Genomic DNA, 56,352 nt, shown 5'->3' on the forward strand with positions numbered 1-56,352 from the left:
CAGGTCGTCGGCCGCGTGCACCATCGTGTCGAAGCGGTAGTTGATCTCGCCCTGGCCGCCGGTGCCGACCTCGTGGTGGCTGCGCTCCAGGATCAGGCCGGCCGCGATGAGCTTGAGGCAGATGTCGTCGCGCATGTCGGCGTGCTGGTCGACCGGGCTGACCGGGAAGTAGCCGCCCTTGAACGGCGTCTTGTTGGCGAGGTTTCCGCCCTCTTCCTTGCGGCCCGAGTTCCAGGCGCCCTCGCTGGAGTCGACGGAGTAGAAGCTCGAGTACTGGTTGACCTCGTAGCGCACGTCGTCGAAGATATAGAACTCCGCTTCGGGAGCGAAGAAAGCGGTGTCGGCGATGCCGGTCGACGCGAGGTACTTCTCGGCCTTCTTGGCAACCTGGCGCGGGTCCTTCGAGTAGATCTCCCCATTGCGCGGGTTGTAGATGTCGAAGAGCATGATCAGCGTGCGCTCGGTGCGGAAGGCGTCGATGTACGCGGTGGTGACGTCGGGGATGAGCTGCATGTCGGATTCGTGGATCGACGCGAAGCCGCGGATGGACGATCCGTCGAACATCTGGCCGACCGTGAAGAAATCTTCGTCGACGGTCGACGCGGGGATGTTGAAGTGCTGCTGCACACCCGGCAGGTCGGTGAAACGGATGTCAAGGAACTTGACGTCGGTGTCCTTGATGAATTTGAGCACTTCTGACGAATCGCGGAACATGCGGTTTTACTCCAAACGACGTGGGCGTTAATCTCGAAAAGTCGCGCACTGCGGCTCCATTGAGGTTAGTGGGGCGGCATTACCCGACAGTGACGCTTATGTTTCACACATGTTACAGCGGGGGCGGCTCGCTAGACTCATCGCGTGTCTGCCGCATCCTCGAAACCGACCACCTTCGGACAGCTTCCGCCCAGCCGGTGGCCGGGGGAGCGCCTGGGCCTGCCCAATCATGGCGCAGGCTCGGTCGGCCGGGTGGGCCGCCGGATTGCCGCGCTGGCGATCGACCAGGTCCTGGCCACGGGGGCCGCGTTCTGGGCCTTCGACTACACGTTCCCGGACTACAACGGGTTTGCGGTGAGCGGCATGTTCGTGCTGTTGCAAATCGTGTTCATTCCGACCATCGGCGGCAGCATCGGGCACCGGCTGGTCGGGCTCCGGGTGATCTCGCTGACCGGCGGCTGGGCCGGCGTCTGGCGCCCCGCGCTGCGTTCGGTGCTGTTGGGGTTCGCGATTCCCGCGCTGGTCTGGGACTCGGACCAGCGCGGATTCCACGACAAGATCGCCGGAACCGTCCTCATCCGCAGCTGACGGATGCCGGGCTCGGCTAGTTGCCGCGCTGCGGCCGGGCCTTCATCGGGTCGACGCCCTTGGGAATCGGGAGCTTCTTCGTCATGGACGAGAGGCGGTTGTTCACGGCGAGGACTTCGGCCTTGGTCAGGGTCGGCTTGATCCGGGTGAGGCGCCGGGCGAGCTTGTGCAGCGGAACGGCGTCGGGGTCCGGTCCGACCGAGATGACGGTGACGGCGATGCTGCCGCCCAGCCGGGTGACCATGCGCCGTTCCTCGTCGAGCATGCGTGCGGTTCGGGTGCGAGGGCCCTCGCTGATCAGCACCACGCCGCCGCGACCGACCGCGCGGTAGACCGCGTCCTGGGTCTTGCCGTTGACGGCGACGGGCATCTCGCTTCCGACCCAGCCGCGCTTGAGCGAGCTGCGGAGCACCGCGCCGACCGCGCCGGGCTGGCCCTCGATCTGCGAGTAGGCGGCCTTCTCGGCGCGGCGGCCCAGGATGATGAGCATGGCGAGGAGCCCGCCGAGGGCTCCCGCGATCACCCAGAGCACGATGGTGACCACGTTGCCGGGGGAGAACACGAACGCGAGCGCGAGGCTGATCGCGACCGGGATCAGGAAGGCCAGGATCATGAACAGGACGATGTTCGAGTCGTAACGCCTCGTCATCTGGAACACCTGCCACATTTGCTTCAAGCGGCCGGGTTCTTTGGGGGTGCGGGGAGTCTTGTCCTTGCTGCGTGCCATGGTTCCAAGACTACCGAGTCGCCCGCATGGAGGGTGACCGTTTTTCGGTTCAGCTGACGGCCTGGGCGAACCCGAGCGTCGCATCCGCCAGGTGGCGCAGCTCAGCCGGCACCTCACGACCGGTTGCCAGCATGGACTGGGCCCAGAGACGCCCGGCTCGGTAGGAGGAACGCACCAGCGGGCCGGAGAGCACCCCGATGAAACCGATCGCCTCAGCCTCGTGCTTGAGCTCGACGAACTCCTCCGGCTTCACCCACCGGGCGACCGGCAGGTGGCGCGCGCTGGGACGCAGGTACTGGGTGATGGTGATGATGTCGGTTCCGGCGTCGTGCAGGTCCTGCAGGGCCTGGCTGACCTCCGCCCGTTCCTCGCCCATGCCCAGGATGAGATTGGACTTGGTGATCAGGCCCGCGTTGCGGCCCTGGCTGAGAACGTCGAGGGAGCGGTCGTAGCGGAACGCCGGGCGCACCCGCTTGAAGATGCGCGGGACCGTCTCCACGTTGTGCGCGAACACCTCCGGTTTCGCCGAGAAGACCTCGCCCAGGTGGTCAGGATTGCCCGAGAAGTCCGGTACGAGGATCTCCACGCCGGTGCCCGGGCTCTGCTGGTGGATCTGCCGGATCGTCTCGGCGTAGATCCATGAACCCTCGTCGGGCTGATCATCGCGGGCGACACCGGTCACGGTGGCGTAGCGCAGCTTCATCTTGACGACGGACTCGGCAACGCGGCGTGGTTCGTCCCGGTCGTACTCGGCCGGTTTGCCGGTGTCGATCATGCAGAAGTCGCAGCGCCTGGTGCACTGCGAGCCACCGATCAGGAATGTTGCTTCCCGGTCCTCCCAGCATTCGTAGATGTTGGGGCAGCCGGCCTCCTGGCAGACCGTGTGCAGGTCCTCGCTCTTGACGAGGTTCTGCATCTTCTGGTATTCGGGGCCCATTTTGGCCTTGATCTTGATCCACTCGGGCTTGCGCTCGATGGGCGTCTCCGCGTTTCTGATCTCCAGGCGGAGCATCTTGCGGCCCTCGGGCACGGCGCTCATGCCGCCACCGCCATGGTGCGGAGGAAACCGGCCCGGATCGGTTCGATCAGTTCGGAGGTGGCGACCTCACGGCCGAGCACGCGCGACATCGTCGTCACGCCGGCGTCCCGGATGCCGCAGGCGATGATGCGCCCATAGGCGTCCAGGGAATTGCTGCAATTGAGGGCGAATCCGTGCATGGTGACTCCTTCGGCGACGCGGATGCCGATGGCCGCGATCTTCTCTTCGAAACCGTCCGGACCGACCCAGACGCCGGAACGGCCGCGAACCTGGCGGCCCTCGATGCCGAACTCGGCGAGGACCTCGATCAGGATCCCCTCCAGCATCCGCACATAGCCGACGACGTCGATGGGCTCGGCCAGGCGCAGGATCGGGTAGCCGACCAGCTGGCCCGGTCCATGCCAGGTGATCTTCCCACCCCGGTCGACGTCGATGACGGGGGTGCCGTCCGTGGGACGCTCCTCCGGCTCCGTACGTTTCCCGGCCGTATACACGGCGGGGTGTTCGAGGAAGATGACGGTGTCGGGTTTCTCGCCGGAAACGACCGAACGGTGGACTGCGCGTTGGAGCTCAAGGCCCTCAACATACGGCACGGAGTTGGCGCTTAGCCCCGCGACGACAAAGTCGAGCATCAGGCCAGTCTAGGTCAGCTTGTCCTCGGCGTCTGCCGCCCTGGCCGGATCTCCCCGGAACCGGCACAAGCATCCCCGCTGCGTCGCCCGGGGGCGCAGAATCCGGCGGGTGAGGAACAGAGCGCGCCGTGACCCTGATCCGGTTCCGGCCGCCGGCGACCCCGGCTCCGCAACCGGGTCGACGTGGGCTTCGACGTCCGGTTCGGCGGAGGTCGGGGCGGTCGTCGCCGGGTACCGGGTGCTGCGCCGGCTCGGCGCCAGTGAACGCGCCGACGTCTACCTCGGCGTTTCCACCGCAGCGTTGCAGGGCGCCGTCGAGGCCGGCACTCGTCCGCCTGTGGCCCTGAAGATCTTTCGCCCGGAAACGGCTGGGGCCGTGATCGAGCGGGAATTCCGGGTGCTGACCGAATCGACCGGGACGCGATTCGCCTCGCTCATCGACCTGGCCACGCTCTCCGACGGACGAGTCTGCATCGTGCAGGAGTATCTCTCCGGCAGCCGGCTGAGCAGGCTGCTCAGCGACGGCAGGCTGCTGGCGCCGGGGGAGGCGGTGACGATCCTGGCGCCGATCCTGGCGGCGCTGGCCGCACTGCTGGCCCTGGGCTACGTGCACGAGGGGCTGGCCCAGTCCGCGGTCATCTTCGATCGCACCGGGAGACCGGTTCTGACCGGGTTGGGGCGGCTTCGGGAATTGCCGCCGCCAGGACCGGAACTCCGAAGTTGTCTCGAGGAGGCGGCGTTGCGGGTGTCGGCCTTCGCGGGGGGAGTGCTTGATCGTGTCGAGACGAGCGGGGATTCGGCCGTGCCTGAACCGGCCGGATGGTTGGAGTCGATCCCGCCGGGGTTTCCCGTGCACCGCCTGCTCGACGAACTCGAGCGGCGGTTGTTCGCGTGGTCGCCGGCCTCGGCGGTCTCCTCGGCGGCGTCCCCCTGGGTGCCCTCCCCGGGGCGCAGGTCCGAGCGGGAGGCCGGCTGGGCCGCCACCGGAGCCCTCCGGGGCAGCCGGGCGGTGGCCGGCCCGGCCGGCGACCTTCAGCCGGGGAACGGCGATCGCCCCGAGCCGGGGCCTGCGCGGAGATCCGGCCGAGCCCGGACGCTGCTCGGCCGGCTCAACACTCTGCTCCGCGGCCTGACCGGCCGGCAGGCGGATGCCCGGCCGTGGCAGCGTCTGCGTCACCGCCTGTTCGTGGGACTCCGGGCACATCGAGGTCCGCTCCTCGTGTCTTCGCTGATCGCCGCCGCGGGCGCGGTGTTGCTGCTCACGCTCGGCTATCAGCCCGAGGCGCGGGGCGGCAGTGCCGGCCCCGCCTCGGGCGCCACGTCCCCGGTGGCGGTGGGCGCGGCTCCCTCGTCGGTGTCCCCTCAGCCGGCCTCCCCGGCGCCAACCGCGGTGCCGGGCGACCTGGCGGCCGATCGCGCGGCCGTCGAGGGCGATGAGCCGGTGCAGGCGGTGCGGGTGCTGCTGCGCCTGCGCGCCGGGTGCCTGCGTGCGGCATCCGTGGCCTGCCTGGACGGCGTCGACCAGGCCGGATCCGCGGCGCTGGCAGCGGATGGGCAGGCCGCCCGGTCGTCCCACCAGGGGGACGCCGTTGCGCCCGCCGAGGAGGCCGGAGAATCGGCGCCGTCCCTGGTCGAACGCAGGGGAGGCATCGCCCTGGTGGCCGTCGTCCTGACCGAGGCTTCCGCGCACGGAAACAGCAAACCGGCCTCGGTCCTTGTGGTCAAGGGCGAGGCCGGTTGGCGGATCAGGCAGATCTTCGACTACTGACGGGCGAACCCGTCGACTGCCGTGGTCCTCAGATGCCCAGGTTGGCTTCGAAGGCTCCGGCCTCGAGGCGCTGCTTCATCATGACGAGGAAGCGGGAGGCGTCCGCGCCGTCGATGATGCGGTGGTCGTAGGACAGCGCCAGGAACACCGTGGAGCGGATGGCGATCGAGTCGAGGCCGTCGGTGGTGACGACGATCGGCTTCTTGTAGACGACGCCGGTGCCCAGGATCGCGCTCTGCGGCAGGAAGACGACGGGCGTGTCGAACAGCGCGCCGCGCGACCCCGTGTTGGTGAGCGTGAAGGTGCCACCGGAGAGCTCATCGGGCTTGAGCTTGTTGTCGCGGGTGCGCTGGGCCAGGTCGGCGATCTGAGCGGCGAAGCCGGCCAGGTCGAGCTCGCCGGCGTTGCGGACGACAGGGGTCAGCAGGCCACGCTCGGTGTCGACCGCGATGCTGATGTTCTCCTGGCTGGGGTACACGATCGAGTCGCCGTCGATGGTGGCGTTGATGATCGGGTTCGCCTGCAGCGCCTCGGCCGCGGCCAGGGCGAAGAACGGCAGGAAGGAGAGCTTGTTGCCGGTCTTGCTCTGGAAGGCACCCTTGACCTTGTCGCGGAGGAGCGCCACGCGGGTCACGTCGACCTCGACGACGGTCGTCAGCTGCGCCGACGACTGCATCGAGATGACGGCGCGCTCGGCGACGACCTTGCGGAGGCGGGACATCGGAACGGTGGTACCGCGCAGGGGCGAAACCTCCACGGCCGGTGCGGCCGGCGCCGCGGCCGTGGCGGATGCCGTGGCCCTGGCCGATTCGATGTCTTCCTTGCGGATCCGTCCGCCGACCCCGGTGCCGGAGACGGTGGAGAGGTCGACGCCGGCCTCGTTGGCGAGTTTCCGCACGATCGGCGTGACGTAGCCGCTGGTCCCGGCGTGGGAGCCGCGGGACACGGGCTCGGCTGCCGGTGCTGCTGCAGGGGCAGGCGCGGCCACGGGGGCCGGTGCGGCCACCGGAGCGGCGACCGGTGCGGACACGGGGGCCGGTGCGGCGACCGGAGCTGCGACGGGCGCCACGTACGCCGGTGCCACGGGCGCCGGTGCGGCAACCGGTGCCTCGACGGGCGCCACGTATGCCGGTTCCTCGGCGACCGGAGCCGCGACGGGTGCCGGTGCGGCGACCTGAGCCTCGGCGACCGGTGCGGCGGTGGGGGCCGCTGCTGCCGAGCCGTCTCCGATGGTCACCAGAGGGGTCCCGACCTCGACGGTCTCGTCCTCCTGGACCAGGATCGCCTCGATGATTCCCGCGATGGGGGACGGGATCTCCGTGTCCACCTTGTCGGTCGATACTTCCAACAGCGGCTCGTCGACTTCGACGTGGTCGCCCACGTTCTTAAGCCAGCGGGTTACCGTACCCTCTGTGACACTCTCACCGAGTGCCGGGAGGTTAACGGATTCGCTCATGCGTCTGTCTCCTTCAAAACCATTTGTCTGTAATTAGCTTACTGAGAGTGTGAGTGCCGGGATCTGCTACATCGCGTGCAGGGGCTTGCCGGCCAGGGCCAGGAAGGCCTCGCCGAGCGCTTCGTTCTGAGTGGGGTGCGCGTGCAGGAAGGGAGCGATGTCCTCGGGGTACGCCTCCCAGTTCACGACCAGCTGGCCCTCACCGATCAGCTCGCCCACGCGGGCGCCGATCATGTGCACTCCCACGATGGGACCGTCCGAGACGCGCACGAGCTTGATCGAGCCGCTCGTGCCGAGGATGGAACTCTTGCCGTTGCCGCCGAGGTTGTACTCGTACGTGGAGATCTTGTCGGCACCGAACTTCTCGGCCGCCTTGGCCTCCGAGTAGCCGACCGAAGCGATCTCGGGGTCGCAGTAGGTGACCTTCGGGATGTTGACGTCCTCGACCACGATCGGGTTCAGGCCCGCGATTTCCTCGGCGACGAAGATGCCCTGCTGGAAGCCGCGGTGTGCGAGCTGCAGGCCGGGCACGATGTCGCCGACGGCGTAGACGCCGGGGATGTTCGTGGCGAGGCGCTCGTCGGTGATGACGAAGCCGCGGTCGACCGTGATGCCGACCTCTTCGAAGCCGAGTCCCGCGGTGGCCGCGCCGCGACCGACGGCCACGAGGAGGAGGTCAGCCTCGACGGTGGCGCCGTTTTCGAGGGTGACGACCACTCCGTTGTCGTCCTGGCTGACGCTCTGGAACCGGATGCCGAGGGAGTACTCGATGCCGCGCTTGCGGAAGGCACGTTCCAACTGCTTGGAAACGGATTCTTCCTCATTCGGGACCAGGTGGGGAAGCGCCTCGATGATTGTGACGTCGGCGCCGAAGGACTTCCAGACGCTGGCGAATTCGACGCCGATGACGCCGCCGCCGAGGACGGCGACCTTGCGCGGCACGTAGTCGAGTTCGAGGGCGTGCTCGCTGGTGATGACCCGCCCGCCGATTTCAAGGCCGGGCAGAGACCTGGAGTACGAACCGGTGGCCAGGACGACGTTCTTGCCGACGATGGTGTCCTCGCCGACCTGCACGGTCGTCGGGGAGACCAGCCGGCCCTCACCGCCGATGACGGTGATGCCACGGGCCTTGATCAGTCCCTGCAGCCCCTTGAACTTGGAGGCGACGATCCCTTCGCGGAACGCGGTGACCGCCGGCATGTCGATACCGTCGAACTGGGTTTTCACACCGTACTTCGCGGAGTCCCTGCTGACGTCCGCAACTTCTGCGGAGTGCAGCAGCGCCTTGGTCGGAATGCAGCCCAGGTGGAGGCAGGTGCCGCCGAGCTTGCCCTTCTCGATCAGGCCAACGGTGAGGCCAAGCTGGACCGCACGCAACGCCGCTGCGTATCCACCGCTTCCTCCACCGAGAACGACAAGGTCAAAATTCTGTTCCGACACCCAGATACTCCCTCGTGCATCACAAACTCGGTTTGCCGGGCGTCATGGAAGACGACGCCGCAGGCATTCGCTGATCGGCAAGCTTATCTTGCCTCCTCGACTGTACTACGGGCGTGAAAAGTCCTCGGCCAGTCGAAGCAACGCTCGGAGCGAAATCCCGGTCGGTCCGACCCCCGTGAACCCGAACGCACTGCCCGTGTTGTGGGCCGGGCCGGCGATGTCCAGGTGCGCCCACGGGATCTTCACCGCGTCATCGCCCTCGCCGAGGGTACCGATGAACTCACGGAGGAAGACGCCGGCCAGCAGCATTCCGCCCGCGGCGCTGCCGATCTTCGCGTTCGCGATGTCCGCGACATCCGAGTTGAGCAGGGGACGGAGCTCATCCGGGAGCGGCATCGGCCAGGACTGTTCGCCGACGGCCTTGCCCGCGTCGAGGACCCTGGCGACCATGGTGTCCTCGCCCATCACCGCGTAGTACCGGGTGCCGAGGGCGACGATGGCGGCCCCGGTCAGGGTGGCCACGTCGATGATGGCGTCCGGCGCTTCTTCGCCCGCGGCGACGAGGCCGTCCGCGAGCACCAGGCGGCCTTCGGCGTCGGTGTTGAGGACTTCAACGGTCTGGCCGCCGCGGATCCGGAGCACGTCGTTGGGCCGGATCGCCGATCCGGACGGCATGTTCTCGGCGATGCAGAGCCACGCGGTGACCTTCAGGTCGAGCCCGAGCCGGGCCGCGGCCAGCGTGGCCGCAAGGACGGTGGCCGCCCCGGTCATGTCGTACTTCATGCCCACCATCGATGCCGGCGGCTTCAGCGAGAGTCCGCCGGTATCGAAGGTGATGCCCTTGCCGACGAGGGCGAGGTGCCTGGTCGCGCCGGCCGGCGAGTAGGTGACCTTGACCAGGCGCGGCGGACGGGTTGAGCCCTGGCCGACGCCGGCGATCCCGCCGAAGCCGTCAGCGACGAGTTCATCCTCGTTCCACACCCGCACCTCGATCGGCAGGCCGGGCTGGGCGTCGACCGCTTCGACGGCGAGCCGGGCGAGGGACTCCGGGTAGAGATCTGACGGGGGAGTGTTGACGAGGTCCTTGATCAGGCTCACCGCGTCAGCGACGATACCGACACGCGTGGGGACGTCGCCCAGGTCCAGCCCGGTGTGCACGACGATCTCCTCGGCGGGGAGCTTGGTGGCGGCCAGGGAGCTGTGCCGGTAGGTCGTGAACGAGTACGCGCCGAGCGCCGCGCCCTCGAGGATGGCTTCGGCATCCTCCGCAGTCGTGGCCGGGAACGCGAACGCGACCGAGGATACCCCGGTGAGCTGGCGGACTGCGGATCCGGCCGCGTGGCGGAGGGCGTCGACCGTCGACTCCTTTCCGATTCCGATGATGGCGAGGCTGCGGGCCGCACCCACCGAGGCAGGCAGACGCACGAGCTGGTCGCGGCCGCCGGTGACGCCGAGGGAAGCGAGCTGCGCCGACAGGCCCGCGAAGGCAGGGTCGGCGAACAATACGCCGGTGTCGCCGGAGGAGGTCGCCCCGACGATCAGGACGTCGACCTCGGAGTCGATTGCGGGCTGTGCGGACACGGAAAGGCGGGGAACGGTCATCCCTTGATGCTACGGGGCAGCCTGTTCGCTCTCGGCACCACGGCGCGGCGGTCGATTCCTTCGACGCACGGATATTGGCGTTTAGAGTTAACGGCATGCGCGATCCTGGTGACCTTTACGAGTTGACCGCGGATGCCGAGCGCGTCCCGGAGGGCCTGCACCTGGTCGCGGGGCTGACCGGCTTCGCGGATGCCGGTGGCGCGGTCTCGCAATTCACGGAGTACTTGCGCAACACCCTCGACCATTCGGTGATCGCCGCGTTCGACGCCGATGTCCTCCTCGATTACCGGGCGCGCCGCCCGATCATCTACTTCGACCAGGACCACCTCACCGACTACCAGCCGGCCACCCTCCGGCTGTACCTGGCCCGGGACGAGATCGGGCAGCAGTTCCTGCTCCTGGCCGGCTTCGAGCCCGATTTCCGTTGGGATCAGTTCACGGCGGCGGTGCTCGAATTGGTGCGCCGTTTCAAGGTGTCCTCGACCACCTGGGTGCACGCGATCCCGATGCCGGTGCCGCACACCCGACCGATCGGCGTCACCGTGAGCGGCAACCGTTCGGACCTGATCGAGAGCATGTCCGTCTGGAGGCCGCACACCCAGGTGCCGGCCAACGCCCTCCACCTGGTCGAGTTCCGGCTGCAGGAGAGCGGGGCATCCGTCGTCGGCTTCGTCCTGCTGGTGCCGCACTACCTGGCGGACACCGAGTTCCCGGCCACGGCCCTCTCCGCCCTGGAGAGTACGAGCGCCGCGACCGGCCTTATCTTCCCGTCGGATCAGCTCAGGGAACAGAACCGCGATTTCGTGGGGCGCATCGACGAGCAGGTGCACGACAACCCCGAACTCGCGAAACTCGTCGGCACGCTCGAAGAGCGCTACGACGCGTACATGGAGGGAAGCACCCTGCGGTCGCCGCTGACCGACGAGGCAGGCGAGCTCCCCAGCGCGGACGAGATCGCCGCCGAGTTGGAGAACTTCCTGGCGACCCGCCGCAGCCGGGACGAGGGCCCGCCAGCCTGAGCGGCGCCGGCCGGAGCGACTGAACGTTCCAGAGCCGCGCGCGAGTAAGTTAGGGGCAATGAACTCGCGTCGCTCCTGGTTGATCTTCTCCATCGGGTCGTTCGCGTACCTGTCCGCCGTGCTGCAACGTTCATCGCTGGGCGTTGCCGGGGTCGCGGCGACGGAACGCTTCGGCGGCTCGGCCGCCGTGCTCTCCAGCCTCGCGGTCGTGCAGCTTGTCGTCTACGCCGCCGCCCAGGTTCCGGTGGGCGTGCTGATCGACCGCTACGGTCCCCGGGTGCTCGTCATCTCCGGCACCGCGCTGATGGTCGGCGGGCAGCTCACCCTGGCCTTCGCGCCGACGATCGGCGTCGCCGTGGTCGGCCGGATCCTCGTCGGGGCAGGGGACGCGACGATCTTCATCTCCATGATCCGGCTGATCGGCTCCTGGTTCACCGGCCGGAGCGTTCCGCAGCTCTCCCAGTGGCTGGGCAATATCGGCCAGCTGGGCCAGGTCATGTCTGCGGTGCCTCTGGCCTGGGTGCTGCACACCTGGGGCTGGACGGCCGCGTTCGTGTCAGCGGCATCCGTTGCTCTCGTGGCGCTCGTCGTGGTGATCGTCGTCGTGCAGGACCGGCCGGCCGGCGTTCCGGCGGAGGATCGTCCGGCCAGCTGGGCTGCCGCGCTCGCCCTGCTGAAGCACAGTTTCAAACGACCGGGAACCCAGCTGGGATTCTGGTCCCACTATGTGACCCAGTCCTCGGGAACCGTTTTCAGCCTTCTCTGGGGTTTCCCGTTCATGGTCTACGGCCTCGGCTATGACCCGTCTCTCGCGGCCGGGATGCTGATGGTCCTGGTCGGGGCGGGCGTGATCGCCGGACCCGTCCTCGGAATCCTGACGGCCCGCTACCCGCTGCGGCGCAGCAACATTGTTCTCGCCGTGGTCGCGCTGATGTTCACGGCGTGGGCACTCGTCCTGCTCTGGCCGGCTACGCCCCCGATGTGGCTGGTGATCGTGTTGCTGGTCGCCCTGGGCATCGGCGGACCGGGTTCGCTGATCGGTTTCGATTTCGCCCGCACCTTCAATCCGCAGCGGAGCCACGGCTCCGCCAACGGAGTCGTCAACGTGGGTGGGTTCACCGCGAGCTTCGTGATGGTGTACCTGGTCGGCCTGTTGCTCGACCTTCAGGACGGGTGGCGTGTCGCCGCCGGCGCAGCCAGCGACCTGTACTCGCTCGACTCGTTCCGGGTGGCGTTCTCCGTGCAGTTCCTGGTCGTCGGACTGGGGGTGGTCTTCCTGCTGCGGGCCAGGGCGCGCACGCGCCGGCAGCTCTCCGACGACGAGGGGATCGAAGTCGCCCCGATCTGGGTGGCGGCGGCCCGCGCGTGGCGCCGGCGGCGGCGGCCGGAATAGGATGCGCCTGGCTTGCCTCATACACAAAGCATGCAATAATTGTCAATAGGGCCCGTTCTGGTCCTGGGAGTATCGACAATTTTGTCGTTGCGATTAGCCCGGGACTTGACATGGGTCCTAGTACTGCCCAAAATCCACACTGCCCAGGTGTTGGACCGGCCAGCTCCACTTCGGCCGTTTCGACCCGGCAGCGCCGCCGGCGACAGCGCCACGGCATGAGAGGTGTTCGAATGGCAACCCGCACAAAATCCGAGCCAAGCGAAGAAACCACCGCGGCCGCGCCAGGCGTGGCAGAGACTGATTCCGCCGCGGTCAAGGCGCCCGCAAAGACACCCGCCAAAGCGACCGCTGCGAAGGCACCGGCAGCCAAGGCCGCCGCCGTGAAGAAGCCGCTCACCAAGGCCGCCGCCGCGAAGGCAGCCGCCGCCGTGGCCGCGAAGGACGCCGGCGAAGAGAAGCCGGCGCCGCGCAAGCGCGCCGCCACCAAGACCAAGGCTGCCGCGGGGTCCGATGACCACGATGAGCACCCTGCCGGCGAAGACGCTGATTCCGACGACGACGACACGGACGAAGAGGGCAAGAAGCGCGCCGCCGCGGCCGAGCCGCTCCCCAGCGGAGCGCTCGTGCTCTCCCTCGTCGACGACGACGACGAAGTCCCCGTCTACTCCAGCGCCATCACCGGTGCCACCGCCGACCCGGTCAAGGACTACCTGAAGCAGATCGGAAAGGTCGCTCTGCTGAACGCGGCCGAAGAGGTCGAGCTCGCGATGCGCATCGAAGCCGGCCTGTTCGCCGAAGACAAGATGGCCGTGATGACCGAGGCCGAGAAGAAGAGCGCGCTCGGGCGTGAACTCCAGTGGGTTGCCAAGGACGGCGCCCGGGCGAAGAGCCACCTGCTCGGAGCCAACCTCCGCCTCGTCGTCTCTCTCGCCAAGCGCTACACCGGCCGTGGGATGCAGTTCCTCGACCTGATCCAGGAGGGAAACCTGGGCCTGATCCGTGCCGTCGAGAAGTTCGACTACACCAAGGGCTTCAAATTCTCCACCTACGCCACCTGGTGGATCCGCCAGGCGATCACCCGCGCCATGGCCGACCAGGCCCGTACCATCCGGATCCCGGTGCACATGGTCGAGGTCATCAACAAGCTGGCCCGCGTGCAGCGGCAGATGCTGCAGGACCTGGGCCGCGAGCCCACGCCCGAAGAGCTGAGCCGTGAACTCGACATGACGCCCGAGAAGGTCGTCGAGGTGCAGAAGTACGGTCGCGAGCCGATCTCGCTGCACACCCCGCTCGGCGAGGACGGTGACAGCGAATTCGGTGACCTCATCGAAGACACCGAAGCGGTCGTCCCTGCGGACGCAGTCGGCTTCACGATGCTGCAGAAGCAGCTCGAAAGCCTTCTCGACTCGCTCTCCGAGCGGGAAGCCGGCGTGATCCGCATGCGCTTCGGCCTCGGCGACGGGATGCCCAAGACGCTCGACCAGATCGGCGACACGTTCGGGGTGACGCGTGAGCGCATCCGTCAGATCGAGTCGAAGACCATGGCGAAACTGCGCCACCCCTCCCGGTCGCAGTCCCTACGCGACTACCTCGAATAGGCGGCCGCGTGCGCTACGCACCGGCGATCCTCGTCGGCAGGGTTGTTCGGGTCCTGGCGAGATGGCGGAAACCGGGCGGGGGATCAGCGGTCCCCGGTCTCGTCGTCAACACCATCGCTCCGGGATTCCTGTCCCGCACCCTGAACGGCTTCCCCGGCGGACTGGTCATCGTGACCGGCTCGAGTGGCAAGTCCACCACCACGAAGATGCTGGTTGCCGCTCTCCGGGCGCACGGCCTGGGCGTGTTCACGAACGAGTCGACGGCCAACATCAGCCAGGGGCTCACCTCGGCGCTGCTCGAGCAGGCCAGCCTGGCCGGCCGGATCAGCGGCGACGTGGCCGTGCTGGAAATGGATGAAGGGCACGGCGCCCTGATCTCCGGGTCGCTGAAGCCCCGCGTCGTCGCGCTGACGAACGTGATGGTCGACCAGATCGATCGCTTCCACGATTCCGAGATGGTCGCGGCCATGCTCGGCAAGATCGCGTCCCGGGCCACCGGAACCGTCGTGGTGAATGCCGACGACCAGCACCTGGTGGACCTCGCTTCGCGCCTCGAGGGAGCCGTGGCCGTGTCCCGCTACGGCGTGTCCGCCGACGTCCTCGCGGCGAACCCGCGCGGGCTCGGCTACAGCGTGACGGCCGGCAACCGCCTCTCCCCCGCGGAGGGGATGCTCCTCACCACGGTCGACGGCCGCGACGCCACCGTGCTGGTGGACGGTGCCAGCTACGACCTGGGCCTGCCCGCCCGCGGAACGCACTATGCCGTCGATGCGCTGACCGCCCTCAGCACCGCCCAGGCGGTCCTCGGCGAGCGTTTCGACCCTGCCGTGGCGGTCGCGGCCATCTCGGCGATCCCGCCCGTGTTCGGCCGGGGCGAGATCGTCACGGTACGCGGCCGGAAGGTCGAATTCGTGCTCGTGCAAAACCCCGCGAGCTTCCAGCTCAACGTGGACAGCCTCGCGGCCGGAACCGACCAGATCCTGATCGCGATCGGTTCGGATGTCCGTGACCCGTCCTACTTCTGGCCGGTCGACACGTCCGGGCTTGGCCGGGTTCTCTTCGCCTCCGGCTCGAAGGCGCTGGAAATCGCCCTGCAGCTTGCCTACGACGACGTCGCCGTCGAGCGGATCGAGCCCGACCTCGGCCGCGCCCTCGACGAATTCCTCGCTCTCCCTGACCCGCGGATCGGACTGAAAACCATCATCTTCTCGGCCGACTCCATGCGCCGCACCCGCGCCCACCTCGGGCTCGTCTCCAACAAGGCAGGGCGGGAGTGATGCGAGCGCTCACCATCGTCTCCGTCCTGCCCGAATTCCTCGGCACGAACGGCGACGCCGCGAACGCCCGGGTGCTCGCCCAGCGCGCCCGTTGGGCCGGTGTCGACGCCGAAATCATTCCGGTGCGCACGGCCGCCGATCTGCCCGAGCAGATCGACCTCGTCGTGATCGGTTCAGGCTCCGACACCGAGCTGGTCGCGGTGCGCGACACCCTCGCCACGATGACGGAGCAACTCCGCGCCTGGTGCACGGCGGGAATCCCCATCCTCGCCGTCGGCACCGGATGGGAACTGCTCAGCTGGGGCATCGAGCTCGGTGACGGCACCGTCGTCGAGGGCCTCGGAATCGTCACGGGCCGCGCGGTTCCCCGGTCCGCACGGGTGACGGACGATCTCATCGTCGACTCCCGTTTCGGCAGACTGGTCGGCTTCGAGAACCACGCCCGCGACTACGTCGGCGGCGAGGCGTCACCACTCGGCCGGGTTCGATCCGGAACGGGAAACGGCGCTGCCCGTGGCGAAACCGGTGTGGAGGGCCTCGTCATGGGGAACCTCGTCTGCACCCACCTGCACGGGCCGGTGCTGGCGCGGAACCCTTCCCTCGCCGACCACCTGCTCAGCACGGCCCTGGCGCGCGCCGGCGCGGAGTACGTTCCGGGTGCACGAGCCGTCGCAGTCGACGAGACAGCGAAAGCCGGGCGCAATCAGCTTGCCGTGGCGTTGGGCCTCACCGCGGAGTAACCTCCCGCGGGTGGTTCGGCCCCCGGAACGCAGGCCCCCGGATATGGGAACGGCGCGGAACGACCGAGGTCGTCCGCGCCGTTGACCGCGCGTCGAAAAGGACGGGTAGTCGAACTGGACTAGGAGCGCTGGTCCTCGAGAAGTCGGCTCGACTCGTCGTGCCAGCTCTCGGCGATCGCCGCGAGCTTCTCCTGGTGCTTGCGGCCGTGGTGGGCGCAGAACATCAGTTCGCTGTTGTTGACGACGACTCGGATGTAGGCCTGGGCGCCGCACGCATCGCAGCGGTCGGCCGCGGTGAGCTGGTGAGGGGCGCTCTGCCCGTCGACGGAACTTTGGTCGATGGCACCATTTCCGGTTGCGATCTGGGACATGTTTTCCTCCTCCAGACTGATACCAAGTGATACCAATTTAACCTGTGCTCCATGTAAACACGGTCCGCCCCGGTTTACGACTCCGTTTGGTTGCATTTCGCTCACCGCGTAGACGTTCTGGGCAGGGTGTTGCTGGGGAGCCGGGCGCGTTCCGGTCGGTATTCTTGACAGTTGTGAGCTCTTCAGACTATTCCGCACGCCACCTGTCGGTCCTCGAGGGGCTCGAGGCGGTTCGCAAGCGCCCCGGCATGTACATCGGTTCGACCGACTCGCGCGGTCTGATGCACTGCCTCTGGGAAATCATCGACAACTCGGTCGACGAGGCGCTGGGCGGATTCGGTTCCCGGATCGACATCGTCCTGCACCCGGACGAGAGCGTCGAGGTCAGGGACACCGCCCGTGGCGTTCCGGTGGACATCGAGCCCAAGACCGGCCTGACCGGGGTTGAGGTGGTCTTCACCAAGCTGCACGCCGGCGGAAAGTTCGGCAGCGGATCGTATGCGGCCTCTGGCGGCCTGCACGGCGTCGGCGCATCCGTGGTGAACGCCCTGTCCGAGCGACTCGACGTAGAGGTCGACCGTGACGGCAAGACCTGGGCGATGTCGTTCCACCGCGGCGAACCCGGGATCTTCGCGGATACGGGGGAGAAGAGCCCCGACGCGCCCTTCACCCCGTTCGAGAAGCAGAGCGAACTCCGCGTGATCGGCAAGGTCAAGCGCGGGGTCACCGGTACCCGGGTGCGCTACTGGGCCGACCGGCAGATCTTCACCAGGGGAGCCGCCTTCCAGACTGAGGAGCTCCTCGACCGGGCCAGGCAGACCGCGTTCCTCGTTCCCGGCCTCGCCATCGACATCGACGACCGGCGCAGCGCCGAAGCGGTTCACGAGTCGTTCCAGTTCGAGGGCGGCATTTCCGAGTTCGTCGACCACCTCGCAACCGACACCCCCATCACTGACACCTGGCGGCTGTCCGGGAACGGCAGCTTCACCGAGACCGTCCCTGTCCTGACCGACAAGGGCGCCATGGTGCCGACCGAACTGACCCGGGACTGCGCCGTCGACATCGCCCTGCGCTGGGGCACGGGCTACGACACCGTCGTCCGCAGCTTCGTGAACATCATCGCCACGCCGAAGGGCGGCACCCATCAGGCCGGCTTCGACGCCGGGCTGCTGAAATTCCTGCGGTCCCAGGTGGAGTTGAACGCCCGCCGCCTCAAGATGGGTTCCGACAAGCTGGAGAAGGACGACGTGATGGCCGGCCTGACCGCCGTGCTGACCGTGCGGCTCCCCGAACCACAATTCGAGGGCCAGACCAAGGAGGTCCTGGGCACACCGGCCGTGCGCGCCATCGTCGCCAACGTCGTCGCCCAGGCCATGAACGAGCGTTTCATCTCCACGAAGCGTGACGACAAGACCCAGGCGGCGGTCGTGCTGGACAAGATCGTCGCCGAGATGAAGTCCCGCATTTCCGCGCGGGCCCACAAGGAAACCCAGCGGCGCAAGAACGCGCTCGAGAGCTCGTCGCTGCCGGCGAAGCTGGTCGACTGCCGCAGCAACGACGTGACCACGAGCGAGCTGTTCATCGTCGAAGGTGACTCTGCGCTCGGCACCGCGAAGCTCGCCAGGGACAGCGAGCACCAGGCTCTCCTGCCGATCCGGGGCAAGATCCTCAACGTGCAGAAGGCCTCGGTGTCCGACATGCTCTCCAACCTGGAGTGCGCGTCGATCATCCAGGTCATCGGTGCCGGCTCCGGGCGCAGCTTCGACCTGTCGGCCGCCCGGTACGGCAAGGTCATCATCATGAGTGACGCGGATGTCGACGGCGCCCACATCCGCACCCTCCTGCTGACCCTCTTCTTCCGGTACATGCGGCCGATGATCACCGAGGGCCGAGTCTTCGCGGCGGTGCCCCCGCTGCACCGGGTGGTCGTGATGAACCCGGGCAGCAAGCCGAACGAGACCATCTACACCTATTCGGAGCCCGAACTGCACGGCGTGCTCGCCGGGTTGAAGAAGAGCGGCAAGCGTTACCAGGACCCGATCCAGCGGTACAAGGGGCTCGGCGAGATGGATGCCGACCAGCTCGCCACCACGACCATGGAACGCGCGCACCGCACCCTCCGCCGGGTCAGGGTGGCCGACGCGGAGATGGCGGGAAAGGTATTCGAACTCCTGATGGGCAATGACGTCGCCCCACGCAAGGAATTCATCATCGACAGCTCGGACAAGCTCAGCCGCGACCGGATCGACGTCTAACCATCGGTATCCGCCCCCTCCGCGGACGGGCTCACCGCCGGAACGGAGAAGGCCGTGCTCGGCAGGTCGGCCTCGTCGGCCATGATCGCGGCAACGATGCGCCGGGCGACCAGGTCGGGCGCGTGACCGGCGGGCAGCCGTGGCGCCGTTCCGGCGATCGGGTGCCCGGATAGTCCGGTCTCGGTGTGGCCCGGCCGGGCGTCGAGAATGCGGATGCCGCTCCGGCGCAGCTCCCGGCCGGCGGCCTTGTCGAAGGCCGCAAGGGCTGCCTTCGAGGCGGAGTACGCCGCCAGGTTGGCGGTCGGGCTTTCGCTCACGACCCCGCTCAGCGTCACCACGAAGGGGCTTCGCCCCGCCGCTGCCGACTCGGCCAGGGCCGCGCGGGCGGCCCGCAGCAGCCGGATCGGGGCCAGCGTGTTCACGGCGAACAGCCGTTCCAGGGTCGGATCGGTCACCTCGGTCGCCGCCCCGAAGGCGACGACGCCGGCGGCGTTCACGATGCCGTCGAGGCGGCCGTCGACGGCGATCGCGCCGGCGACCAGGGCGACGATGTCGGCCGGGACGGCCAGGTCGGCGGTGACGATCGTCCCGGGAAGGTCAAGGGTCTCGAGGCTGCCCCTGTCCCGCCCGCTGAGGATCAGTCGCGCGCCCTGGTCGGCGAGCAGCCGGGCGATGTCACGGCCGAGGCCCCCTGAGGCGCCGACGACGAGGATGGATGCGTCACGAAGCTGGGTCATGCCGCCACCTTAGCCGGGCTTCCTGCCCGGCCGGTCCACCGGGGCGGCCCCGCGGCAAGGATTGGGTGCCGCGGCGGTCAGCCGTTCTGCGTGCCGATCTGGGCGCCGATCGATCCGACCACGGCGTCCAGCATCGTGCCGGAGGCGTCGCGGCGGGAGCCGGATTCGGGGAGAGAACGAGGAGCCCCATCGGGGCCGACGGCGCGGGCCGGGAGCGGCCCGACCCAGGCCACGGACACGGTGTCCTCGCCTTTGAGGAAGCGGTGGGATCGCACGCCCGCGGTGGCGCGGCCCTTCGCCGGGTACTCGGCGAAGTCGGACAGTTTGGCGCTGCCGGGATCCGTTCCGGCGAGTGTCTGGCTGCCGGTGGCGATCGTGGCGACCACGGCGGACTCGGCCGCCTCCGGCGCCAGGCTCGTGAACCAGACCACCTGGGTGTCGGGGGCGAGCTTGATCCCGGCCATGCCGCCGGCCGTGCGCCCCTGCGGGCGCACCGAGCCGGCCGGGAAACGCAGCAGCTGGGAGTCGGAGGCGATGAAGACGAGTTCGTCGGCCTCGGAACCCTGTGCGGCGCCGACGACGACATCCTTCGGTTTCAACGCGATGATCTCGAAGTCGGGCCGGTTCGCCCAATCGCCTGGGGTCACGCGTTTCACGATGCCGGAGCGCGTGCCGAGCGCGATCGCCCGGTCGGAGTCGAGGGAGACCAGGGCGAGCACCTTCTCCTCCTTGTTCGGCAGGGCAAGGTAATCCCCGATGCGCACGCCCGCCGCGAGCTGGATCGAGGTCGGCGGCATCACGGGCAGGTCGACGGGGGAGAACCGGATGAGGCGGCCCAGGCTGGTCACGGCGCCGACCTCGGTGCGGCTGGTGGTGTCCAGGCTGGACAGGATTGCGTCGTGCTTGCTGCGGCGCTGTGCCGGGACGATCCGCTCGTTCAACGGTTCGTCGGCGGAGGGAAGGTCGACCCGGGCGATCCGGCCGGTCGTGCTGAGGTAGAGCCGGGTCGGGGTGTCGGTGACCTCGAGGATCGCGGCCGTGCGTTTCGCGGCGGCCCCGGCGATGCTCGGCCGGGCCTCGGTGAGCACGGTTCGCCGGGGGGTGCCGAATCGTTCGGCCACGGTGGCGAGCTCGTCGGAGACGAGGGTGCGGATGGCCTGCTTGCTGCCGAGCAGCTTCTCGAGGGCGGCGATGTCCGCGAGCAGCTGGTCGCGTTCCGTCTCCAGCTCGATCCGCGAGAACCGGGTCAGCCGCCGCAGCCGAAGCTCGAGGATGTACTCGGCCTGGATCTGGCTCAGGTCGAACACGTCGATCAGGCGGGTGCGAGCCTGGTCGCTGTCGTCGCTGGCGCGGATCACCTGGATGACCTCGTCGATGTCGAGGATGGCCACGAGCAGACCCTCAACGAGGTGCAGGCGTTCCTTGCGGCGTGCCAGCCGGTACGCCGACCGCCGGGTGACCACCTCGATCCGGTGGCCGACGTAGACCATGAGCAGTTCGCGCAGACCCAGGGTCTGCGGGCCGCCGTCGACGAGGGCGACGGCGTTGATGTTGAACGAGTCCTCGAGCGGGGTGACCCGGTAGAGCTGCTCCAGCACGGCCTCCGGGCTGAACCCGGTCTTGATGCCGATGACGAGGCGGAGTCCCCTGGTGCGGTCGGTGAGGTCGGTGACGTCGGAGATCCCGCTGAGCTTCTTCGAGTTCACCCCGTCCTTGATCTTCTCGATGACCCGCTCCGGGCCGACGAGGTAGGGCAGCTCGGTGACGACCAGCCCCGCCTTGCGGGCGGTGATCGCCTCGACGGAGACGCGTGCCCTGGTCTTGAAACTGCCCCGGCCGGTGGCGTAGGCATCTTTGATCCCGGCCAGGCCGACGATGGTTCCTCCGGTGGGCAGGTCGGGACCCGGCACGAACTCCATCAGGTCCTCGAGGGTGGCGTCCGGGTGCGCCAGGAGGTGCCGGGCGGCGCCCACCACCTCGATCAGGTTGTGCGGCGCCATATTCGTCGCCATCCCGACGGCGATGCCGCTCGCTCCGTTGACCAGCAGGTTCGGGTACGCCGCCGGCAGCACGTCGGGTTGGGTGAGCTGATTGTCGTAGTTGGGCACGAAGTCCACGACGTCCTCATCGAGGTTCTCCGTCATGGCCAGGGCCGGGGCGGCCAGGCGCGCCTCGGTGTAGCGGGGCGCGGCCGGGCCGTCGTCGAGCGAACCGAAGTTGCCGTGCCCGTCGATCAGGGGCACCCGCAGGGTGAACGCCTGAGCCATCCGCACCAGGGCGTCGTAGATAGCCGTGTCGCCGTGGGGGTGCAACTTGCCCATCACCTCGCCGACGACCCGCGCGCTCTTGACATGGCCGCGGTCCGGACGGAGTCCCATTTCGCTCATCTGGTAGAGGATGCGGCGCTGCACGGGCTTGAGCCCGTCCCGTGCGTCGGGGAGCGCACGGGAGTAGATCACCGAGTACGCATACTCGAGGAAGGACCCCTGCATCTCCGTCGACACGTCGACGTCTTCGATGCGCTCGGTGAAATCGGCGGGCGGCGTGCTGTTTGAACGGCTCATTCGTGAATTCTGTTGAGGCGTGCTGGCCTGGGGCAGGCACTTTCGGGTGGGCGCTGGAACGTGCGGCCTGGGTCTATGTCAGAATTGGCCGGATGCCCCCCATGCTACCGGCCCGCCAATTCAGTGCCCTGCGGCTTGCCGACGTTCTGACAAGTTCCCTGTCCTCGATCCTCGACCGGCCCAATGCCCTGGGCCTGGGGTCGGCCGGCCGGACCGTCGTGGTGCTGGCCGACGGGCTCGGGGTCGGCCAGCTCCGGGCGCGCGCCGGGCATGCGCGCTTCCTGTGCTCCCACCTCACGAAGGCGGGCGTGCTCGACGGCGTCTTCCCTGCCACGACGGCCGCCGGGATCGCCACCCTCACGACCGGTGTCGAGCCGGGGCGACATGGCCTGGTCGGCTACCGCGTGCGCGACGAGGCCAGGGACCGGGTCGTGAACCAGCTGACCGGTTGGGACGACGACATGGATCCGGCACGGTGGCAAAGGGAACGCACGGTCTTCGAGCGCGCCGCCGACGACGGGGTGCCCAGTTTCGCGATCGGGCCCAAGCGCTACACGGCGTCCGGTTTCACCCTGGCCGTGCTCCGCGGCGCCCGCTACGTGCCCGCGGAGACCCTGGCAGACCGATTCGCGGCCGCCCGCACGCTGCTCGACTCCGAACCGAGGGCACTTGTCTACCTGTATGTCCCCGAACTGGACATGGCCGCCCACGCGCACGGCTGGGAGTCCGCCCGGTGGCTGGCCGAACTGGAGGCACTCGACGCCGCGGTGGAGAGGTTCGCCGCCGGCCTCAGACGGGACGAGGGGCTGCTGCTTACCGCCGATCACGGCGTCGTCGATGTCCCGGCAACCCGGCATGTTCTTTTCGACACCGTTCCCGAGCTCGTCGGGGGAGTGCGCCACATCGGAGGAGACCCCCGATGCGTCCAGCTCTACCTGGAACCGGAGCGCGCCGATGAGGCGCCGGCCCTGGCCGAATCCTGGCGGGAAACCGAGGGCGACCGTGCCTGGGTGTTCACCCGGGCCGAGGCCGTCGAGGCTGGCCTCTTCGGCGAGGTTGCGCCGGAGGTGCTTCCGCGGATCGGAGACGTCATCGTCGCCGCCCGCAAACTGGTCGCCTATTACGACTCACGCGAACCGAAACAGTCGGCTCGCCAGATGATCGGCCAGCACGGGTCGCTCACCGACGAGGAACTCCGGGTCCCGTTGATCCGGTTCGGCGCGCACTCGGCCTGAGGCCGGCACCTGCCGGACCGGGCATGAGCCCGACCCGACACGGTACTCAGGCGGGGTACTGGCCGCGCTTCACCTGCGGCTTGGGCAGGCGCATCGGACGGAGCTGCAGCGCGCGCATGGCCGCGTACCAACGGACCCGTTCGGCCTTGGGCTCGCCGAACTTCGCCTTCACCTTGCGGGTGAGCGTGAAACCCAGGATGACGCAGTCGACCACCGCGACGAGGAAGAAGGCCCACAGCGCCAGGATGCCGTAGGTCTGCACCATCGGGTCGGGGAAGAACGTCAGCAGGATGACGAGGAACATCACCGGGATCATGAATTCGCCGATGTTGAAACGGGCGTCGACGTAGTCGCGGACGAAGCGCTTCTGCGGCCCGCGTTCGCGCTGCGGAAGGAACCTGTCGTCACCGGCGGCCATGCCGACACGGGCGCGGTCCCTGGCCTCGGCCGCCTTGCCTCTGGCCTGCTTGGCCGCGAGCTTGCGGTCGTCGGGCACCAGCGGGCGCTTGTTCAGCGCCTCCTGCTGCTTGCGGCTGGGCGTCGCTTGCCCCTTGCCGGACGGGTGACCGGCCGCGAGGCGGGCTTTCGTCTCCTCCACGGTCTCCATGGGGGGTTGTGCGTCTGGGTTCACAGGCTTAGCCACATCAGTTCCTTGCAATTGGTTGGCTTAAGATTACCCGATGACCGATATTCCAGAAACAGAACCGAATTCGTCGACAACGGCCGCGGACGGCATCCGGGCGGCCGTTGAGCGGGGCCTGCCGTCGACGATCGCGGACCTCTGCGCGCTCGTTCGGGTCCCGTCGGTGTCGTGGGATGCCTTCGACCGTGGCCAGGTGGCCCGCAGCGCCGAGATGGTGGCGGAACTGGCGCGCGGTTTGGGCGTGTTCGAGACCGTCGAGTTGAAGCAGGCCGGCATCCCGGGCGGCTCGGAACTGGGCCAGCCGGCGGTGCTTGCCACCCGGGCTGCCCGGAACGGCCGGCCGACGGTGCTTCTCTACGCGCACCACGACGTGCAGCCTCCCGGCAACGATGGGGACTGGGAAACGCTGCCCTTCGAACCGACAGTGCGCGGGGACCGTCTCTACGGACGTGGAGCCGCCGACGACAAGGCGGGCGTGATGGCCCATATCGCGTCGATCCGCGCCCTCGTCGAAGCGGTAGGACCCGATTTCGACCTCGGCCTCGCCCTCTTCATCGAGGGGGAGGAGGAGTTCGGCAGCCGGTCCTTCGCCACCTTCCTGGAGGAGAACCGGGAGGCGTTGCGCGCCGACGCCATCGTGGTCGCCGACTCGAACAACTGGGACATCGACACTCCGGCGCTGACGATCGCGCTGCGCGGCAACGTCACATTCAGGCTCACCGTCCGCACCCTCGACCACGCGTCGCACTCCGGCATGTTCGGCGGCGCCGTCCCCGACGCGATGATGGCCACGGTCCGTCTTCTGGGCACCCTGTACGCCGCCGACGGATCGGTGGCGGTCGCCGGGCTGACCAGCCACGACACGGCCACCCCCGAGTACTCGGAGGCCCAGCTGCGCCAGGAGACCGGGCTGGCCGCAGGAGTGAGTCCGATCGGCCACGGCTCCGTTCTCAGCCGGATCTGGTCGCAGCCGGCGATCACGATCACCGGCATCGACGCGCCGACCGTCGCCAACGCCTCCAACACCCTGTCGCCTGTGATCTCGGTTCGACTGAGCACCCGGATCGCCCCCGGCCAGCCCGCAGCGGATGCCTTCGCCGCCCTCGAGACCCATCTGCGCGAAAACGCCCCGTTCGGCGCGCAGATCGACATCGACGACGTCGACACGGGGGAAGCCTTCCTCGTCGACACGAGCGGCTGGGCCGTCACCGAGACCCGGCACGCCATGGAAGAGGCCTGGGGGCGCGCGCCGGTCGACATCGGCGTCGGCGGCTCGATCCCGTTCATCGCGGACCTCGTGCGGGTCTTCCCCGAAGCCCAGATCCTGGTCACCGGCGTCGAGGACCCCGATTCACGCGCGCACAGCCCCAATGAGTCACTCCACCTCGGAGTGTTCAAACGGGCGGTCCTCGCAGAGGCCTTCCTGCTCGGCCGGCTCAACCGGAGGGTCCAGCCGGCGGCTTCCTGACCCGCTCGGCCAAGTCGACGTCCGGATCGGGAATTCCGAGGGTGGTTTCACCGTTTCGCTGGGTAGAATCACGGTGGCAACCCGTAGGAGCCGGCCCAGGCCGGCTGCGCGGCGCCACCGATTGACAGCAGCGACGTGACGGGACCGTACCGACGCGAGATTAAGAGGAGCAGCATGACCGACACCATCGCCCAAACCGGCACCGCAGCGCACGGCGTGGGCCTCAGCGCCACCGCCGCCCAGAAAGTCCGCAGCCTGCTCGCCCAGGAAGGCCGCGAGGACCTGCGGCTGCGCGTCGCAGTGCAGCCCGGAGGCTGTTCGGGCCTGATCTACCAGCTCTACTTCGACGAGCGTGTGCTCGAGGGTGACGCGCTCGTCGACTTCGACGGGGTTGAGGTTGTCGTCGACAAGATGAGCGTGCCCTATCTCGACGGAGCGTCCATCGACTTCGAAGACACCATTGCGAAGCAGGGGTTCACGATCGACAATCCGAACGCCGGCGGAAGCTGCGCCTGCGGAGACTCCTTCAGCTGATCCGCAGCGGCTGAGCGCCGTCCCTGTCCGAACACACCAGGTCCGAACACACCAGGCACCTGGCGTGTCGCGGTTCGGCGGAGGGTCGGCGCCCGCGAATACTGTGACTGGAGGCGAATTCGTTATCCACCCGGCCGCGTTGGTGCACATCCGGAGCCGTCTCTCGCAGTAGGCTGGGAATCGAGAAATGCACTTCCAGTGAAGTGTCGTCGAGTCTTTCCGAAAGGTTACTGGTGCGCAAAAACCATCGTTTCCGATGGGCTGCTATTCCGATTGCAGCGTCGTTGGCCATTGTTCTGGCGGGGTGCACTCAAGCCCAGCTTCACGGCTTCCTCCCCGGCTTCGAAGAGGGTCAGCCGGCGGTGACCAACCAGACCGACCGTATCGGCGGGTTGTGGACGACGTCCTGGCTCGTGCTGCTCGTGGTCGGCCTGATCACCTGGGGTCTCACGATCTGGACGGTCGTCGTCTACCGCCGTCGCAAGGGCCAGACCGGCCTGCCGGTCCAGCTCCGTTACAACATGCCGATCGAGATCTTCTACACGGTCGTGCCCCTCATCCTCGTGCTGGGATTCTTTGCCTTCACCGCGCGTGACCAGGCCGCGATCGAGGCGCGCTTCGAGTCGCCCGACGTGAAGATCGAGGTCATCGGCAAGCAGTGGGCCTGGGACTTCAACTACGTCAACGAAGACGTGTTCTCGGCCGGCATCCAGGGCCAGCCCGACCTCAACGGTCCCAAGGGCTCGCTGGTCGAGTCCGAGATCCCCACCCTGGTGCTCCCCGTCGGCAAGAAGGTCGAACTGGCGCTCGAGTCCCGCGACGTCATCCACTCCTTCTGGGTCATCGACTTCCTCTACAAGAAGGACATGATCCCCGACAAGACCAACTACATGTCGGTCATCCCCGAACGCATCGGCACGTACTCGGGCAAGTGCGCAGAACTGTGCGGCGAGTACCACTCCCTGATGCTGTTCAAGGTCAAGGTGGTCTCCGAGTCCGACTACGACGCATACATCCAGTCGCTGCGGGTCGCCGGCAATGAAGGCCAGCTCGACAACGGCTACAAGCGCAATCAAAATCTTCCGGGCACGACCGCCCCGACGGTTCAGGAGGGTAACTAGGCCATGAGTACCACCACTGCTCCCACCGCCCCCACCGCGCCGGCCGCACCTCGGCGCGTGTCCGGCGTCGACCGCAAGGGCAACGTCCTGGTGCGGTGGATCACCTCCACCGACCACAAGGTCATCGGGTACATGTACCTGATCACCTCCTTCGTCTACTTCTGCCTCGCCGGTGTGATGGCCCTGGTGATCCGGGCCCAGCTGTTCGAGCCGGGCCTGCAGGTCGTGCAGACGAAAGAGCAGTACAACCAGCTCTTCACCATGCACGGCACGATCATGCTGCTGATGTTCGCGACGCCGTTGTTCTTCGGATTCGCGAACTCCCTGATGCCGCTCCAGATCGGCGCGCCCGATGTGGCGTTCCCACGGCTCAACGCGTTCTCCTTCTGGGCGTTCTTCTTCGGCAGCCTCATCGCAGTCGGCGGGTTCCTCACGCCGCAGGGAGCGGCATCCTTCGGCTGGTTCGCCTACCAACCGCTGGCGAGCACGACCTTCTCGCCCGGGGTCGGCGGCAACCTGTGGATGGTCGGGCTGGGACTGTCCGGATTCGGCACCATTCTCGGCGCCGTGAACTTCATCACCACGATCATCACCATGCGCGCGCCCGGCATGACCATGTTCCGGATGCCGATCTTCACCTGGAACACGATGGTCACCTCCATCCTCGTGCTGATGGCCTTCCCGGTGCTCGCCGCCGCGCTCCTCGCCGCCGCATCCGACCGGATCTTCCTCTCCCACATCTACGACCCGGCCAACGGCGGCGCCATCCTCTGGCAGCACCTGTTCTGGTTCTTCGGCCACCCCGAGGTGTACATCATCGCGCTGCCGTTCTTCGGCATCGTGTCCGAGGTGTTCCCGGTCTTCAGCCGTAAGCCGATCTTCGGTTACAAGACCCTGATCTACGCGACCATCTCCATCGCGGCACTGTCCGTCGCGGTCTGGGCGCACCACATGTACGTCACCGGTTCCGTTCTGCTGCCGTTCTTCTCCCTGATGACCATGCTCATCGCGGTGCCGACCGGGGTGAAGATCTTCAACTGGATCGGAACCATGTGGCGCGGGTCGTTGACCTTCGAGACTCCGATGCTCTGGGCCCTCGGGTTCCTCGTCACGTTCACCTTCGGTGGGCTGACCGGTGTCATCCTCGCGTCGCCGCCGCTGGACTTCCACGTCTCCGACACCTACTTCGTCGTGGCGCACTTCCACTACGTGATCTTCGGCACCGTCGTCTTCGCCATGTTCAGTGGCTTCTACTTCTGGTGGCCCAAGTGGACCGGCAAGATGCTCAACGAGAGCCTGGGCAAGTGGCACTTCTGGCTCCTCTTCATCGGCTTCCACACCACCTTCCTCGTGCAGCACTGGCTCGGCGTCGTCGGGATGCCCCGCCGGTACGCGTCGTACTCGCCCGAAGACGGCTTCACCTGGATGAACCAGCTGTCGACGATCGGCGCGATGATCCTCGCCGTCTCGATGATCCCGTTCTTCCTGAACGTGTACATCACGGCCCGCAAGGCACCGCTGGTCACCGTGAACGACCCGTGGGGCTTCGGCGCCTCGCTCGAGTGGGCGACGTCCTGCCCGCCGCCGCGGCACAACTTCACCTCGATCCCACGGATCCGCTCCGAGCGACCCGCGTTCGACCTGAACCACCCCGAGGTGGCCATGGCCGTCGGCATCGGCCCCGGCAAGGACGCCCCGGATGCCCCCACGTATGACGCAGCTTCGAACAAGGTGAAATAAATGAGAGCCAACGTCAACCTGCTCTGGATCCTCGCCGGCTTCTTCACCGTCGTCACCACCGCCTACGTCGTGTGGGGTCTGCTGGACCCCAAGCAGCACAGCGTCGAGTGGGCCGGCACCTTCGCCCTCGGACTCTGCGCCGTGTTCACCAGCTTCGTCGCGTTCTATCTCAGCCGGGTGCACGGCGCCCAGGGCGGGGAACTGCCCGAAGACCGGCTGGACTCCAACATCGACGACGGCGACCCCGAGGTCGGCTTCTTCAGCCCGTGGAGCTGGTGGCCGATCCTGCTCGCCGGCAGTGCCGCCCTGTTGTTCCTCGGCCTGGCCGTTGGCGTCTGGATCTCCATCATCGCCCTGGGGCTGGGAGTCATCTGCCTCGTCGGCTGGGTCTACGAGTACTACCGGGGCATGTTCGCCCGCTAGAACCCATCCCACGGCCGTTCACGGCCATCCGCTACGGCGCCCGCGACAGAGTCCGGGCGCCGTTTGCGTACCCTGACGTCGGCGCAGGCGCGGAGCGCGGGTCAGTCGCGGCGGCGGAACCCGAGCAGTTCGAAGGCAGCGGTCACGGGGCGATCGGCGTGCGGCTCCTGGGCGAGGGTGGCGGCATCCGTGTGGTGGGCCGACGGCCCCATTCCGACCAGGCTGGTCACCTGGTGGGGGTCGAGTGTGAGCAACTCGGACGACGTCCGCTGGGATTCGAGGATGAAGTGCACGTCGAGGGACGCAACCAGTTCGGCTGACTTGTTCGCCTGCACCCCGAGAGCGAGCCCGGCAGCGCGGAGCTCCTGCAGATGCGTCTCCTGCGGCACGACGACGACCAGGCGACCGCCGCGGCGGAGCACGCGGTGGAATTCGGAGGGATTGCGCGGCGCGAAGACGTTGAGGATGACGTCGACGACGCCGTCCCGCACCGGCAACGGCGCCCAGACATCCGCCACCAGGCCGTCGATCCGGTCGTCGCCGGCGATGGTGCGAGCGACGGCGACCGGGGAGAGGTCCATGCCGAGGGCCCGGGCGCCGTCCAGCCTGGCGAGCACGCCGAGCAGGTAGTAGCCGGTGCCGCAGCCGGCGTCGAGGACAGCGAGCGGGTTCTCCTGGCCAACCAGTTCGGCGAGGCTGTCGCGGAGGGGCTCGTACCAGCCGGCGGCGAGGAAGGCGTCGCGAGCATCGAGCATGGCCGCGCTGTCGCCGATCAGGCGCCGGGAGCCGCCGGCCAGCGAGACGTAGCCTCGCTTGTTCGCGTCATAGGCGTGGCCGGTGGGGCAGCGCAGGACGAGCGCCCCGCCGGGCGCGAGGGGAAGAAAACAGATCGGGCACCGAAGCCACTCCGACAGGGTCTGGAGGGACATCGATGCCCGATCTGTTGTTGAGGCAGGTGCCTAGTGGTGGTCGCCGTGGGACTGTTCGAGTTCCGTGTTGCCGACGGGTTCGATCCGGTCCTCGAAGAACCAGCGGGACATGCCGGCACGCAGCTTCTGCCCGGTGGTGATCTTGCCCTGGGCGTTCGGGCGGATCATCAGCGGCTTGTAGTCGGAGTAGCTGACCAGCTTCCAGCGCTCGTACTCGTCGATCGGCTGGTGCACCTCGATGTATTCGCCGCCGGGAAGGCGCACGATCCGACCGGACTCGTAGCCGTGCAGCACGATCTCACGGTCCTTCTTCTGCAACGCCAGGCAGACCCGCTTGGCGACGAAGAACGCGATGAACGGTCCCACGATCGTGAGGAACTGCATCGTGTGGATGACGCCCTCCATCGTGACCGAGAAGTGCGTCGCGATGATGTCGGAGGAGGCGGTGGCCCACAGGGCGGCGTAGAAGGTGACGCCGGCCGCGCCGATGGCGGTGCGGGTCGGGGCGTTCCGCGGGCGATCGAGGATGTGGTGCTCGCGCTTGTCCCCGGTCACCCAGGCCTCGATGAACGGGTAGATGAGCACCACGAGGATGAACAACCCGAGAGAGACCAGGGGGATCAGGATGTTGAACGAGAACGTGCGGTCGAGCCAGACGAATTCGAGTCCCGGCGGGATCAGGCGCAGCGCCCCATCGGCGAATCCGATGTACCAGTCCGGCTGGGTTCCCGCGGAGACGGGGGAGGGGTCGTATGGACCGTAGTTCCAGATCGGGTTGATCGTGAACAATGAGGCCATCAGCATCACGACGCCGAAGACGATGAAGAAGAAGCCACCGGCCTTGGCCGCGTAGACCGGGAGGACCGGGTAGCCGACCACATTCTGGTTCGTGCGCCCTGCACCGGGGTACTGGGTGTGCTTGTGGACCACGACGAACAGGAGGTGCATCGCGATCAGCGCGACGATGATCGCCGGCAGGAGGAGAATGTGCAGCGAGTACAAGCGCCCGACGATGGCCTCGCCCGGGAATTCACCGCCGAAGAGCAGGTAGGAGATCCAGGTGCCGACGAGCGGGATGCCCTTGACCATCCCGTCGATGATGCGGAGGCCGTTGCCCGAGAGCAGGTCGTCGGGAAGGGAGTACCCGGTGAATCCTTCGGCCATGGCGAGGATGAAGAGGATGAAGCCGATCACCCAGTTCAGTTCGCGCGGCTTGCGGAACGCGCCGGTGAAGTAGATCCGGAGCATGTGCAGGCCGATGGCCGCGACGAAGAGCAGCGCGGCCCAGTGGTGGACCTGGCGCATCAGCAGCCCGCCACGGATGTCGAAGGAGATGTCGAGTGACGACGACATCGCCGCGGACATCTCCACGCCCTTCAACGGGACGTAGGACCCGTCGTACTGGACGGGAGCCATGGACGCGCTGAAGAAGAACGTCAGGAACGATCCGGACAGCAGGATGATGACGAAGCTGTACAGCGCCACCTCGCCGAGCAGGAAGGACCAGTGGTCCGGGAAGATCTTCCGGCCGAGTTCCTTGACCGCCGTCGAGATGCTGGTGCGCTCGTCGATGTAGTTGGCGGCGACGGCCGTCAGGCCGCCGGACTTCTTGGTTTCGACCAGCTCAGTGGTCGTAGTTGTAGTGCTCAATGCCGCTCCCAGAAGCTCGGTCCGACGGGTTCAGTGAAATCGCTCTGTGCAATGAGGTAACCCTCTGAGTCTACCGCGATGGGCAGTTGGGGCAGGGGGCGCTTGGCCGGTCCGAAGATGACCTCACAGTGGTTCGACACGTCGAACTGAGACTGGTGACAGGGGCAGAGGAGGTGGTGGGTCTGCTGCTCGTACAGCGCCACCGGGCAGCCGACGTGGGTGCAGATCTTCGAGTAGGCGACGATCCCGTCATACGACCAGCCCTTGCGTTCGGGCAGTTCGTTGAGGTCCTCAGGCTTGAGCCGCATCAGCAGGACGGCGGCCTTGCCCTTTTCTTCCAGCTTGCCGTGCTCCAGATCCTGGAGCCCTTCCGGGATCACGTGGAAGGCGGAGCCCAGGGTGATGTCGGATGCCTTGATCGGCGTGCCGGTCGGGTCGAGGGCGAGACGCGTGCCCTTCTTCCACATCGTGTGGCTGAGAAGTGCTGCCGGGTTGTCGTCCTGCGGGCCGAGGCCGCGGAACAGCACGACCGCAGGAAGGGGGAACGCGATGAGCGCACCGATCAGGCTGTTGCGGATCAGGGTGCGTCGACCGATGCCGGATTCTTCGCCGGCCTCCTGGAAGATCTCGACGGCCCGTGATCGGGTCTCCTCCGAACCGCGAACGGGGTGGCGGTCGTCGATGCCCTCATGGTCGAACATCAGGGCCTTGCCCCAGTGCACGGCGCCGATGCCGATCGCCATCAGCGCCAGGGTGAGGCCCAGGCCGATGAAGAGGTTGTTGGTGCGAACGGAACCCGGGTCCTCCGGGACGATCGGGAACGCCATGTATGCCGCGATGGCGAAGACGCTGCCCACGATCGACAGGTAGAACAGCGTGTACACGGTGCGCTCGGCCCGGCGCTCGGCGCTCGGGTCAAGATCGGTCACGCGAGGGCGGTGCGGCGGGAGGCCCGGGTTGCCCACGGCGTCCCGCACGACGACGGCGGTGCCTGCGGGAGCTCCCTCATGCCCGACGCCCGACGAGTCAGCAGCGGCCAGGTCCTTTCCGCTGTTATCGTCCTTGGCCATTGTTCTCCTTCATCGGCAGTTTCATATACAAGTTGTTCGAGACCGGATGACCGGTCAGTTTGATCTCGCCGTGATCCACACGGTCAGGGCGACGATCGTCCCGAGGCCGAAGATCCAGAGGAACAGGCCTTCAGAGACCGGTCCGAGCGAGCCGAGCGCGTAGCCACCGGGAGAAGGATTGTTCTCGAGGTACTTGAGGTAGGTGATGATGTCGCGCTTGCTCTCGGGGGAGATGTTCATCTCGTTGAAGACCGGCATGCTCTGCGGGCCCGTGACCATGGCCTCGTAGATGTGCTTGGACGTGACGCCCTCGAGTGACGGGGCGAACTTGCCCTCCGTCAGCGCTCCACCGGCGCCGGCCACGTTGTGGCACATCGCGCAGTTGATCCGGAAGAGCTCGGCGCCGTTGGCGGCGTCGCCCTTCTCATCGAGGAGGTTGGCTTCAGGCAGCCCGGGGCCGGGCGCGAGCGAGGACACATAGGCGGCGAGGGTGGCGATCTGCTCATCCGTGAACTGGACGGCCTTCTTCTGTGCCTGCGGTCCATTCATCTGCATCGGCATCCGGCCGGTGCCGACCTGGAAGTCCACCGCTGCTGCTCCGACGCCGATCAGGCTCGGACCGCTGCCGGTGCCCTGCGCGGCCAGGCCGTGGCAGGTGGCGCAGTTCGCGGCGAAGAGCTTCTTGCCCTCACCGATCGTCTGCTGGGACGTGGCGCTGGTTTCGGCGCTGGCCGTGCTCGTGCTGAACGCGGCGTACGCTCCGCCCGTGAAGAGGAGGCCGATCGCGATGAGGGCGACGCTGGACAGAGGATGGCGGCGGCCGGCCTTGCGCCGGCCCGGGCTCTTGGGCTTCTTGATCGTGGTCATTTGTGCGTTTTCCACTTTCGACTGTCTACTTGAGAACGTAAATGACGAGGAACAGGCCGATCCAGACGACGTCGACGAAGTGCCAGTAGTAGGACACGACGATGGCGCTGGTTGCCTCCTTGTGGCCGAAGTTCTTGACCGCGAAGCCGCGGCCGATCACGAGCAGGAAGGCCAGGAGACCGGCGGTGACGTGGATGCCGTGGAACCCGGTGGTGAGGTAGAACGCGGATCCGTACGCGTTGCTGGAAAGAGCGATGCCCTCCGACACGAGCGTGGCGTATTCGAAGATCTGGCCGGAGACGAAGATCGCACCGAGGGCGTAGGTGAGGAAGAACCACTCGACCATGCCCCACTGGCTCGGCTTCCAGCCCGTGGACCTCGCCTGCAGACGTTCGGCGGCGAACACGCCGAACTGGCAGGTCACGGAGGACGTCACCAGGATGAGCGTGTTCACCAGCGCGTAGGAGAAATTGTGCTTCTCCGTCTCGAACTGCCACAACTCCGGCGACGTCGACCGGAGGGTGAAGTAGATCGCGAAGAGGCCGGCGAAGAACATCACCTCGCTGCCGAGCCAGACGATTGTGCCCACAGCCACGCTGTTAGGCCGATTAACCACGGGCGCTGTGGCTGAATAAGTAATTGAAGGGCTCGTCACTATTCCATTATGGCCGATATTCGACGGGGTTTCGCTCAACCGGGCTTGCCTGTCGATCAAAATCCGGAATGACCACCCGATTGGAACAAAGACGCCCCCGGAGCACCAATTCGGGTGGTCGGCGGATCTCGCTTAAGATCGTTCCATGCTTGAATTCCAGTCCTGGCCCAACGTGATCAGCGCCCTTCTCGCCGGCGAGGATCTGAGCGTCTCCGACGCGGCGTGGAGCATGGAACAGGTGATGCTCGGGGAGGCCACTCCAGCGCAGCTCGCGGGATTCCTCGTGGCTCTGCGGGCCAAGGGTGAAACGGTCGACGAAATCGTCGGTTTCCGCGACGCGATCCTCGAGCACGCGGTACCGTTGGCCGTGAACCCGATGGCCCTCGACATCGTCGGGACGGGCGGGGACCGCTTCGGCACCGTGAACATCTCCACCATGGCCTCCATCGTCTGCGCCGGGGCCGGGGTGCCGGTGATCAAGCACGGCAACCGGGCGGCCAGTTCCGCGTCAGGCTCCTCAGACGTGCTCGCGGCGCTCGGAATCGACCTGACTCTCTCACCCGACAAAGTCGCAGCAATCCTTGACTCCGCGGGAATCACTTTCGCCTACGCCGCGGCGTTCCACCCGGGATTCCGCCACGCGGCGACCGCCCGGAAGGAACTGGGCATCCCCACGGTGTTCAACTACCTCGGCCCGCTCTGCAACCCGGCGCGCCCGGAGGCGTCCGCCGTCGGTGTCGCCAGCCTGGACCGGGTTCCGCTGATCGTCGGCGTCTTCCAGACCCGGGGCGCAACGGCCCTCGTCTTCCGTGGGGATGACGGCCTCGACGAGCTCACCACGACCGGCCACAGTCACGTGTGGGAAGTCTCGCGCGGACTCGTCACCGAACACGACATCGATCCCCGGGAACTGGGAATCAAACGCGCGAAGATCAGCGAACTGGTCGGCGGCGACGCCGAGCACAACGCCGTCGTCGTTCACCGGATGCTCTCCGGCCAGGACGACGCGGTGCGGGACATCGTCCTGCTCAACTCCGCGGCCGGCCTGGTCGCCTTCGACCTCGCCAACGACCCGGCTCAGGCCCAGGTGAATATCCTCGATCGATTCCGCACGAAAATGGCCGTGGCCGCGGAGACTGTCGACTCCGGTGCAGCCACGGCCAAACTCGCCCAGTGGGTGGCGGCCAGCCGGGTCTGACCCGGCCGAACGCCACCCGCCGGCTGCCGATGACCAGCCGGGCTAGACGACGTCCTCGTCAACCCAGCCGAAGGTCTTGGTGACGGCCTTCTTCCAGTTGCGCAGCTGCCGGTTCTTTTCCTCCTCGCTCATCTGGGGTGTCCACCGGCTGTCTTCCTGCCAGTTCGCACGCAGCTCGTCGAGGCTGCCCCAGAAGCCGACCGCGAGGCCGGCCGCGTAGGCCGCGCCGAGAGCGGTGGTCTCCGCGACGACGGGGCGCACGACCGGCACCCCGAGGATGTCGGCCTGGAACTGCATCAGGGTGTTGTTGGCGATCATGCCACCGTCCACCTTGATCTCGGTCAGCGGCACCCCGGAGTCCGCGTTGACCGCGTCCAGCACCTCCCGGGTTTGGAACGCCGTCGCCTCGAGCGCGGCACGGGCGATGTGGCCCTTGTTCACGAACCGGGTCAGGCCGACCAGGGCGCCGCGGGCATCCGAGCGCCAGTACGGGGCGAACAGGCCGGAGAACGCCGGCACGAAGTAGGCGCCGCCGTTGTCGTCCACGGTCTTGGCCAGGGTTTCGATCTCCTCGGAGCTGCTGATCATGCCGAGGTTGTCGCGCAGCCACTGCACGAGCGCGCCGGTGACTGCGATCGACCCCTCCAAGGCGTAGTGGGGCGCGTCGGTGCCGAGCTTGTAGCCCAGCGTCGTGAGCAGCCCGTTCTTGGAGTGGACGATCTCGGTGCCGGTGTTGAAGATGAGGAAGTTACCGGTGCCGTAGGTGTTCTTCGCCTCGCCCTGGTCGAACGCGGCCTGGCCGAAGGTCGCAGCCTGCTGGTCGCCAAGGATGCCAGCGATCGGCACCTCCCGGAGCAGGCTGTGCTCATTGACGATGCCGTAGACCTCGGAGGAGGAGCGGATCTCGGGCAGCATCGACTTGGGCACGTCGAACGCGGCGAGGATGTCGTCGTCCCACTGCAGGGTCTCCAGGTCCATGAACATGGTGCGGCTGGCGTTGGTGACGTCGGTGGCGTGCACGCCGCCCTCGAGCCCGCCGGTCAGGTTCCAGAGCACCCACGAGTCGGTCGTTCCGAACATCAGCTGGCCGGCGTCGGCCTTGGCCCGGGCACCCTCGACGTTCTCGAGGATCCAGACGATCTTGGTGCCGGAGAAGTAGGTCGCCAGCGGCAGGCCCACCTTCTGCTTGAACCGTTCGACGCCGCCGTCGGCGGCGAGCCGGTCGACGATGGGCTGGGTGCGGGTGTCCTGCCAGACGATGGCGTTGTAGACGGGAAGGCCGGTGGTGCGGTCCCAGACCACGGCGGTCTCGCGCTGGTTGGTGATGCCGACGGCGGCGATGTCGTGGCGGGTCAGGTTGGCCTTGGACAGGGCCTGGCCGATGACCTCACGGGTGTTGTTCCAGATCTCCATCGGGTCGTGCTCGACCCAGCCGGCCTGGGGGAAGATCTGGGCGTGCTCGAGCTGGCCGGTCGAGACGATCGACCCCGCCTTGTCGAAGATGATCGCGCGGGAACTCGTCGTTCCCTGGTCGATCGCGATTACGTACTGAGCCATGGATAACTCCTTATTGTGTGGCGCGTTGATGGGTGACGCAAAAAGAGGGGCCGATCCAGAGACTGAATCGGCCCGTTCCGTGAGTTAGGTGAGGAGCGGCAGGAGGGCGAAGGACGCCCAGCCGGCGAGCAGCCCGCCGATGATCGGGCCGACGACCGGAACCCACGAGTAGGCCCAGTCCGACGAGCCCTTACCCTTGATCGGCAGCAGGAAATGCGCGATCCGGGGCCCTAGGTCACGGGCCGGGTTGATCGCGTACCCCGTCGGCCCACCGAGCGAGGTGCCGATGACGATGACGAGAATGGCGACGGGCAGGGCGCCGAGGGCGGCGAGGCCGCCGCTCTCACCCTGGCGTCCGCCGCCGAACGCGATCACCACGAACACCAGCACGAACGTGCCGATGATCTCGGTGACGAGGTTCCAGCCGTAGGAACGGATGGCCGGGCCGGTCGAGAACACACCCAGCTTGTTGGCCGGGTTGGGCTCCTGGTCGAAGTGCTGCTTGTAGGCGAGCCAACAGGCCACGGCGCCGAGGAACGCGCCCAGCATCTGGCCGGCGATGTAGACCAGCACCGAGAGGAAGCTGACGGTGACGCCCGAGCCGAACTCGGTCGCGCCGGAGGCCACCAGGCCGAGTGTGACGGCAGGGTTCAGGTGGGCGCCGGAGTTGTAGGCGACGGTGACACCCGCATAGACGGCAAAACCCCAGCCGATCGTCACCATGAGGAAGCCGCCGCCGAGTCCCTTGTTCTTGGCCAGGGCTACGTTGGCGACGACTCCGGTACCGAGGAGGACGAGCATCGCTGTGCCCACGACCTCCGACAAAAACACGACTCCAATATTGTCCACTGTGACCTTCCTTGGTGAGGCTGGAGATACCAGACGATCCCCTCGCGGTGAGCGGTTGGCAACACCATAGCGCGGTGGATTCGGGAGTGGAATAGGCAGGTGGCCGTGCCATTATCTGCCCCTTACCCGCGACCGCGGCAGCGCGTAAGTTGGGGGCGAACCTGCAAAACACACGCCGCGACCCGAATGCCGCGTCGTTTCGCCAACTCGATCGAAGGAAGAGTCATGAAAAAGCTCGTCAATGATCCGAAGAATGTCGTCAATGAGGCCGTCGCCGGGTTCGGGGCCGCCCACGCCGATCTCGTTCGGGTCTCCGCCGATCCCATCTTCATCGTGCGCAAGGACGCCCCGGTCGCCGGGAAGGTCGGGATCGTCAGCGGCGGCGGCAGCGGCCACGAGCCGATGCACGGAGGATTCGTCGGGCCGGGCATGCTGGACGCTGCTGTTCCCGGCCCGGTGTTCACCTCGCCGACTCCCGACCCGATCCTTGCCGCGACCAAGGCGGTCGACGGGGGAGCAGGCGTGCTCCACATCGTGAAGAACTACACCGGTGACGTGCTCAATTTTGAGACCGCCGCCGATCTCGCGGCCGCGGACGGCGTCGAGGTGCGCTCCGTGCTCGTCAACGACGACGTCGCGGTGAAGGACTCGCTCTACACCGCCGGTCGCCGGGGCGTCGCCGGGACCGTGCTCGTCGAGAAGATCGCCGGTGCCGCTGCCGACCGCGGTGACGACCTCGAATCGGTTGCACTCGTGGCAGAACGGGTCATCGGGCAGGTGCGCTCGATGGGGGTGGCCCTCACCCCCTGCGTCGTGCCCCACGCCGGGCAGCCGAGCTTCACCCTGGCGGAGGACGAGATCGAGATCGGCATCGGCATCCACGGGGAGCCGGGACGCGAGCGGATCAAGCTCGAACCTGCCGACGCCATCGTCGACCGCCTTCTCGGCCCGATCCTGGACGACATCCCCTTCGTGGCCGGCGACAAGGTCCTGCTGCTCGTCAACGGCATGGGTGGAACGCCACAGGTCGAGCTGTACATCGTGTTCCGGCGGGCGGCCGAGGTTCTCGCCGAGCGGGGCATCGAGGTGACGCGCACCCTGGTCGGGAACTTCACGACCTCACTCGAAATGCAAGGCATGTCGATCACCGTCCTCAAACTCGACGACGAACTCACCACCCTGTGGGATGCGCCGGTGCAGACCGCGGCGCTACGGTGGGGACGGTAGAGGGAGATCAGATGAAATTGGGTGCCACCTGGGCCAAGGCCTGGATCAGAAACAGCGCGGGCGTCATGAGCGAGCACCGGATCGAGTTGATCGACCTGGACCGCGAAATCGGCGATGGGGACCATGGCGAGAACATGGATCGGGGTTTCCAGGCCGTTCTGGCCAAACTGGATGCTGTTCCTGCCGAGGCCCGCCCGGGTGACGTCCTCAAGATGGTGGCCACGACGCTCATCTCGACCGTGGGCGGGGCGGCCGGGCCGTTGTACGGCACGGCGTTCCTGAAGGCCGCGATCTCGATCGCCGACGAGACCGACCTGGACGGAGCCGCGCTCGTGACTCTCCTGACGGCCGCCAGGGATGGCATCGTGCTGCGCGGCAAGGCCGAATCCGGCGACAAGACGATGGTGGACGCCTGGACACCGGCGGTCGATGCCGCCGGTGCCGCCCACGCCGCCGGGGCCGACGACCTGGCCATCCTGCGGGCAGCGGCGGACGCCGCAGAGGCCGGAGCGCTGGCCACCGAACCGCTCGTCGCCCGCAAGGGTCGAGCGAGCTACCTGGGCGAGCGGGCCATCGGGCACCGCGACCCCGGCGCCCAGTCGTCCGCCCTCCTGTTGAGGGCCGCGGCCGACACCGCCGCGGAGGCCTGAGCGTGGCAGAAGCGCCCCGGGTGGGAGTGGTCTTCGTGTCCCACAGTGTGAAGATCGCCGAGGGCCTCGTCGAGCTGGCGGCCCAGATGGCCCCGCACACCGTCCTCGTCGCAGCCGGCGGCACAGACGAGGGTGGGATCGGCACCAGTTTCACGCTGGTGCTCGCGGGGATCGAACGGGCCGATGCCGGGGCAGGCGTTGCGGTGCTCTGCGACCTCGGCTCGGCCATCCTCACCGCCGAGACCGCGTTCGACTTCCTCGACGAGGGCCTGCGGGCGCGCGTTCGAATCGTCGATGCGCCGATCGTCGAGGGGGGAGTGGCTGCGGCCGTGTCCGCGGAGGTCGGGGACAGCCTCGACGATGTGGTGCGAGCCGCCCGGTCGGCATCCGCCGGATCGCCGCCCGTCGACACCTCGGCCGGCCCCGCCAGGGTGACCCGCACGGTCACCCTGACCAACAAGGACGGCCTGCACGCCAGGCCCGCCGCGGACTTCGTGAAACTGGCGAGCACGTTCGATGCCCGGGTCACGGTCAACGGCAAGGACGCCACGAGCCTGCTGGCGATCATGTCGCTCGGACTGATCAAGGGGAAGACGGCGGAGATCTCATCCGCAGACGCCCACGGTGCGGAGGCCGTTGAGGCGCTGGCGAACCTGCTGGCGTCCGGTTTCGGCGAGGAGTAGTCCCAGCACGGCCATTATCAGACAAGCGCGGGCTTGTCCAATCCGGCGTACGCTGTCGCCATGGTCCAGCACAACACGTCGCGGCGGCGCACGCCGCCCGCCCATCTCTTCGACTGGGTCGACCACACCCTGCGGCCGATCGCGAGTCCGCCCCCGCCCGGCGCTTTCGATGCCGACGACGCGGTGGCCCTCACGAGCTGCCCGGTCTGCGGGCACGCCATGCGGGAACACACAATCGTCCATGCCGCCCATGACAGCATCCTCAACTGCCCCGTCGCGCATCCAGGAGCGTGGGACCGGGACGCGTTCGAGCCGGTCAATGAATTCGGGATGGTGACCCGCCGTCGCCCCGACCGGCCGCAGACGCAGTGAGGACGGGCGGCGCGAGTGGCGCTCGTGAGATTGTCGAATAGTGGGGGGATCGGCACTTTCGAACAGTCCATGTGGTCGGCTCGCGAGCGTCGGCTCGCCGTGCCACTTCTTCCGCTGAGATGAAGGTCGGCCTGATGATTCGTGCGGTTCGGGCAACCGGTTGATGCTGCCCTTCTCACCCGCGCATTGCCGTCTGGGTGGCCATCCGGAGCGCCCTGCGCGACGATGGGGGAGCGGTCACGCACTCTTCGCCGGGTGACCGCGGCCCGCAGGTTCTCTTGACAAATAATATTGTCGGTGGCAGGCTGCGGTCATGTTGGATATCGCGGTGATCGACGGAGCCGGCGCGGCCGAAGCGTCCCTCGACCCGATCCGGAGCCGGATCCTCGCGGCACTGGGGGAGCCGGGTTCCGCCACGACGCTCGCGGCACGAATCGGGCTTCCGCGCCAGAAGGTCAATTACCACCTGCGCGAACTCGAGCGACACGGCCTCGTCGAGCTGGTCGAGGAACGACGCAAGGGCAACATGACCGAGCGGATCATGCAGGCGACCGCCGCGAGCTTCGTGATCTTGCCAAGTGCACTCGGGGGAGTCGCCCCCGACCCTGGCAGGGGAGTGGACCACTTCTCGGCCCGATGGATGCTGGCGGTGGCCGCTCGCCTGGTGCAGGACGTCGGCACCCTGATCGTCCGGTCCGGCCACGCCCGCCAGCCATTGCCCACGTTCACTCTCGACAGCGAGCTCCGCTTCGCCACGGCGTCGGATCGGGCCGCCTTCGCGGCGGAACTCGGCCGGAGTGTCGCCGGTCTCGTCGAGCGCTACGACACGCCCGCGGCGCCCAATGGGCGCGCCTACCGGCTCGTGCTCGCCCTGCACCCGCGGATCACCGCCGACGGAACGGCCCGGTACATCGCCGGGCTCGACACGCCGGGCGCAGACGCGCCCTCGACCAGTACCCATCCGGGCGTCCGCCCGGTGGCACCGGCGACCCATGAGGAGCACTGACCATGAGCAAGGAATTCGAAATCGTCTGCGAGGGGGAGTTCCCGGGAACCCCGGAGCAGGTCTGGGACGCGGTGACGACGGAGACCGCGGCATGGCTCTTCCCCACCGACGGGATGCCCGGGGAGGACATCGTCTCCGAACGCCCGACGCACCACGTCAACCGGATGGAGGGCGCGGACGGCTGGTTCAACCAGCTCGAACAGGTCATCGAGGATCGCCCGGAGGGGCGCTCGTTCCTGCGCTGGGTGCACAGCGGGGTTTTCGCGGAGGACTGGGACACTCAGTACGATGGCGCCAGCGCGCACACCGCCTTCTACCTGCACACCCTGGCCGAGTACCTGGAGCACTTCGTGGGGCGTCCGGTCGTGTTCGCGTCGGTGGACGGGCCGACCGCCTCCGCCGATCCCGGTGCCTTCGGCCGGGTGAAGGCCGCGCTCGGGCTCGGCGCCGGTGCCGGTGCCGCGGCCGGGGCCGGGGCCGGGGACAGCGTGCCGGCGGCACTGCCGGGGATCGCCTCGGAGACGGCGGTGGTCGACTTCTGGAACGACAACTTCGTCGGTATTCGTACGGGTGATGCGCTCTACCGGTTCTTCGGACGCAACGCGTTCGGGGCGCCGGTCGGCGTCACCGTGCACCATTTCGGCGCCGCCGACCCGACGGCGCTGCAGAACTCCTGGCAGGACTGGCTGGACCGGATCTTCGACTGACCCGCCGCGCCCTTGGCTGGCGCTCCGCCGGACAAGTACTAGGGGAGTCCTATTCTGCAATTCCTGCAATAGATGCCCTACTAGTTGACATAATGTGCATTATCGGTCATCTACCGAGGGGGGTCGAACGGGGTCTGGACGGCGTTCTCCGGTCCGGCTACCGTGTGCTGCAGCAGCGGCGATTGCCTCTGTGAACCGGCATGCCGACGATCCGGTACGAGCGTGCCCGGCTGCTCGCACGTTCGCACCACACCGACCCGATTGCGAGGAAAGTCATGTCCAACGGCGTCGCGACATTCGACCTGACGATCGATCCCAGGAATTTGAGCAAAAGTGAGCTTATCAGTGTGAAGGTGGCGATGGGCCTGGCCGGACTCGTCGCCGTCGCGCTGGGGATCATCGTCCTCGTCTGGCCGGCCGCGACATTGGCGATCGTCGCCGGTCTTTTCGGCCTCTACTTCCTGTTCGGGGGCGTCGCCCGGGTGGCCCGCGGCGTGTTCATGACCGGCGCCACCGGCGGCATCCGGGTACTCAACATCCTGCTCGGCGTGCTGCTGCTGGTCGCCGGGATCATCGCGATCAGGAATCCCCTGAACTCCCTCGCCGTGCTCGGAATGGTGATCGGCATCTCCTGGCTGGTCGAGGGTGTGGCCGCGCTGGTGGAGACCGCCCCGGACGCCAGCAAATGGTTCGGCACGCTTTTCGGGGCCATCAGCGTCGTCGCCGGGATCTCGATCCTTCTCTCACCGATCGACTCGCTGGCGGTGCTCGTGCTCGTGGGTGGTGTCTTCCTGGTGATCTCCGGCGTCAGCCAGGTCGTGATGGGCTTCACGTTCGGGCGTGGGGCGCGGGCCTGACCGGAAGGTATCGGTCCCACCAGTCGAGGATGAGTTCCAGCCGCTGCAGTCGATGCCGGGGAGTGCCGCCGCGGCTGAGTTCATGGTCCTCGCCGGGGAAGATGGCCAGCTCGGCCGCCACTCCCCCGCGTTTCAGGGCGAAATAGTAACGCTCCGCCTGGGATAGCGGGCACCGCAGGTCCTGTTCGGAGTGAATCAGCAGGGTGGGCGTGGATACCCGGTCGACCAGTTCCTGCGGGCTCTGGGCGTTCCGGAGGGCCCGGGAGGGTCCGAGGTACTCCTCGACGAAGAAATCACCGACATCGGATGTGCCCAGGAAGGTCTCGGGATCGAGGAAGGCACGCTCAACGATCGCCGCCGTGAACCTCTGGTCGTGTGCGGTCAGCCATGCGGCGAGGAAGCCGCCGTAGGAACCGCCCATCAGGCCCAGCCGCCCGGCATCAAGTTTCGGTGCGTCGGCCAGGGCGCCGGCCAGGAAGTCGAGGACGTCTGAGCGGTCGACGGTGCCCAGACGCCGCCGGATCACCCGGCCGTGCGCCTGGCCGTATCCGGCCGAACCGCGTGGGTTGCAGGCCAGGACGGCATAGCCCGCGTCGACGAGGACCTGGGTCTCGTCGGATACCGCGACGGTCACCTGCGCGAAAGGCCCGCCGTGGATGATGAGCACGACGGGGTGCGGCCCCGGACCGGGCGGGGTGGTCAGCCAGCCGTGCACCGGGTAGCCGTCCGCGGCGGGGACGGTGAGCTCCCGCGGACTCGCCAGCGGTCTCCCGGAGGGCTGCCGAGAAGTCGGTCAGCCGTCGGGCGCGGACCGGTTCCACGAGCGCGAGGTCGCCCTCGGTCAGAGCGTCCTGGTAGGTCGCGACGATGCGGCCCGCCCGGGCGTCGTGGCCGGTGACGACGACGTCGTTCCCGGTCAGCGCCGCCGTCGCGCCGTCGAGGGTGGTACGCACCAGCTGGACCCGGCCGCGGGTGCGGTTGACGGCCAGGACGGCGCCGTCCTGGGTCAGGCTGAGTGCCGTACCGGTGTCGAGATCGTAATCGTCAGGGTCGGTCAGCCGCACCGGCTCACCCCGTCCGGGATCAACCCGGTAGAGCGAGCCGTTGCGGGCGACGAAGTCGCGGCCGTCGACGCCGACGGCCTGGGCCAGGAACACGACGGACCCGTCCGCGGCCCAGTCGACCTGGGCGATGCTCAGGTTCGCGGCCTACGACAGCACCGTCCGAGCCGGTAGCTCTGGCCCCGCGCCGACCGGGTCGAGCGTGATCACCAGCAGTTCCGAACGGAGGTCCTCGTCCCGGCCGGGGTGCCGGGCAGAAATCGTGAGCAGCGCCATACCGTCTGGTGAGAAAGCGATGCCCTCGTGCTCGAAGTCCCCCGTGGTGAGCCGCCGCGGGGCGACTGCGCCGGGCGGCAGGGCGGGGCCGCCCGGCGCAGCCAGGGTCGGGGCATCCTCGGTGGATTCAGGGGTGGCCGGGACGGCCCCGGGGACCGGGTCCGCGCCGGGATCGGGCGCGGGCACCAGGAAGACGTGGGCGCGTCGGTCGGTCGTGTACCCGATCGCGTTGGCCCGGTAGTGCAACGTCGTGATGATCCTCGGCGGTTCGGCCTCGGCGGCGAGACCCGGGACGGTGCCCAGCCGGCCGGGCTCCGGCACACGGGCGATATACGCCAGGGCTGCCGAGTCCGGCCGCCAGCGGAAGTCGGTGACGCCCAGGACCTCGGCGGTGGCCTGCACCGGCCCACCACCCGTTGCGGCCACCACGTGCAGCTGGGCCGGAGCGCCCGGGCCGCTGCGCAGGAAGGCCAGCAGCCGACCGTCCGGCGAGAACCGGGGAGCGGAATCCCGGTGGCCACGGGTCAGGAGACGCGGCTGGGGCTTCCCTTGCAGGGAAACGGTCCACAACTGCCCGACGTAGTCATCGGCGGAGAACTCCGGCCGGATGACGGACACGACCGCCCGGCCACGCTCCGGGTGGATGGTCGGGTCGGACACCGATTTGAGGAGCGGAAGGTCGGAAGCCTTCATCCCTGTGCTTTCTAGTCGGCGACCAGATCGGTCGTGTCGCCAACATAGCGCGTGTTGTCTGCCGGGATGGGCTCCACTGCGGCGAGGGCAACCTCGGCGGCGAACTCCTCCACGTTGTACAGGCGCCCTGCCGCGTCCTTCCGGGCGTTCATGGTTCCCGGGCTGGCGCGTTCCAGCAGTGTGGCGGTCACAGTGCCCTCGATGATGTCGCCGGAGACGACGACGAAGCCGAGCCCGGCCTTGTCGAGTTCGGGAATCAGGGCGCGGAGGGCGTCCTCCCCCGCTCGCTTGCTGCGTGCGACCGGCACATACTCCGGCATGGTCTCCGCGGTGCCGAAGAAATGCGCCTGGTGGCTGGTGACGAACACGACGCGGGCACCCTCGGCGAGCAGGGGCCGGGCGGTCGCCAGCAGGTTGAGCTGGGCATCCCGGTTGAGCTTCATCGCGTAGTCGTCGGCCATCCCGCTTTCCATGCCGCCGGAGGCATTCATGACGAGGATGTCGAGACCCCCGAATTCGCGGCGGATGGTGTCGAACATCTTCGTGACGGCATCGGCGTCGGTGAGGTCGGCGCCGATGGTGATGGCTGTGCCGCCCTGGGCGCGGATGGCGTCGGCGACCTTGATCGCACGGGCCTCTTTGTTGCGGAAGTTGATGGCGACGTTTGCGCCTGCCCCGGCGAAGTAACCGATGGTGGCCGCACCGACCCCTCGAGACGATCCGGTGACGAGCACACGCTTGCCGTCAAGTGATCCTGCTGCAAGTGGATTGGTCACGCGAACTCCTCAGATAACGAATTGGTCTGGCAGACGACCTTACCAAGAAGCCTCCGCTCCCCTGTCCGACGTACCTGCTAGTTTCGTTAGGAGGGAACAGAAATGGGAGGGGACGCCATGGATGCGTTCGCAGCGGAATTCGCGTGGATCGTCTGGCTCGTGCTCGTCCTGCTCTTCGTCACCATCGAGATGGTGACCCTCGACCTCACCTTCCTGATGATGGCGGCCGGCAGCCTGGGCGCACTCGTCTCCGGCCTGCTCGGCGCGCCATGGTGGTTGCAGCTCGTGATCGCTGCCGTGCTGACGATCACCCTCCTGCTCGGCATCCGCCCGCCTCTGCTTCGGCTTCTCAAGCGCGGCGGCGACCCCGCCAAGACGAACGTGGACGCGCTGCTCGGCATCGACGGCCGGGTGGTCAGCTCCATCGGGGCCACCGGCGGCCAGGTTCGTCTCGCCAACGGCGAGACCTGGACGGCACGCCTGTCCCCCGGCACGGATCGCGTCGTCGAACCCGGCGAACGAGTACTCGTCACAGCAATCGACGGGGCGACCGCAGTGGTCATCCCGGCGGAAAGGAATGTTCCATGACCGATCCCGGCCAGATCATCGTGCAGGTGATTGTCTTCGTCGCAGTTGCGGCTCTCGTCCTGTTCGTCATCGTCACCCTCGCGAAGTCGATCCGCATCATCCCGCAGGCCAGCGCCGGCGTCGTGGAGCGTCTCGGCCGCTACCACAAGACGCTGATGCCGGGCCTGAACATCCTCATCCCGTTCGTCGACCGGCTGCGGCCGCTGATCGACATGCGTGAGCAGGTCGTGTCGTTCCCGCCGCAGCCGGTGATCACGGAGGACAACCTCGTCGTCTCCATCGACACCGTCGTCTACTTCCAGGTGACGGATGCCCGGGCGGCCACCTATGAGATTGCCAACTATCTCGGAGCGGTCGAGCAGCTCACCACGACCACCCTGCGTAACGTGGTCGGAGGACTGAACCTCGAAGAAGCCCTGACCAGCCGCGACAACATCAATGGGCAACTGCGCATCGTGCTCGACGAGGCCACCGGCAAATGGGGAATCCGGGTCGGGCGGGTGGAATTGAAGGCGATTGATCCGCCCCACTCCATCCAGGACTCGATGGAGAAGCAGATGAGAGCCGAGCGTGACCGCCGAGCCCTGATCCTGACCGCCGAGGGAACCAAGCAGTCCGCGATCCTGACCGCGGAAGGCGCGCGCCAGGCCGCCATCCTCTCCGCGGAGGGTGACGCGAAGGCGGCCGTCCTGCGCGCGCAGGGTGAGGCCGAAGCCATCACGACCGTGTTCAAGGCGATCCACGACGGCGACCCCGATCCGAAGCTGCTGGCCTACCAGTACCTGCTGACCCTGCCCAAACTGGCCGAGGGAAGCGCGAACAAGCTCTGGATCGTGCCCAGCGAACTCACCGAGGCGATGAAGGGCGTCGGTCGCGCGTTCGGGCAGTCGCCCGTGCCCGGCTCTCACGCCGGTGCGGACGGCGCGGCCGAGGCGCAGGGCCCGGCGTCCGCCGCCGCACCGCTCGCTTAGGCAGGCACCATGCCTGGGGGTAGGGCATCCTGGTTCCTGGACGGTTCCGTGCCCCGCGTGTTCGCCCATCGGGGGCTGTCCCTGAACGCCCCCGAGAACACCCTCCTGGCCTTCCGCCATGCCCTCCTCGCCGGCGCCACCCATCTCGAAACGGATGTCCGCGCCAGCGACGACGGCGTTGCGGTGCTCAGCCACGATGCGGATTTCGCCGTGCCGGGAGCGCGGATTCGGGTGAGCCGGCTCAGGATGGCCGAACTCCGACGGATCAACCTGGGCTGGGGGCAGCCATTCGCATCCCTCGCCGAGGCACTGGACGCGTTCCCGGACGCCCGCTTCAACCTCGACGTGAAATCGGATGCCGCGGTCGAGGCGACGGTGGCCGCCGTCCTGGCGGCGAACGCCACGGACCGGGTGCTGATCACCTCCTTCTCCGAGGACCGCCGGGCACGCACTGTCCGTTCCCTTCCCGGGGTCGCCACCTCGGCGTCCTCCTTGCTCGTCGGCCGGGCGTTCGTGGCCGCCGAGCTCGGGCTCGGCGGCCAGGTGCGGCGCGCGGCGCTCGGCCTGTCCGCCATGCAGGTCCCGGAAACGGTCAGGTCCCTGCGGATCCTGACCCCGCGTTTCCTCCGGGCGATGCACTCCCTCGGCGTCGAGGTGCACGTGTGGACGGTCAATGAACCGGCGGCGATGCGCCGGCTCCTCGATGCCGGCGTCGACGGCCTGATCACCGACCGGAGCGACCTCGCGGTGGGCGTGATCGCCGACCGAAGCTGAGAGTTACCACCGAGAATCGACGTAACGGAAAGATAACGTCCAGCTTGATGGTTTAGAACTAAGAGTTGCATCGCGAGAGGAGACCACACAATGGCGGATCGCAGTTTGCGTGGCATGAGGTTGGGCGCACAAAGCCTTCAAAGCGAAGACGGCGTAACCTTTTCACCACGAGTCAGTCACACGTACCTGTGTGCAACGTGCGCGCGGGAGACGGTGATGATCTTCTCGGCGGAGGCTGAGGCCCCCGACGAGTGGGAGTGCCGCTTCTGCTCACAGACCGCCACCCGGCTGGTTGACTCCAAGCCGGTGATCGTGGACCACTCCGACGAAAAGGTCCCGCGCACGCATTGGGACATGCTCCTCGAACGGCGCACCCGCGCCGAACTCGAAGAACTTCTGGAAGAACGACTGACCTTCCTGCGCGCCCGGAGGGGCCAGCAGAAGATCGGCGCTTAACCCCTTCCACCCTTTCCATCACTGCGCACCCGGCTTCGACGCCGGGTGCGCAGTGCGTTAAGCAGGCATAGGGCACAGCCGGCCAGTCCGAGCCCGGAGACGAACCACTCGAGTTCCCGGCCGCCGGACATCGCCGGTGTGACGGTGTCGCTGAGCGGCACGGTCTCGACCATGGCACCCGGCTCCCAGGTCTGCAGCCGGTCCAGGGTCTCGCCATCCGGCGTGATGATCGCGCTGGTTCCGACGGTGGAGATGTTGACCACGGTGCGGCCCGCCTCAATCGCGCGGAGCCGGGCGATGGCGAGTTGCTGCACACTCTCATCGGTGTACCCGAAGTCGGCGTTGTTCGTCTGGGCGAGGATGACCTGCGCCTTCCCCGAGATCATCTCCTGGACCAGCTGGTCGTCTGCAATGTCGAAGCAGATGGCTATCCCCGCCCTGATGCCGTCGATGTCGAAGACATTCCCCTGGGTCCCGATCGCATAGTCCCGGGAGATGAGGTCGATCAACTCGGGCGCGAACGGACGCCAGAACGCGCGATCGGGCATGTACTCGGCGAACGGCACCGGGTGCACCTTGTCGTAGATGTCGACGGCACCTTCTCCGGCCTTCCAGAGCAGGGAACTGTTGTAGAACTTCCCGTCACGCTGGGTGATCGTGCCCGCGACGATGGGTGCGCTCATGGCGGTGCCCAGGTAGTCCAACACCTTCGCCGCGTCGGCGGAGCGGGTCGGATCGATGTCGCTCGCATTCTCCGGCCAGACGACGAAGTCGACCTTCTGGCCGATCAGGGGAAGCGTCGCCGAGGTGTGGTCGGCGAGGATCTGGCCGGGCGAGTACCGGGCGAACAGACCCGCATCCGACGCTCCCTGGACGGCGGCGATCCTGGCCGTTCCCGACGGAACGGTCGGCCACGCCGGCACCACGAGCAACAGGGCGACGGATGCCACGGCGATGCTCCACCGGGCGAGCGCGCCGAACTGCACCTCCCGCACCAGTTGAACGGCCAGGGTGCTCAGCCACACGATGAGGAAGGTCAGCCCCGACATGCCGACCCAGGCCACGAGACCGTTGAACGGGCTCTCCGACTGGGAGATGGCCACCCGTCCCCAGGCGAAGCCGCCGTAGGGCCAGACGGCCGAAATCGCCTCGCGAGCGGTCCACAGGCCGGCGACGACGACCGGGACGACTCCGAGGCGCCCCGCGACGGTCGGCCACACCCGGGGGCCCACGTTGAGGACGACGCCGATCAGCGCGAGGCCGATACCGAAGAAAATGGATTCGAGACCGGCGAGGGCCAGCCAAGGCACCGGCCCCAGGTACAGGGTCAGCCAGCTGATATGGATCAGCCAGAAGGACAACCCCGCGACCATGCCGATCAGCAGCCCGGCCCACGGCCCGCGCCCGAGCAGGGCCACCATCATCAGGGCCACCCCGAGCGGCGCGAGGACCCACCAGGACCGGTCGGGGAATCCCGCGTCGAGGATGCCCCCGGTCGCGGCGGCGAGCATGATGGCCGCTTGCAGCGGCAGTTGCCGCCGCGCGGTCCCGCGATTCACCCCAACAGCCTAAGCGACGGACGAATAGGCCACGATGCCGCGGCGGATCGCGTCCATGGCCTGCCGGGCGGTGCGCCCGACCGGCCCGTCGGCCACCACCGACAGCTGGTCGAGCAGATCGATGGTCTGCTTGGTCCAGCGCACGAAGTCCCCGGCGGCCATCTCCGCCTCGTCCAGGACGTCGACGAGGGAACCGGCACGCGCCCATTTCCACATGGCCAGGCTGAGGCCGACCGCCAGCGGATTGCTGCCGGGGAGCTTGTTGTCCCGCTCGAGGTCGTCGAGACGGCTCCACAGCTCCTCGGTCTGGTCGAGGGCCGGTCGGAACGCTCCCTTCGGCAGGTAGCGTTCGTCGATCATCCCCCCGTCCCGGCGCGGCTCGAAGACCAGCGCGCACGCCATGGCGGCCAGGCCGGCCGGGTCCAGGTCGTTCCACAGGCCGCGGCGCAGCGACTCAGCAACGAGCAGGTCCCGGTCCGCGTAGATTCGCCGGAGGATCAGTCCGCTCTCGCTGAGTGTGACGGCGCCGTCCGCGTCCTCCAGCAGGTAGCCGTAGCCGAGGAGAACGTCGGTGACGCGGTCGAACACCCGCGCGACGGCGCCGGTGCGGGTCGTGATCTGCTGGGTGAGCGCATCCGTCTCCCGCTTCAGCTTCCACCAGCGTTGCGCCCACCTCGCGTGCTGCTCCCGGTCGGGGCAGCTGTGGCAGGGGTGCGCGCGCATGCGCTTGCGCAGGCTGGTCAGTTCACGCTGGCGCCGCTCCCGGGCGGCCCTGGCACCGGTCTCGCCGGTCACGCTCTCCCGCTCCACATCGGTGAGTTTGCGTCGGATGGCGGAGTACTCGGTGAAGTCGCCCAGGTGGCACACCATCGACCCGGCGAAGCCGGCCAGGGATTCCTCCTGCTGGCGCACCTTGCGGGCCATGTCGACGACGGCCCGGTCGGCCTGGAACTGGGCGAACGACGACTCGAGCACGTCCCGGGTGCGCTCCCGCCCGAACTGGTCGATCAGGTTGACGGCCATGTTGTAGGTGGGCTTGAAGCTGGAGTTGAGCGGGTAGGTGCGCCGCGACGCCAGCGAGGCGACCGCCTGCGGATCCAGGCCCGGGGCCCACTGGATGACCGAGTGGCCCTCCACGTCGATGCCGCGCCGGCCGGCGCGGCCGGTCAGCTGGGTGTACTCCCCCGGAGTGATCGGCACCCGGGCCTCGCCGTTGAACTTCTCGAGCTTGTCAAGGACCACGGTGCGGGCGGGCATGTTGATGCCGAGGGCCAGGGTCTCGGTGGCGAAGACGGCCTTGACGAGCTTCTTCTGGAAGAGCTCCTCGACGACCTCCTTGAAGGCCGGCAGCATCCCCGCGTGGTGCGCGGCGACGCCGCGTTCGAGGCCGTCGAGCCACTCGAAGTAGCCGAGCACGCCGAGGTCCTCGTCAAGCAGGGTGCGGCAGCGCTCGTCGACGATCTGACGGATCTCTTCACGCTCCCGGGCATCCGTGAGCCTCACCCCGGCCCGCAGCACCTGGCGCACGGCCTGGTCGCAACCGACCCGGCTGAAGATGAAGAAGATCGCCGGCAGGAGGTGCTTGCCCTCGAGCAGCCGCACGATCTCGGAGCGATCCATGCGTCCGGCATCGAAGGAGGACTGCCGGGGATTCCGGTCGCGGTCACTCCCCCGCCGGCCGCCGCCGGACCGGACGGCCACCCCGCGCCCACCGGCCTGCGCCTGCCGCACCAGCTCGGGGTTCACCTGATGGGTTCCGGCCGGGCCGGTGGAGTCGAACAGGTCGAGCATCTTGCTCTTGACGAGGACGTGCTGCTCGAGCGGCACCGGCCGTTCCTCGGAGACGATCACGTCGGTCTCTCCGCGCACGGCCTGGAGCCAGTCGCCGAATTCCTCGGCGTTGGAGACCGTTGCGCTCAGGGAGACCATCCGCACGTTCTGCGGGAGGTGGATGATGACTTCCTCCCAGACCGCCCCGCGGAACCTGTCGGCGAGGTAATGCACCTCGTCCATCACGACGAAGGCCAGGTTCGTGAGCAGGTCGGAGTCTGCGTAGAGCATGTTGCGCAGCACTTCGGTGGTCATCACCACGACGCGGGCCTGGGGGTTCACGTTGGTGTCCCCGGTCAGCAGCCCGACCTGGTCAGCGCCGTATTCGGCGACCAGTTCCTGGAACTTCTGGTTGCTCAGTGCCTTCATCGGAGCCGTGTAGAAGACCTTCTGGGAGGTCCCCTGCATGGCCAGGTAGATCGCGAACTCCGCGATCAGGGTCTTGCCCGCGCCGGTCGGGGCCGCGACCAGCACGCTGTTGCCGGCCTCGAGCGAGGCGCAGGCGGCCAGCTGGAACGCATCCAGTTCGAAACGGAGGCCGGCCCGGAACGATTCGAGTTTCGGAGCCTTGGCGCGGGTTCTGGAGGCCGAGTAGCGTTCGGCCGGCGACTGCAGTGAGGTCATCGGATGCGCCTAAAGCGCCAGCTCCTGTTCGAAGGCACGGTTGCGCCGGGCGGCGCGCCGGTCATGCAGGAAGGCGACACCGTAGGCGGCGAAGTAGAGCACCACCATCGGGATGGCCAGGAGGAACATCGACACCACGTCTGCAGCCGGGGTCGCGATGGCGGTGAACAGGATGATCACGAGGATGGCCACCCGCCAGGACTTGATGATCGACTGGGCGCTGATGACGCCGGCGAAGTTGAGCAGCACGATGAACACGGGCAGCACGAACGCCACCCCGATCGCGACGACGAGTTTCAACACGAAATCAAAGTAGCTCTGCGCGGTGACCAGGGCGGCGTCCTGGGCCGGCGCGAAGCTCGTCATCAGCTCGACCACGTGCGGAAGCACGTAGAAACCGGCGGCGCAGCCGGCGAGGAACAGGGGGACGGCGGTGAAGAAGAAGCCGAACGTGTACCGTTTCTCGGTGCGGGTGAGCCCGGGCACGAGGAAGGCGAAGACCTGGTAGAGCCACATCGGGCTTGAGACGACCAGGCCGACATAGAAGGAGATCTTCAGCTTGAGGTCGAAGGCGGAGGTGATGTCGGGGTAGTTGAGCTGGGCGCTGCGCTTCTGGGCGGTGGCGATCGTGTAGATCGGTTCGCGCAGGGCATCCCAGACGAAGTCGGACAGGAACCACCCGACGATGGCGCCGACCAGGATGCCGGCCGCCGCAAGGAAGAGACGCTTCCGCAGCTCGAGCAGGTGCTGCCCGAGCGACATCTTCCCGTCGGCGGCCTCGCGCCGAGGAGTGCGCCCTGGCACGTGGGTTATGACTTCGAGCTTGGGTCGGCGGGGCCGGCGGCCTTCGAGGAGTCGGTGCCCGTCGTTCCGGTGGTCTCGTCGTCCGGCTTGTCGCTCTTGATCTCACTCTTGAAGATCTTCATCGACTGGCCGAGGCTGCGTGCGAGAGCCGGAAGCTTGGGCGCGCCGAAGAGCAGGAGAACAATGACGAGGATGATCAGGAAATGCCATCCGGTCAGGTTGTTAAGCATGGGAGTCCGTCCTCTGGTTGGAAGGGGCGTGCTGCAACAGTTTACCTCGGGCAACCAAGCGATCCCGACGGAGCTGGCGGCGGTGCCGGCGCTCGGCGCGCCCCAGTTCGACGGCGAGGAGAACGTCGGCCGTCTCCTCGAACACGGCGGGCCGGAACCGCGGCCGCGGCGGGGCCTCCGGGGCGAGCTCGAGTCCCGCGACCTGCTCGGCGAGGGCTTCGAGCGCCTCCATCGTGCGCACGGCCTTTCGGAAGAGCACCTGGCCGAACCAGGCCAGCATCCCGAGCAGGACCAGGACCAGGCCGGTCCAGAGCAGGACCCAGCTCCACCAGGCCATCGGCTATCCCTCCCTGTCGCCGGGGACGGCTTCGTCGTAGCGCGCCGCGCCCGCAGCGGCCCAGTCCCGGGTGAGTGCCCGCGCTTCGGGTGGTCCGATGACGGTGACCAGGCTGGAAAGTCCGGCGACGATTCTCTTCAGCCCGTGGAAGTGGGCCACCCGGATGCTCTGCCGCACGAGTCCGTCCGCCGCGTCGGGGCCGGCGCTCTGCGGCGCGTAGTCGGCGAGGAGCGGCACCGCGGCGGCCGGCAGCTCCACGACGACCTCGAGGTCGGAGTCCGAACCCTGGAACAGGGTGTCGGGAAGGGAACCGGCGGACCCCGAGCCGGCGGGGACATCCGTGACCCGGAGGCCGCTCATCCGGTCGAGCCGGAAGGTGCGCATGGCGCCGCGCAGATGACACCAGCCGCGCAGATACCAGTCCCGGTCGACGGACTCGATCCGCATCGGATCGACGTGCCGCGCCTCGTGACCGCCCCGGGAACTCAGGTAGTCGAATTCGATCTGCACCCCGCGCGCCACTGCCGCCTTGATCAGTGCGATCGCTTCTCCGGGTTCGGTGCTGGACACCACCACCTGGCTGGGAGTCGCCGAGGCGCTGCGCGTGAGCTTGGCCATCAGCGAGGCGATGGCCTCGACGTCCGCGTTCTCGGGCAGCGACGACAGGTACTGCAGGCCGGCGATCAGCGCTGCGGCCTCTCGGGCGGAGAAGCGGGGTGAGTCGTCGATCGCCACCAGATGGGTGAGCACGATGTTGTCGTTGGTCTCGAATTCATCCCAGTGGATGTCGAACAGGTCGCCGTGCAGGTACTGCCGAGTCTCCCCGGGGATGCCCGACATCGCGATCAGGTTCACCGCGTCTCGTACGCGCTCCGGGGACACCCCGAAGTGTGCGGCGACCTTGCTCACACTGACGCTCTCGTGATCCATCAGGTACGGCACAAGCGACAGGAGGAAGGTCAGCTTGTCTGAGGCCCCAAGGGCAGGTCCGGCGTTCACTCGGTGCCTTCCTTCTCGGCATCGGATTCCAGGAACGCATCGGCATGCGCGTCCCTCACCCGGATCAGCCGGGCCAGGACTGCGGTCCGGAGCGCGGACGGGGAGCGAACGAGCACCTCAGGGCCGTAGCCTGCGAGCTCATCGGCCAGGATGTCGAGGTCGGTGTAATGGAGTGCCACGGTCGATTCGCCCGGGTCTCGGCCCGGCTCGACGGCCTGGCGTTTGGAGAGCCGCACCGCCGCATCGCTGCCCGGCTCGACCGTGATCTCGGCCAGGTTCGCCCTCCAGAGGGCGTCGAGTTCGGCCAGGGCCTCCTGGCCTTTGCCTGCGCCGCCGGGCACGAACGTCGCCCCCGGCACGGTCACCACCGGGCCGACGATTCGGGAGAGGAGGAACGTGCGGGTGGCCTGGGCATCCTCGTCCGTGCCGAACAGGTGCCAGCGTCCCTCGTGGAGCACGACAGCCTGCGGGGCAACCCGGCGGCGGCGTGGCAGGCCCTCCCCCGGCTTCAGATATTGGAATGCGACGATCTGCCCACGGTCCATCGCCTTGCTCAGCGGTTCGAAGGACGCGTCCCGCACGCGCAGCGTCGGCGAGTAGCCGAGCACCGGGTCCGTCGAATCGATGCCGAGCGAGTTGAGTTTGGTCAGTGCCCGGCGTGATTCCCCGGACAGCGAACCCTCCCGCCAGACCGTGGCGGCAAGCTTCAGCAGCATGAGTTCGTCAGCGGAGAAGCTCACGTCGGCGGGCAGCTCGTACAGGCCCTTGGGAATCCGGTAGCGCAGGTGGTGGTTGCTGCCCGGGTCGTCGGGCGGCTCCACCGTTTCCAGCGGGATTCCCAGTTCCCGGATGTCGTCCTTGTCTCGCTCGAACTGCCGTTCAAGGCTGGCGTTGTCCCCACCGACGGCATAGCGCTGCCGGTAGCCCTGAACGGTGGAGAGGATCTCCGCCTTGGTCAGACCGATCTCGGTGGCGATGAGCGCCAGAACGAGGCTGAACAGGCGTTCTTCGAC

At 67.7% G+C, this 56,352-nt stretch carries 55 protein-coding genes (2 of these 55 cut by a window edge); 27 read left to right on the forward strand and 28 right to left on the reverse strand.

Features of this window, described 5'->3' with window-relative positions; translation table 11 throughout:
* Positions 1-714: the 5' portion of a type I glutamate--ammonia ligase gene (gene glnA / locus E3O32_RS01740; protein ID WP_134506407.1), read on the reverse strand. It extends 711 nt beyond the left edge of the window; only the first 714 of its 1,425 coding nucleotides appear in the window; the start codon lies at positions 712-714; its stop codon lies beyond the left edge, outside the window.
* A 144-nt stretch (positions 715-858) separates the two neighbouring features.
* Here glnA and E3O32_RS01745 point away from each other — a divergent pair, with 144 nt between their 5' ends.
* Entirely contained in the window at positions 859-1,302 is a 444-nt protein-coding gene (locus E3O32_RS01745; protein WP_134506409.1) for an RDD family protein, read from the forward strand.
* A gap of 16 nt (positions 1,303-1,318) precedes the next feature.
* On the opposite strand, the gene E3O32_RS01750 is transcribed toward E3O32_RS01745, so the two are convergent.
* The 3 genes from E3O32_RS01750 to lipB are packed head-to-tail and all read right to left on the reverse strand — an operon-like array spanning position 1,319 to position 3,700.
* Complete coding sequence (locus E3O32_RS01750; RefSeq protein ID WP_134506411.1) at positions 1,319-2,029, reverse strand: DUF4191 domain-containing protein; 711 nt, start codon at positions 2,027-2,029, stop codon at positions 1,319-1,321.
* A gap of 49 nt (positions 2,030-2,078) precedes the next feature.
* Positions 2,079-3,068: a lipoyl synthase gene (gene lipA, locus E3O32_RS01755; RefSeq protein WP_134506412.1), complete on the reverse strand. Its 990-nt coding sequence runs from the start codon at positions 3,066-3,068 to the stop codon at positions 2,079-2,081.
* On the reverse strand, positions 3,065-3,700 hold the full coding sequence (gene lipB / locus E3O32_RS01760) for a lipoyl(octanoyl) transferase LipB (protein WP_134506414.1): 636 nt from the start codon (positions 3,698-3,700) through the stop codon (positions 3,065-3,067). Before lipB ends, lipA begins: the two co-directional genes overlap by 4 nt.
* Positions 3,701-3,809: 109 nt before the next feature.
* Between lipB and E3O32_RS01765 the strand changes: the two genes are divergently transcribed.
* Positions 3,810-5,468 carry a serine/threonine-protein kinase gene (locus tag E3O32_RS01765; RefSeq protein ID WP_134506416.1) on the forward strand — a complete coding sequence of 553 codons (1,659 nt, stop codon included), beginning with the start codon at positions 3,810-3,812 and terminating at the stop codon, positions 5,466-5,468.
* Between the two features lie 28 nt (positions 5,469-5,496).
* Here E3O32_RS01765 and E3O32_RS01770 read toward each other — a convergent pair whose 3' ends face one another.
* From E3O32_RS01770 to E3O32_RS01780, 3 genes are all read right to left on the reverse strand, one after another.
* Positions 5,497-6,924, reverse strand: coding sequence for a 2-oxo acid dehydrogenase subunit E2 (locus E3O32_RS01770; RefSeq protein ID WP_134506418.1), 1,428 nt, complete (start codon positions 6,922-6,924; stop codon positions 5,497-5,499).
* A 66-nt stretch (positions 6,925-6,990) separates the two neighbouring features.
* A complete protein-coding gene (gene lpdA, locus E3O32_RS01775; protein ID WP_134506420.1) occupies positions 6,991-8,364 on the reverse strand; it encodes a dihydrolipoyl dehydrogenase in 1,374 nt (457 codons plus the stop codon).
* A 105-nt stretch (positions 8,365-8,469) separates the two neighbouring features.
* Entirely contained in the window at positions 8,470-9,966 is a 1,497-nt protein-coding gene (locus E3O32_RS01780; protein ID WP_134506422.1) for a leucyl aminopeptidase, read from the reverse strand.
* Between the two features lie 95 nt (positions 9,967-10,061).
* Here E3O32_RS01780 and E3O32_RS01785 point away from each other — a divergent pair, with 95 nt between their 5' ends.
* The 5 genes from E3O32_RS01785 (at position 10,062) to E3O32_RS01805 (ending at position 15,993) form a co-directional block, all read left to right on the forward strand.
* On the forward strand, positions 10,062-10,985 hold the full coding sequence (locus E3O32_RS01785) for a proteasome assembly chaperone family protein (RefSeq protein WP_134506423.1): 924 nt from the start codon (positions 10,062-10,064) through the stop codon (positions 10,983-10,985).
* A 58-nt stretch (positions 10,986-11,043) separates the two neighbouring features.
* Positions 11,044-12,378, forward strand: a complete 1,335-nt coding sequence (locus E3O32_RS01790; protein WP_134506425.1) for an MFS transporter — start codon at positions 11,044-11,046, stop codon at positions 12,376-12,378.
* Positions 12,379-12,488: 110 nt separating this feature from the next.
* On the forward strand, positions 12,489-13,976 hold the full coding sequence (locus E3O32_RS01795) for an RNA polymerase sigma factor (protein ID WP_338145175.1): 1,488 nt from the start codon (positions 12,489-12,491) through the stop codon (positions 13,974-13,976).
* An 8-nt stretch (positions 13,977-13,984) separates the two neighbouring features.
* Entirely contained in the window at positions 13,985-15,253 is a 1,269-nt protein-coding gene (locus E3O32_RS01800) for a MurT ligase domain-containing protein (RefSeq protein WP_134506429.1), read from the forward strand.
* Entirely contained in the window at positions 15,253-15,993 is a 741-nt protein-coding gene (locus E3O32_RS01805; RefSeq protein ID WP_134506431.1) for a type 1 glutamine amidotransferase, read from the forward strand. The genes E3O32_RS01800 and E3O32_RS01805 overlap by 1 nt, the downstream gene beginning before the upstream one ends.
* 119 nt (positions 15,994-16,112) lie before the next feature.
* On the opposite strand, the gene E3O32_RS01810 is transcribed toward E3O32_RS01805, so the two are convergent.
* On the reverse strand, positions 16,113-16,364 hold the full coding sequence (locus tag E3O32_RS01810) for a DUF7455 domain-containing protein (protein ID WP_231383299.1): 252 nt from the start codon (positions 16,362-16,364) through the stop codon (positions 16,113-16,115).
* Between the two features lie 173 nt (positions 16,365-16,537).
* On the opposite strand from E3O32_RS01810, the gene E3O32_RS01815 reads away from it, so the two are divergent.
* Entirely contained in the window at positions 16,538-18,619 is a 2,082-nt protein-coding gene (locus E3O32_RS01815) for a DNA gyrase/topoisomerase IV subunit B (protein WP_134506433.1), read from the forward strand.
* On the opposite strand, the gene E3O32_RS01820 is transcribed toward E3O32_RS01815, so the two are convergent.
* Both E3O32_RS01820 and E3O32_RS01825 read right to left on the reverse strand, forming a co-directional pair.
* Positions 18,616-19,356, reverse strand: a complete 741-nt coding sequence (locus E3O32_RS01820; RefSeq protein ID WP_134506435.1) for an SDR family NAD(P)-dependent oxidoreductase — start codon at positions 19,354-19,356, stop codon at positions 18,616-18,618. The genes E3O32_RS01815 and E3O32_RS01820 overlap by 4 nt on opposite strands.
* Positions 19,357-19,433: 77 nt before the next feature.
* Positions 19,434-21,920, reverse strand: a complete 2,487-nt coding sequence (locus tag E3O32_RS01825) for a DNA gyrase/topoisomerase IV subunit A (protein WP_134506437.1) — start codon at positions 21,918-21,920, stop codon at positions 19,434-19,436.
* Between the two features lie 92 nt (positions 21,921-22,012).
* On the opposite strand from E3O32_RS01825, the gene E3O32_RS01830 reads away from it, so the two are divergent.
* Positions 22,013-23,155 carry an alkaline phosphatase family protein gene (locus tag E3O32_RS01830; RefSeq protein ID WP_174776470.1) on the forward strand — a complete coding sequence of 381 codons (1,143 nt, stop codon included), beginning with the start codon at positions 22,013-22,015 and terminating at the stop codon, positions 23,153-23,155.
* A 46-nt stretch (positions 23,156-23,201) separates the two neighbouring features.
* On the opposite strand, the gene E3O32_RS01835 is transcribed toward E3O32_RS01830, so the two are convergent.
* Complete coding sequence (locus E3O32_RS01835) at positions 23,202-23,762, reverse strand: DUF3043 domain-containing protein (RefSeq protein ID WP_134506889.1); 561 nt, start codon at positions 23,760-23,762, stop codon at positions 23,202-23,204.
* A gap of 73 nt (positions 23,763-23,835) precedes the next feature.
* Here E3O32_RS01835 and E3O32_RS01840 point away from each other — a divergent pair, with 73 nt between their 5' ends.
* The 5 genes from E3O32_RS01840 (at position 23,836) to E3O32_RS01860 (ending at position 29,084) form a co-directional block, all read left to right on the forward strand.
* Positions 23,836-25,266, forward strand: a complete 1,431-nt coding sequence (locus E3O32_RS01840) for a dipeptidase (protein WP_134506439.1) — start codon at positions 23,836-23,838, stop codon at positions 25,264-25,266.
* 174 nt (positions 25,267-25,440) lie between these two features.
* Positions 25,441-25,800: a HesB/IscA family protein gene (locus E3O32_RS01845; protein ID WP_134506441.1), complete on the forward strand. Its 360-nt coding sequence runs from the start codon at positions 25,441-25,443 to the stop codon at positions 25,798-25,800.
* Between the two features lie 233 nt (positions 25,801-26,033).
* Complete coding sequence (gene ctaC, locus E3O32_RS01850; protein WP_134506443.1) at positions 26,034-26,921, forward strand: aa3-type cytochrome oxidase subunit II; 888 nt, start codon at positions 26,034-26,036, stop codon at positions 26,919-26,921.
* Between the two features lie 3 nt (positions 26,922-26,924).
* Positions 26,925-28,661 (forward strand): aa3-type cytochrome oxidase subunit I, encoded by a 1,737-nt coding sequence (gene ctaD / locus E3O32_RS01855; RefSeq protein WP_134506445.1) that lies wholly within the window; start codon positions 26,925-26,927, stop codon positions 28,659-28,661.
* On the forward strand, positions 28,662-29,084 hold the full coding sequence (locus E3O32_RS01860; RefSeq protein ID WP_134506447.1) for a cytochrome c oxidase subunit 4: 423 nt from the start codon (positions 28,662-28,664) through the stop codon (positions 29,082-29,084).
* Between the two features lie 101 nt (positions 29,085-29,185).
* Here the strand turns inward: E3O32_RS01860 and E3O32_RS01865 are convergent, their stop codons facing one another.
* The 5 genes from E3O32_RS01865 to ctaE are packed head-to-tail and all read right to left on the reverse strand — an operon-like array spanning position 29,186 to position 34,255.
* Complete coding sequence (locus E3O32_RS01865) at positions 29,186-30,013, reverse strand: methyltransferase domain-containing protein (RefSeq protein ID WP_134506449.1); 828 nt, start codon at positions 30,011-30,013, stop codon at positions 29,186-29,188.
* A gap of 30 nt (positions 30,014-30,043) precedes the next feature.
* Complete coding sequence (gene qcrB / locus E3O32_RS01870) at positions 30,044-31,663, reverse strand: cytochrome bc1 complex cytochrome b subunit (RefSeq protein ID WP_174774743.1); 1,620 nt, start codon at positions 31,661-31,663, stop codon at positions 30,044-30,046.
* Entirely contained in the window at positions 31,660-32,733 is a 1,074-nt protein-coding gene (gene qcrA, locus E3O32_RS01875) for a cytochrome bc1 complex Rieske iron-sulfur subunit (RefSeq protein WP_134506451.1), read from the reverse strand. The genes qcrB and qcrA overlap by 4 nt, the downstream gene beginning before the upstream one ends.
* Before the next feature lie 54 nt (positions 32,734-32,787).
* Positions 32,788-33,600, reverse strand: a complete 813-nt coding sequence (gene qcrC / locus E3O32_RS01880; protein ID WP_134506893.1) for a cytochrome bc1 complex diheme cytochrome c subunit — start codon at positions 33,598-33,600, stop codon at positions 32,788-32,790.
* Positions 33,601-33,625: 25 nt separating this feature from the next.
* The gene (ctaE, locus tag E3O32_RS01885) at positions 33,626-34,255 is read right to left on the reverse strand and encodes an aa3-type cytochrome oxidase subunit III (protein WP_174774744.1); all 630 of its coding nucleotides are present in this window, start codon (positions 34,253-34,255) and stop codon (positions 33,626-33,628) included.
* 145 nt (positions 34,256-34,400) lie between these two features.
* Between ctaE and trpD the strand changes: the two genes are divergently transcribed.
* Positions 34,401-35,453, forward strand: coding sequence for an anthranilate phosphoribosyltransferase (gene trpD, locus E3O32_RS01890; RefSeq protein ID WP_134506455.1), 1,053 nt, complete (start codon positions 34,401-34,403; stop codon positions 35,451-35,453).
* Positions 35,454-35,495: 42 nt separating this feature from the next.
* Here trpD and glpK read toward each other — a convergent pair whose 3' ends face one another.
* Both glpK and E3O32_RS01900 read right to left on the reverse strand, forming a co-directional pair.
* Positions 35,496-37,010 (reverse strand): glycerol kinase GlpK, encoded by a 1,515-nt coding sequence (glpK, locus tag E3O32_RS01895; RefSeq protein ID WP_134506457.1) that lies wholly within the window; start codon positions 37,008-37,010, stop codon positions 35,496-35,498.
* Positions 37,011-37,094: 84 nt separating this feature from the next.
* A complete protein-coding gene (locus E3O32_RS01900; protein ID WP_134506459.1) occupies positions 37,095-37,859 on the reverse strand; it encodes an MIP/aquaporin family protein in 765 nt (254 codons plus the stop codon).
* Between the two features lie 225 nt (positions 37,860-38,084).
* Here E3O32_RS01900 and dhaK point away from each other — a divergent pair, with 225 nt between their 5' ends.
* The 7 genes from dhaK (at position 38,085) to E3O32_RS01935 (ending at position 43,361) form a co-directional block, all read left to right on the forward strand.
* A complete protein-coding gene (gene dhaK / locus E3O32_RS01905) occupies positions 38,085-39,086 on the forward strand; it encodes a dihydroxyacetone kinase subunit DhaK (protein WP_134506461.1) in 1,002 nt (333 codons plus the stop codon).
* Positions 39,087-39,097: 11 nt separating this feature from the next.
* Positions 39,098-39,736, forward strand: coding sequence for a dihydroxyacetone kinase subunit DhaL (gene dhaL / locus E3O32_RS01910; RefSeq protein WP_134506463.1), 639 nt, complete (start codon positions 39,098-39,100; stop codon positions 39,734-39,736).
* Between the two features lie 2 nt (positions 39,737-39,738).
* Positions 39,739-40,419, forward strand: coding sequence for a dihydroxyacetone kinase phosphoryl donor subunit DhaM (dhaM, locus tag E3O32_RS01915; protein ID WP_241974453.1), 681 nt, complete (start codon positions 39,739-39,741; stop codon positions 40,417-40,419).
* Between the two features lie 60 nt (positions 40,420-40,479).
* Positions 40,480-40,791, forward strand: a complete 312-nt coding sequence (locus E3O32_RS01920; protein WP_134506465.1) for a hypothetical protein — start codon at positions 40,480-40,482, stop codon at positions 40,789-40,791.
* A 313-nt stretch (positions 40,792-41,104) separates the two neighbouring features.
* Positions 41,105-41,797 carry an ArsR/SmtB family transcription factor gene (locus E3O32_RS01925; RefSeq protein ID WP_134506467.1) on the forward strand — a complete coding sequence of 231 codons (693 nt, stop codon included), beginning with the start codon at positions 41,105-41,107 and terminating at the stop codon, positions 41,795-41,797.
* 2 nt (positions 41,798-41,799) lie between these two features.
* Positions 41,800-42,504, forward strand: coding sequence for an SRPBCC family protein (locus E3O32_RS01930; RefSeq protein WP_338145176.1), 705 nt, complete (start codon positions 41,800-41,802; stop codon positions 42,502-42,504).
* A gap of 275 nt (positions 42,505-42,779) precedes the next feature.
* Positions 42,780-43,361 (forward strand): HdeD family acid-resistance protein, encoded by a 582-nt coding sequence (locus E3O32_RS01935; protein ID WP_166790751.1) that lies wholly within the window; start codon positions 42,780-42,782, stop codon positions 43,359-43,361.
* Here the strand turns inward: E3O32_RS01935 and E3O32_RS17780 are convergent.
* Positions 43,333-44,076 (reverse strand): alpha/beta hydrolase family protein, encoded by a 744-nt coding sequence (locus tag E3O32_RS17780; protein ID WP_338145177.1) that lies wholly within the window; start codon positions 44,074-44,076, stop codon positions 43,333-43,335. The genes E3O32_RS01935 and E3O32_RS17780 overlap by 29 nt on opposite strands.
* Positions 44,077-44,101: 25 nt before the next feature.
* Here E3O32_RS17780 and E3O32_RS17785 point away from each other — a divergent pair, with 25 nt between their 5' ends.
* Complete coding sequence (locus tag E3O32_RS17785; protein ID WP_338145178.1) at positions 44,102-44,596, forward strand: hypothetical protein; 495 nt, start codon at positions 44,102-44,104, stop codon at positions 44,594-44,596.
* On the opposite strand, the gene E3O32_RS17790 is transcribed toward E3O32_RS17785, so the two are convergent.
* Positions 44,570-45,391: a TolB family protein gene (locus E3O32_RS17790; protein ID WP_338145179.1), complete on the reverse strand. Its 822-nt coding sequence runs from the start codon at positions 45,389-45,391 to the stop codon at positions 44,570-44,572. The two genes, E3O32_RS17785 and E3O32_RS17790, sit on opposite strands and share 27 nt — an antisense overlap.
* 11 nt (positions 45,392-45,402) lie before the next feature.
* A complete protein-coding gene (locus E3O32_RS01945; protein WP_134506473.1) occupies positions 45,403-46,167 on the reverse strand; it encodes an SDR family oxidoreductase in 765 nt (254 codons plus the stop codon).
* Positions 46,168-46,269: 102 nt separating this feature from the next.
* Between E3O32_RS01945 and E3O32_RS01950 the strand changes: the two genes are divergently transcribed.
* The 4 genes from E3O32_RS01950 to E3O32_RS01965 all read left to right on the forward strand — a co-directional run bounded on the left by E3O32_RS01950 (position 46,270) and on the right by E3O32_RS01965 (position 48,956).
* A complete protein-coding gene (locus tag E3O32_RS01950) occupies positions 46,270-46,755 on the forward strand; it encodes an NfeD family protein (protein ID WP_241974454.1) in 486 nt (161 codons plus the stop codon).
* Positions 46,752-47,726, forward strand: a complete 975-nt coding sequence (locus E3O32_RS01955) for an SPFH domain-containing protein (RefSeq protein ID WP_134506475.1) — start codon at positions 46,752-46,754, stop codon at positions 47,724-47,726. Before E3O32_RS01950 ends, E3O32_RS01955 begins: the two co-directional genes overlap by 4 nt.
* Before the next feature lie 9 nt (positions 47,727-47,735).
* On the forward strand, positions 47,736-48,500 hold the full coding sequence (locus tag E3O32_RS01960; RefSeq protein WP_134506477.1) for a glycerophosphodiester phosphodiesterase family protein: 765 nt from the start codon (positions 47,736-47,738) through the stop codon (positions 48,498-48,500).
* A 90-nt stretch (positions 48,501-48,590) separates the two neighbouring features.
* Entirely contained in the window at positions 48,591-48,956 is a 366-nt protein-coding gene (locus E3O32_RS01965) for an RNA polymerase-binding protein RbpA (protein ID WP_134506479.1), read from the forward strand.
* Here E3O32_RS01965 and lnt read toward each other — a convergent pair.
* The 7 genes in view from lnt to E3O32_RS02000 are tightly spaced (at most 47 nt apart) and all read right to left on the reverse strand, a layout consistent with a single transcriptional unit that may run on beyond the window.
* Positions 48,953-50,515, reverse strand: coding sequence for an apolipoprotein N-acyltransferase (gene lnt / locus E3O32_RS01970; RefSeq protein ID WP_241974460.1), 1,563 nt, complete (start codon positions 50,513-50,515; stop codon positions 48,953-48,955). The two genes, E3O32_RS01965 and lnt, sit on opposite strands and share 4 nt — an antisense overlap.
* A gap of 9 nt (positions 50,516-50,524) precedes the next feature.
* Positions 50,525-52,969 carry a DEAD/DEAH box helicase gene (locus E3O32_RS01975; protein WP_134506481.1) on the reverse strand — a complete coding sequence of 815 codons (2,445 nt, stop codon included), beginning with the start codon at positions 52,967-52,969 and terminating at the stop codon, positions 50,525-50,527.
* 9 nt (positions 52,970-52,978) lie between these two features.
* Complete coding sequence (tatC, locus tag E3O32_RS01980) at positions 52,979-53,731, reverse strand: twin-arginine translocase subunit TatC (RefSeq protein ID WP_134506899.1); 753 nt, start codon at positions 53,729-53,731, stop codon at positions 52,979-52,981.
* Between the two features lie 47 nt (positions 53,732-53,778).
* Positions 53,779-54,003 carry a Sec-independent protein translocase subunit TatA gene (tatA, locus tag E3O32_RS01985; RefSeq protein WP_134506483.1) on the reverse strand — a complete coding sequence of 75 codons (225 nt, stop codon included), beginning with the start codon at positions 54,001-54,003 and terminating at the stop codon, positions 53,779-53,781.
* Positions 53,996-54,340, reverse strand: coding sequence for a hypothetical protein (locus tag E3O32_RS01990; RefSeq protein WP_134506485.1), 345 nt, complete (start codon positions 54,338-54,340; stop codon positions 53,996-53,998). The genes tatA and E3O32_RS01990 overlap by 8 nt, the downstream gene beginning before the upstream one ends.
* A 3-nt stretch (positions 54,341-54,343) precedes the next feature.
* Positions 54,344-55,339 (reverse strand): helix-turn-helix transcriptional regulator, encoded by a 996-nt coding sequence (locus E3O32_RS01995; protein WP_241974462.1) that lies wholly within the window; start codon positions 55,337-55,339, stop codon positions 54,344-54,346.
* Positions 55,336-56,352 carry the 3' portion of a helix-turn-helix transcriptional regulator gene (locus E3O32_RS02000; protein ID WP_241974464.1) on the reverse strand. 36 nt of this gene lie beyond the right edge of the window, so 1,017 of the gene's 1,053 nt are visible here — the last part of the coding sequence; its start codon lies beyond the right edge, outside the window; its stop codon occupies positions 55,336-55,338. The genes E3O32_RS01995 and E3O32_RS02000 overlap by 4 nt, the downstream gene beginning before the upstream one ends.

The sequence above is a fragment of the Cryobacterium mannosilyticum genome, assembly GCF_004402705.1.
GTDB lineage: Bacteria > Actinomycetota > Actinomycetes > Actinomycetales > Microbacteriaceae > Cryobacterium > Cryobacterium mannosilyticum.

What these genes read in the sequence shown, in the direction of transcription:
- E3O32_RS01835 (WP_134506889.1), bottom strand. Translation starts at nt 23,762, where the DNA reads ATGGAGACCGTGGAGGAGACGAAAGCCCGCCTCGCGGCCGGTCACCCG.
- lipB (WP_134506414.1), bottom strand. Translation starts at nt 3,700, where the DNA reads ATGCTCGACTTTGTCGTCGCGGGGCTAAGCGCCAACTCCGTGCCGTAT.
- E3O32_RS01930 (WP_338145176.1), top strand. Translation starts at nt 41,800, where the DNA reads ATGAGCAAGGAATTCGAAATCGTCTGCGAGGGGGAGTTCCCGGGAACC.
- E3O32_RS01925 (WP_134506467.1), top strand. Translation starts at nt 41,105, where the DNA reads ATGTTGGATATCGCGGTGATCGACGGAGCCGGCGCGGCCGAAGCGTCC.
- E3O32_RS17790 (WP_338145179.1), bottom strand. Translation starts at nt 45,391, where the DNA reads ATGAAGGCTTCCGACCTTCCGCTCCTCAAATCGGTGTCCGACCCGACC.
- E3O32_RS01920 (WP_134506465.1), top strand. Translation starts at nt 40,480, where the DNA reads ATGGTCCAGCACAACACGTCGCGGCGGCGCACGCCGCCCGCCCATCTC.
- E3O32_RS01785 (WP_134506423.1), top strand. Translation starts at nt 10,062, where the DNA reads ATGCGCGATCCTGGTGACCTTTACGAGTTGACCGCGGATGCCGAGCGC.
- trpD (WP_134506455.1), top strand. Translation starts at nt 34,401, where the DNA reads ATGCTTGAATTCCAGTCCTGGCCCAACGTGATCAGCGCCCTTCTCGCC.
- dhaK (WP_134506461.1), top strand. Translation starts at nt 38,085, where the DNA reads ATGAAAAAGCTCGTCAATGATCCGAAGAATGTCGTCAATGAGGCCGTC.
- tatC (WP_134506899.1), bottom strand. Translation starts at nt 53,731, where the DNA reads ATGTCGCTCGGGCAGCACCTGCTCGAGCTGCGGAAGCGTCTCTTCCTT.
- E3O32_RS01750 (WP_134506411.1), bottom strand. Translation starts at nt 2,029, where the DNA reads ATGGCACGCAGCAAGGACAAGACTCCCCGCACCCCCAAAGAACCCGGC.
- E3O32_RS01780 (WP_134506422.1), bottom strand. Translation starts at nt 9,966, where the DNA reads ATGACCGTTCCCCGCCTTTCCGTGTCCGCACAGCCCGCAATCGACTCC.
- E3O32_RS01845 (WP_134506441.1), top strand. Translation starts at nt 25,441, where the DNA reads ATGACCGACACCATCGCCCAAACCGGCACCGCAGCGCACGGCGTGGGC.
- E3O32_RS01950 (WP_241974454.1), top strand. Translation starts at nt 46,270, where the DNA reads ATGGGAGGGGACGCCATGGATGCGTTCGCAGCGGAATTCGCGTGGATC.
- E3O32_RS01955 (WP_134506475.1), top strand. Translation starts at nt 46,752, where the DNA reads ATGACCGATCCCGGCCAGATCATCGTGCAGGTGATTGTCTTCGTCGCA.
- E3O32_RS01990 (WP_134506485.1), bottom strand. Translation starts at nt 54,340, where the DNA reads ATGGCCTGGTGGAGCTGGGTCCTGCTCTGGACCGGCCTGGTCCTGGTC.
- glpK (WP_134506457.1), bottom strand. Translation starts at nt 37,010, where the DNA reads ATGGCTCAGTACGTAATCGCGATCGACCAGGGAACGACGAGTTCCCGC.
- tatA (WP_134506483.1), bottom strand. Translation starts at nt 54,003, where the DNA reads ATGCTTAACAACCTGACCGGATGGCATTTCCTGATCATCCTCGTCATT.
- dhaL (WP_134506463.1), top strand. Translation starts at nt 39,098, where the DNA reads ATGAAATTGGGTGCCACCTGGGCCAAGGCCTGGATCAGAAACAGCGCG.
- E3O32_RS01830 (WP_174776470.1), top strand. Translation starts at nt 22,013, where the DNA reads ATGCCCCCCATGCTACCGGCCCGCCAATTCAGTGCCCTGCGGCTTGCC.
- E3O32_RS01790 (WP_134506425.1), top strand. Translation starts at nt 11,044, where the DNA reads ATGAACTCGCGTCGCTCCTGGTTGATCTTCTCCATCGGGTCGTTCGCG.
- E3O32_RS01810 (WP_231383299.1), bottom strand. Translation starts at nt 16,364, where the DNA reads ATGTCCCAGATCGCAACCGGAAATGGTGCCATCGACCAAAGTTCCGTC.
- E3O32_RS01795 (WP_338145175.1), top strand. Translation starts at nt 12,489, where the DNA reads ATGGGTCCTAGTACTGCCCAAAATCCACACTGCCCAGGTGTTGGACCG.
- E3O32_RS01840 (WP_134506439.1), top strand. Translation starts at nt 23,836, where the DNA reads ATGACCGATATTCCAGAAACAGAACCGAATTCGTCGACAACGGCCGCG.
- qcrC (WP_134506893.1), bottom strand. Translation starts at nt 33,600, where the DNA reads ATGACCACGATCAAGAAGCCCAAGAGCCCGGGCCGGCGCAAGGCCGGC.
- qcrA (WP_134506451.1), bottom strand. Translation starts at nt 32,733, where the DNA reads ATGGCCAAGGACGATAACAGCGGAAAGGACCTGGCCGCTGCTGACTCG.
- E3O32_RS01825 (WP_134506437.1), bottom strand. Translation starts at nt 21,920, where the DNA reads ATGAGCCGTTCAAACAGCACGCCGCCCGCCGATTTCACCGAGCGCATC.
- E3O32_RS01820 (WP_134506435.1), bottom strand. Translation starts at nt 19,356, where the DNA reads ATGACCCAGCTTCGTGACGCATCCATCCTCGTCGTCGGCGCCTCAGGG.
- E3O32_RS01860 (WP_134506447.1), top strand. Translation starts at nt 28,662, where the DNA reads ATGAGAGCCAACGTCAACCTGCTCTGGATCCTCGCCGGCTTCTTCACC.
- lipA (WP_134506412.1), bottom strand. Translation starts at nt 3,068, where the DNA reads ATGAGCGCCGTGCCCGAGGGCCGCAAGATGCTCCGCCTGGAGATCAGA.
- E3O32_RS01770 (WP_134506418.1), bottom strand. Translation starts at nt 6,924, where the DNA reads ATGAGCGAATCCGTTAACCTCCCGGCACTCGGTGAGAGTGTCACAGAG.
- E3O32_RS01935 (WP_166790751.1), top strand. Translation starts at nt 42,780, where the DNA reads ATGTCCAACGGCGTCGCGACATTCGACCTGACGATCGATCCCAGGAAT.
- E3O32_RS01965 (WP_134506479.1), top strand. Translation starts at nt 48,591, where the DNA reads ATGGCGGATCGCAGTTTGCGTGGCATGAGGTTGGGCGCACAAAGCCTT.
- E3O32_RS01865 (WP_134506449.1), bottom strand. Translation starts at nt 30,013, where the DNA reads ATGTCCCTCCAGACCCTGTCGGAGTGGCTTCGGTGCCCGATCTGTTTT.
- E3O32_RS01805 (WP_134506431.1), top strand. Translation starts at nt 15,253, where the DNA reads ATGCGAGCGCTCACCATCGTCTCCGTCCTGCCCGAATTCCTCGGCACG.
- E3O32_RS01960 (WP_134506477.1), top strand. Translation starts at nt 47,736, where the DNA reads ATGCCTGGGGGTAGGGCATCCTGGTTCCTGGACGGTTCCGTGCCCCGC.
- E3O32_RS01975 (WP_134506481.1), bottom strand. Translation starts at nt 52,969, where the DNA reads ATGACCTCACTGCAGTCGCCGGCCGAACGCTACTCGGCCTCCAGAACC.
- ctaD (WP_134506445.1), top strand. Translation starts at nt 26,925, where the DNA reads ATGAGTACCACCACTGCTCCCACCGCCCCCACCGCGCCGGCCGCACCT.